55 protein-coding genes (1 of these 55 cut by a window edge) are annotated in these 54463 nt (G+C 72.5%); 29 read left to right on the forward strand and 26 right to left on the reverse strand.

The features are described 5' to 3' along the window. Nucleotides 1-319: 319 nt before the first annotated feature. Nucleotides 320-1423 (reverse strand): heat-inducible transcriptional repressor HrcA, encoded by a 1104-nt coding sequence (gene hrcA / locus EU555_RS26260; protein ID WP_135418341.1) that lies wholly within the window; start codon nucleotides 1421-1423, stop codon nucleotides 320-322. A gap of 278 nt (nucleotides 1424-1701) precedes the next feature. On the opposite strand from hrcA, the gene EU555_RS26265 reads away from it, so the two are divergent. From EU555_RS26265 to rdgB, 4 genes are all read left to right on the forward strand, one after another. Beyond that, entirely contained in the window at nucleotides 1702-2382 is a 681-nt protein-coding gene (locus EU555_RS26265) for a translation initiation factor IF-2 (RefSeq protein ID WP_135418342.1), read from the forward strand. A 110-nt stretch (nucleotides 2383-2492) separates the two neighbouring features. Further along, the gene (locus tag EU555_RS26270; RefSeq protein ID WP_245524504.1) at nucleotides 2493-2822 is read left to right on the forward strand and encodes a hypothetical protein; all 330 of its coding nucleotides are present in this window, start codon (nucleotides 2493-2495) and stop codon (nucleotides 2820-2822) included. A gap of 187 nt (nucleotides 2823-3009) precedes the next feature. Next, nucleotides 3010-3723 carry a ribonuclease PH gene (gene rph, locus EU555_RS26275; RefSeq protein ID WP_135418343.1) on the forward strand — a complete coding sequence of 238 codons (714 nt, stop codon included), beginning with the start codon at nucleotides 3010-3012 and terminating at the stop codon, nucleotides 3721-3723. Further along, nucleotides 3723-4355: an RdgB/HAM1 family non-canonical purine NTP pyrophosphatase gene (rdgB, locus tag EU555_RS26280; RefSeq protein ID WP_135418344.1), complete on the forward strand. Its 633-nt coding sequence runs from the start codon at nucleotides 3723-3725 to the stop codon at nucleotides 4353-4355. Before rph ends, rdgB begins: the two co-directional genes overlap by 1 nt. Before the next feature lie 79 nt (nucleotides 4356-4434). Here the strand turns inward: rdgB and EU555_RS26285 are convergent, their stop codons facing one another. Then, entirely contained in the window at nucleotides 4435-4860 is a 426-nt protein-coding gene (locus tag EU555_RS26285; protein ID WP_135418345.1) for an organic hydroperoxide resistance protein, read from the reverse strand. A gap of 255 nt (nucleotides 4861-5115) precedes the next feature. Here EU555_RS26285 and EU555_RS26290 point away from each other — a divergent pair, with 255 nt between their 5' ends. Next, entirely contained in the window at nucleotides 5116-5607 is a 492-nt protein-coding gene (locus EU555_RS26290; RefSeq protein WP_135418346.1) for a MarR family winged helix-turn-helix transcriptional regulator, read from the forward strand. A gap of 57 nt (nucleotides 5608-5664) precedes the next feature. On the opposite strand, the gene EU555_RS26295 is transcribed toward EU555_RS26290, so the two are convergent. Further along, the gene (locus EU555_RS26295) at nucleotides 5665-6504 is read right to left on the reverse strand and encodes an aldo/keto reductase (RefSeq protein WP_135418347.1); all 840 of its coding nucleotides are present in this window, start codon (nucleotides 6502-6504) and stop codon (nucleotides 5665-5667) included. Between the two features lie 292 nt (nucleotides 6505-6796). On the opposite strand from EU555_RS26295, the gene EU555_RS26300 reads away from it, so the two are divergent. The 4 genes from EU555_RS26300 (at nucleotide 6797) to EU555_RS26315 (ending at nucleotide 9894) form a co-directional block, all read left to right on the forward strand. After that, nucleotides 6797-7966 carry a methionine ABC transporter ATP-binding protein gene (locus EU555_RS26300; protein ID WP_135418348.1) on the forward strand — a complete coding sequence of 390 codons (1170 nt, stop codon included), beginning with the start codon at nucleotides 6797-6799 and terminating at the stop codon, nucleotides 7964-7966. Beyond that, complete coding sequence (locus tag EU555_RS26305; protein ID WP_135418349.1) at nucleotides 7956-8621, forward strand: methionine ABC transporter permease; 666 nt, start codon at nucleotides 7956-7958, stop codon at nucleotides 8619-8621. The genes EU555_RS26300 and EU555_RS26305 overlap by 11 nt, the downstream gene beginning before the upstream one ends. 68 nt (nucleotides 8622-8689) lie before the next feature. Further along, nucleotides 8690-9469: a MetQ/NlpA family ABC transporter substrate-binding protein gene (locus EU555_RS26310; RefSeq protein ID WP_135418350.1), complete on the forward strand. Its 780-nt coding sequence runs from the start codon at nucleotides 8690-8692 to the stop codon at nucleotides 9467-9469. Between the two features lie 173 nt (nucleotides 9470-9642). Beyond that, a complete protein-coding gene (locus tag EU555_RS26315) occupies nucleotides 9643-9894 on the forward strand; it encodes a hypothetical protein (protein ID WP_135418351.1) in 252 nt (83 codons plus the stop codon). A gap of 145 nt (nucleotides 9895-10039) precedes the next feature. On the opposite strand, the gene EU555_RS26320 is transcribed toward EU555_RS26315, so the two are convergent. The 4 genes from EU555_RS26320 to EU555_RS36365 form a co-directional block, all read right to left on the reverse strand. Beyond that, nucleotides 10040-10267: a hypothetical protein gene (locus tag EU555_RS26320; protein ID WP_245524505.1), complete on the reverse strand. Its 228-nt coding sequence runs from the start codon at nucleotides 10265-10267 to the stop codon at nucleotides 10040-10042. Between the two features lie 73 nt (nucleotides 10268-10340). Next, complete coding sequence (locus EU555_RS26325; RefSeq protein ID WP_245524506.1) at nucleotides 10341-10589, reverse strand: hypothetical protein; 249 nt, start codon at nucleotides 10587-10589, stop codon at nucleotides 10341-10343. Nucleotides 10590-10691: 102 nt separating this feature from the next. Beyond that, nucleotides 10692-12515 carry a cation:proton antiporter domain-containing protein gene (locus tag EU555_RS26330; protein WP_135418352.1) on the reverse strand — a complete coding sequence of 608 codons (1824 nt, stop codon included), beginning with the start codon at nucleotides 12513-12515 and terminating at the stop codon, nucleotides 10692-10694. Between the two features lie 155 nt (nucleotides 12516-12670). Continuing rightward, a complete protein-coding gene (locus EU555_RS36365) occupies nucleotides 12671-12820 on the reverse strand; it encodes a hypothetical protein (protein WP_167858669.1) in 150 nt (49 codons plus the stop codon). A gap of 269 nt (nucleotides 12821-13089) precedes the next feature. On the opposite strand from EU555_RS36365, the gene EU555_RS26335 reads away from it, so the two are divergent. Beyond that, nucleotides 13090-13671, forward strand: a complete 582-nt coding sequence (locus EU555_RS26335) for a DUF2147 domain-containing protein (RefSeq protein ID WP_135418353.1) — start codon at nucleotides 13090-13092, stop codon at nucleotides 13669-13671. 516 nt (nucleotides 13672-14187) lie between these two features. Then, nucleotides 14188-14688 carry a Ros/MucR family transcriptional regulator gene (locus tag EU555_RS26340; protein ID WP_135418354.1) on the forward strand — a complete coding sequence of 167 codons (501 nt, stop codon included), beginning with the start codon at nucleotides 14188-14190 and terminating at the stop codon, nucleotides 14686-14688. Between the two features lie 673 nt (nucleotides 14689-15361). Here the strand turns inward: EU555_RS26340 and EU555_RS26345 are convergent. Next, on the reverse strand, nucleotides 15362-15709 hold the full coding sequence (locus EU555_RS26345) for a DUF6481 family protein (protein WP_135418355.1): 348 nt from the start codon (nucleotides 15707-15709) through the stop codon (nucleotides 15362-15364). 315 nt (nucleotides 15710-16024) lie between these two features. Here EU555_RS26345 and EU555_RS26350 point away from each other — a divergent pair, with 315 nt between their 5' ends. From EU555_RS26350 to EU555_RS26365, 4 genes are all read left to right on the forward strand, one after another. Then, nucleotides 16025-17071 (forward strand): response regulator, encoded by a 1047-nt coding sequence (locus EU555_RS26350; protein WP_135418356.1) that lies wholly within the window; start codon nucleotides 16025-16027, stop codon nucleotides 17069-17071. Between the two features lie 8 nt (nucleotides 17072-17079). Continuing rightward, on the forward strand, nucleotides 17080-20160 hold the full coding sequence (locus tag EU555_RS26355) for a hybrid sensor histidine kinase/response regulator (RefSeq protein ID WP_205820994.1): 3081 nt from the start codon (nucleotides 17080-17082) through the stop codon (nucleotides 20158-20160). Between the two features lie 105 nt (nucleotides 20161-20265). Beyond that, nucleotides 20266-21237, forward strand: coding sequence for a cation diffusion facilitator family transporter (locus tag EU555_RS26360; RefSeq protein ID WP_135418357.1), 972 nt, complete (start codon nucleotides 20266-20268; stop codon nucleotides 21235-21237). Between the two features lie 428 nt (nucleotides 21238-21665). Next, entirely contained in the window at nucleotides 21666-22049 is a 384-nt protein-coding gene (locus EU555_RS26365; RefSeq protein WP_281041318.1) for a Ros/MucR family transcriptional regulator, read from the forward strand. 67 nt (nucleotides 22050-22116) lie between these two features. Here the strand turns inward: EU555_RS26365 and rimM are convergent, their stop codons facing one another. The 4 genes from rimM to EU555_RS26385 form a co-directional block, all read right to left on the reverse strand. Then, on the reverse strand, nucleotides 22117-22800 hold the full coding sequence (rimM, locus tag EU555_RS26370; RefSeq protein ID WP_135418358.1) for a ribosome maturation factor RimM: 684 nt from the start codon (nucleotides 22798-22800) through the stop codon (nucleotides 22117-22119). A 10-nt stretch (nucleotides 22801-22810) separates the two neighbouring features. Continuing rightward, nucleotides 22811-23167 carry a 30S ribosomal protein S16 gene (gene rpsP, locus EU555_RS26375; RefSeq protein ID WP_135418359.1) on the reverse strand — a complete coding sequence of 119 codons (357 nt, stop codon included), beginning with the start codon at nucleotides 23165-23167 and terminating at the stop codon, nucleotides 22811-22813. Between the two features lie 75 nt (nucleotides 23168-23242). Next, entirely contained in the window at nucleotides 23243-24871 is a 1629-nt protein-coding gene (gene ffh / locus EU555_RS26380) for a signal recognition particle protein (RefSeq protein WP_135418360.1), read from the reverse strand. A gap of 20 nt (nucleotides 24872-24891) precedes the next feature. Further along, complete coding sequence (locus tag EU555_RS26385; protein ID WP_135418361.1) at nucleotides 24892-25113, reverse strand: eL24 family ribosomal protein; 222 nt, start codon at nucleotides 25111-25113, stop codon at nucleotides 24892-24894. Between the two features lie 302 nt (nucleotides 25114-25415). Here EU555_RS26385 and EU555_RS26390 point away from each other — a divergent pair, with 302 nt between their 5' ends. The 3 genes from EU555_RS26390 to ribB all read left to right on the forward strand — a co-directional run bounded on the left by EU555_RS26390 (nucleotide 25416) and on the right by ribB (nucleotide 28497). Beyond that, nucleotides 25416-25871, forward strand: coding sequence for a hypothetical protein (locus EU555_RS26390; RefSeq protein WP_135418362.1), 456 nt, complete (start codon nucleotides 25416-25418; stop codon nucleotides 25869-25871). 146 nt (nucleotides 25872-26017) lie between these two features. Continuing rightward, nucleotides 26018-27127 (forward strand): chorismate synthase, encoded by a 1110-nt coding sequence (aroC, locus tag EU555_RS26395; protein WP_135418363.1) that lies wholly within the window; start codon nucleotides 26018-26020, stop codon nucleotides 27125-27127. Between the two features lie 53 nt (nucleotides 27128-27180). Further along, nucleotides 27181-28497, forward strand: coding sequence for a 3,4-dihydroxy-2-butanone-4-phosphate synthase (gene ribB / locus EU555_RS26400; protein ID WP_245524507.1), 1317 nt, complete (start codon nucleotides 27181-27183; stop codon nucleotides 28495-28497). A 94-nt stretch (nucleotides 28498-28591) separates the two neighbouring features. On the opposite strand, the gene EU555_RS26405 is transcribed toward ribB, so the two are convergent. Next, complete coding sequence (locus tag EU555_RS26405) at nucleotides 28592-29521, reverse strand: histone deacetylase family protein (RefSeq protein ID WP_135418364.1); 930 nt, start codon at nucleotides 29519-29521, stop codon at nucleotides 28592-28594. A gap of 216 nt (nucleotides 29522-29737) precedes the next feature. Here EU555_RS26405 and EU555_RS26410 point away from each other — a divergent pair, with 216 nt between their 5' ends. Next, nucleotides 29738-30337: a L,D-transpeptidase gene (locus tag EU555_RS26410; RefSeq protein WP_135418365.1), complete on the forward strand. Its 600-nt coding sequence runs from the start codon at nucleotides 29738-29740 to the stop codon at nucleotides 30335-30337. A gap of 91 nt (nucleotides 30338-30428) precedes the next feature. Here the strand turns inward: EU555_RS26410 and EU555_RS26415 are convergent, their stop codons facing one another. From EU555_RS26415 to EU555_RS26435, 5 genes are all read right to left on the reverse strand, one after another. Beyond that, the gene (locus EU555_RS26415; RefSeq protein WP_135418366.1) at nucleotides 30429-30944 is read right to left on the reverse strand and encodes a hypothetical protein; all 516 of its coding nucleotides are present in this window, start codon (nucleotides 30942-30944) and stop codon (nucleotides 30429-30431) included. 339 nt (nucleotides 30945-31283) lie between these two features. Next, nucleotides 31284-32237 (reverse strand): alpha/beta fold hydrolase, encoded by a 954-nt coding sequence (locus EU555_RS26420; RefSeq protein ID WP_135418367.1) that lies wholly within the window; start codon nucleotides 32235-32237, stop codon nucleotides 31284-31286. Beyond that, complete coding sequence (locus EU555_RS26425) at nucleotides 32234-33781, reverse strand: caspase family protein (protein ID WP_135418368.1); 1548 nt, start codon at nucleotides 33779-33781, stop codon at nucleotides 32234-32236. The genes EU555_RS26420 and EU555_RS26425 overlap by 4 nt, the downstream gene beginning before the upstream one ends. A gap of 6 nt (nucleotides 33782-33787) precedes the next feature. After that, complete coding sequence (locus EU555_RS26430) at nucleotides 33788-34861, reverse strand: hypothetical protein (RefSeq protein WP_135418414.1); 1074 nt, start codon at nucleotides 34859-34861, stop codon at nucleotides 33788-33790. Then, nucleotides 34861-36210, reverse strand: a complete 1350-nt coding sequence (locus EU555_RS26435) for an APC family permease (RefSeq protein WP_135418369.1) — start codon at nucleotides 36208-36210, stop codon at nucleotides 34861-34863. The genes EU555_RS26430 and EU555_RS26435 overlap by 1 nt, the downstream gene beginning before the upstream one ends. 215 nt (nucleotides 36211-36425) lie before the next feature. Here EU555_RS26435 and EU555_RS26440 point away from each other — a divergent pair, with 215 nt between their 5' ends. Beyond that, nucleotides 36426-37847 (forward strand): hypothetical protein, encoded by a 1422-nt coding sequence (locus EU555_RS26440; RefSeq protein WP_205820995.1) that lies wholly within the window; start codon nucleotides 36426-36428, stop codon nucleotides 37845-37847. A gap of 92 nt (nucleotides 37848-37939) precedes the next feature. Here EU555_RS26440 and EU555_RS26445 read toward each other — a convergent pair whose 3' ends face one another. From EU555_RS26445 to EU555_RS26460, 4 genes are all read right to left on the reverse strand, one after another. Beyond that, a complete protein-coding gene (locus EU555_RS26445; protein WP_425375155.1) occupies nucleotides 37940-38383 on the reverse strand; it encodes a M10 family metallopeptidase C-terminal domain-containing protein in 444 nt (147 codons plus the stop codon). Nucleotides 38384-38540: 157 nt separating this feature from the next. Then, nucleotides 38541-38777: a hypothetical protein gene (locus EU555_RS26450; protein ID WP_135418371.1), complete on the reverse strand. Its 237-nt coding sequence runs from the start codon at nucleotides 38775-38777 to the stop codon at nucleotides 38541-38543. A gap of 212 nt (nucleotides 38778-38989) precedes the next feature. Continuing rightward, a complete protein-coding gene (locus EU555_RS26455) occupies nucleotides 38990-40588 on the reverse strand; it encodes an outer membrane beta-barrel protein (RefSeq protein WP_245524508.1) in 1599 nt (532 codons plus the stop codon). A 119-nt stretch (nucleotides 40589-40707) separates the two neighbouring features. After that, nucleotides 40708-41298: a GNAT family N-acetyltransferase gene (locus EU555_RS26460; RefSeq protein ID WP_135418415.1), complete on the reverse strand. Its 591-nt coding sequence runs from the start codon at nucleotides 41296-41298 to the stop codon at nucleotides 40708-40710. A 97-nt stretch (nucleotides 41299-41395) separates the two neighbouring features. Here EU555_RS26460 and mutL point away from each other — a divergent pair, with 97 nt between their 5' ends. Continuing rightward, nucleotides 41396-43357, forward strand: coding sequence for a DNA mismatch repair endonuclease MutL (mutL, locus tag EU555_RS26465; protein ID WP_135418373.1), 1962 nt, complete (start codon nucleotides 41396-41398; stop codon nucleotides 43355-43357). Nucleotides 43358-43532: 175 nt separating this feature from the next. Here mutL and EU555_RS26470 read toward each other — a convergent pair whose 3' ends face one another. Then, the gene (locus EU555_RS26470; protein WP_135418374.1) at nucleotides 43533-44192 is read right to left on the reverse strand and encodes a TetR/AcrR family transcriptional regulator; all 660 of its coding nucleotides are present in this window, start codon (nucleotides 44190-44192) and stop codon (nucleotides 43533-43535) included. 178 nt (nucleotides 44193-44370) lie between these two features. Between EU555_RS26470 and EU555_RS26475 the strand changes: the two genes are divergently transcribed. The 5 genes from EU555_RS26475 (at nucleotide 44371) to EU555_RS26495 (ending at nucleotide 50853) form a co-directional block, all read left to right on the forward strand. Next, entirely contained in the window at nucleotides 44371-45678 is a 1308-nt protein-coding gene (locus tag EU555_RS26475) for an HlyD family secretion protein (RefSeq protein WP_135418375.1), read from the forward strand. Between the two features lie 34 nt (nucleotides 45679-45712). Continuing rightward, entirely contained in the window at nucleotides 45713-47287 is a 1575-nt protein-coding gene (locus EU555_RS26480) for a DHA2 family efflux MFS transporter permease subunit (RefSeq protein ID WP_135418376.1), read from the forward strand. 757 nt (nucleotides 47288-48044) lie between these two features. Beyond that, nucleotides 48045-49151: an ABC transporter ATP-binding protein gene (locus EU555_RS26485; RefSeq protein WP_135418377.1), complete on the forward strand. Its 1107-nt coding sequence runs from the start codon at nucleotides 48045-48047 to the stop codon at nucleotides 49149-49151. A gap of 11 nt (nucleotides 49152-49162) precedes the next feature. Further along, nucleotides 49163-50074, forward strand: a complete 912-nt coding sequence (locus EU555_RS26490) for an ABC transporter permease (RefSeq protein WP_205820997.1) — start codon at nucleotides 49163-49165, stop codon at nucleotides 50072-50074. Beyond that, nucleotides 50074-50853 carry an ABC transporter permease gene (locus EU555_RS26495; protein ID WP_135418379.1) on the forward strand — a complete coding sequence of 260 codons (780 nt, stop codon included), beginning with the start codon at nucleotides 50074-50076 and terminating at the stop codon, nucleotides 50851-50853. The genes EU555_RS26490 and EU555_RS26495 overlap by 1 nt, the downstream gene beginning before the upstream one ends. 188 nt (nucleotides 50854-51041) lie before the next feature. Here the strand turns inward: EU555_RS26495 and EU555_RS26500 are convergent, their stop codons facing one another. The 3 genes from EU555_RS26500 to EU555_RS26510 form a co-directional block, all read right to left on the reverse strand. Further along, nucleotides 51042-51275 (reverse strand): type II toxin-antitoxin system HicA family toxin, encoded by a 234-nt coding sequence (locus EU555_RS26500; RefSeq protein ID WP_135418380.1) that lies wholly within the window; start codon nucleotides 51273-51275, stop codon nucleotides 51042-51044. Beyond that, nucleotides 51272-51505 carry a DUF1902 domain-containing protein gene (locus EU555_RS26505; RefSeq protein ID WP_135418381.1) on the reverse strand — a complete coding sequence of 78 codons (234 nt, stop codon included), beginning with the start codon at nucleotides 51503-51505 and terminating at the stop codon, nucleotides 51272-51274. The genes EU555_RS26500 and EU555_RS26505 overlap by 4 nt, the downstream gene beginning before the upstream one ends. Before the next feature lie 165 nt (nucleotides 51506-51670). Beyond that, a complete protein-coding gene (locus tag EU555_RS26510; protein WP_245524509.1) occupies nucleotides 51671-52375 on the reverse strand; it encodes a sigma-70 family RNA polymerase sigma factor in 705 nt (234 codons plus the stop codon). Between the two features lie 502 nt (nucleotides 52376-52877). On the opposite strand from EU555_RS26510, the gene EU555_RS26515 reads away from it, so the two are divergent. The 3 genes from EU555_RS26515 to EU555_RS26525 form a co-directional block, all read left to right on the forward strand. Beyond that, entirely contained in the window at nucleotides 52878-53126 is a 249-nt protein-coding gene (locus EU555_RS26515) for a hypothetical protein (protein WP_245524510.1), read from the forward strand. 219 nt (nucleotides 53127-53345) lie between these two features. Then, nucleotides 53346-54443, forward strand: coding sequence for a pyrimidine utilization protein A (gene rutA, locus EU555_RS26520; RefSeq protein WP_135418383.1), 1098 nt, complete (start codon nucleotides 53346-53348; stop codon nucleotides 54441-54443). After that, nucleotides 54440-54463, forward strand: the 5' end (the start) of a protein-coding gene (locus EU555_RS26525; RefSeq protein WP_135418384.1) for an amidase. Its footprint extends 1557 nt past the window's final position; only the first 24 of its 1581 coding nucleotides appear in the window; its start codon is at nucleotides 54440-54442; its stop codon lies off the right edge, out of view. The genes rutA and EU555_RS26525 overlap by 4 nt, the downstream gene beginning before the upstream one ends.

Consider the following 54463-nt stretch of genomic DNA (forward strand, 5'->3'; position numbering starts at 1 on the left):
CATGCCCCGTCTCCCGCTCCCGTCGTCAGGAGCAGGGAATCACGCCCTCGCCGCGCGTGCAATTTGCAAGGAAACCCACTGACCCACGCCAAGCCCTTGCACGCGCGAAGACGTGTGCATAACCAATCCGCGCGATCTTCCAACGATTTAGACGTTCTTCACGGCCGACGCAAATGTCCCCGAAGAGCACGTCGGAGCGGCCGAGGAGCGCGAGGTAGAGGACCGTGAGCGAGACGGTCAGGCCCGCGCAATGGGGAACGCGTCGCACGTCATCCCCCCGCGACATCGTCGGTCGGGCGGGTGGCCGAGGGGCGTGCCCTCAGCCTCGCCCCCGCTCCAGCATCCGCGACACCACCCGGGCGGTGAAATCGACCATCGGGACGATGCGGGCGTAGTTGAGCCGGGTCGGGCCGATCACCCCGACGACGCCGACGATCGTCTGGCTGCCGTCCCGGAAGGGGGCGGCGATCATCGAGGAGCCGGAGAGCGAGAAGAGCTTGTTCTCCGAGCCGATGAAGATCCGCACGCCCTCGCCGCCCTCGGCGCGGGACAGGAGGTCGATCACGTCCTTCTGGCTCTCGAGGTCGCTGAACAGCAGGCGGATCCGCTCCAGGTCCTCCGCCGCCCGCAGGTCGTCGAGGAGGTTGGCCTGGCCGCGGACGATGAGCTGGCGCTCCTCGCTCGGGCCGACCGAGCGGGCGAGGCCGGCATCGACCAGGCGCTCGGTGAGGTCGTCGAGCTCGCGCTTCATCGCCGCCCGGGCGGCCTCGATCTCGGCGCGGGCCTCGCCGAGGGTCCGGCCGCGGATGCGGGCGTTGAGGTAGTTCGAGGCCTCCTGCAGGGCGCCCGCCGGCAGGCCGGGGGGCAGGTCGAGCAGGCGGTTCTCCACCGAGCCGTCGTCCGAGACCAGCACCACCAGGGCGCGTCCCGGATCGAGGCGCACGAACTCGATGTGGCGCAGGCGCGGGTTCTGCTTGGCGGTGACGACGACGCCGGCCCCCCGCGAGATCCCCGACAGCAGCACCGAGGCCTCGGTGAGCGCGCTCTCGAAGGTGTGGCGCGAGGCGGCGGCGCGCATCTGCGCCTCGATGCGGCCCTTCTCCTCCTGGCCGACATCGCCGAGCTCGAGCAGCGCGTCGACGAAGAAGCGCAGGCCGTGCTCGGTCGGCAGCCGGCCGGCGCTGGTATGGGGCGCGTAGATCAGCCCGGCCTGCTCGAGATCCGACATGACGTTGCGGATCGAGGCCGGCGAGAGCGCCATCGGCAGGATGCGGGCGAGGTTGCGCGACCCCACAGGCTCGCCCGTGGCGAGGTAGCTCTCGACGATCTGGCGAAAGATCTCGCGCGAGCGCTCGTTGAGCTCGGCGATGGCACGGGCCTGCCCGGAACCGGCCGGCAGGGAGGGGAAGTCGCGCGTGTTCATCACCCACTGGGCTCGGGCGCCGCCGAACGTGCGCCGAGTGCTTGATGCCTCAAGGATTTCAAGTGCTTGACAGCTGAGTGGAGGGAGCATGCACCGCGGCGGCCCCGTTGTACAGCCCGCAGCGCGGTCGCAGGCCGGGCCCGGGGGCGTACCGGACAGGGCGGGATCGTGCCGACGGCCCCCGGCGCCCGCCGCGTGCGCTCGGGCACCGAAGCCGGCCCGGGCTCGGCTAGGATCGCCCTCACTGCTTCTCGTCCCGCCACCCGGTGGAGCCCGCCATGCTCAAGCGCTCGTTCGTCCCCGCCGCAGCCGCCACGGTCGTCCTGGCGACCGTCGCTCATGCCAGCCTCATCACCAGCCCGGGCACCGCGCCGTCCCCGCAAGCGCAGCCTCAGCAGGGCAGTCTGTCGGCGGAGACGGGGGTGCGCCGCCCGGACGCCGCGATCAAGGCGCCGGCCGCCCAGGCGGAGGCGGCCGCGCCGTCCCATGCCGGCAAGCCGGCCCCGCGGGTGATCGACCTGCCGCGGGCGGACGCGACGAGCCCGTCCTACGTGGTGCTGCCCTCGCCCGTCGAGGCGACGGCGCAGGGTCCGGCGGCCCGGCAGGCGCCGCGCATGGCCGAACTGCCCCGGCCCGAGACCGACCAGGCGCCGGCGGCCGGCCGGGCGCCGGCTCAGGCCCCCGCTGCGGCGGCGCCGAGCCAGCCGCGCTTCTCCGAGGAGCCGGCTCCGGAGCGGACCGCCCCGGTTCGCCGCGCCCGCGCGCCGGAGCCGGTGGACGGCGTCCGCCCGGCCGACACGCGCAATCCCAAGGATGTCCGCACCGCCAAGTGGGCCGGCGGCGAGGGCGCGGTGTGGACGACAGGGCGGGATGCGCGCGCCTTCACGGCCACGTTCGGCGGCTGCCGCATCAGCGGAGGAGTCGGGCCGCGCGGCTACACGATCGACCGGGCCTGCTGACCCGCTGCCTGAACGCCGGCCGACCGGCCCCCTCAGATCCCGTTCAACCCTGCCGCCGCATCGTCCCCGTCATGGCCGCGCCACCGCGCGGCGAGATTCTGGAGGCATTGATGCTGACGATGCGCAATCCGAAGGCGGCCGGACGGCGGCTCCTCGCGGCGGCCGTGCTGGTCGCGGGCGGCCTGGTCACCGCCGGGGCCGCCGAGGCGGCGCCGTTCGTGCCCGGCGCGGCGACGGCGCCCGAGGCCGGCCTGGTGCAGGCCCAGTACGGCCATCACCACGGCTGGGGCCACCGCCATCACCACCACGGCGGCTGGGGCCACCACCACCGCCACCATCATCATGGCGGCTGGGGTCACCACCGGGGCTGGGGCCACCATCACGGCGGGCATCACCGCCCGTGGGGCGGCCACGGCGGGTGGCGCCACCACGGCTATTGACGGCATCATCGACCACCCGACGGTCGAGGGCCCGGGCGCAGGAGCGCCCGGGCCTTTCTCGCTCTCGCGGACAAGGCAGCCCGCGCGCGGCTCCCCTTGCCGCCCCGGGCGGCAGCGCCTAAGAGCGCGCGGCCCCCCGCGGGTCCCCGCGCCGCCCGTCACGCGGCGCCCTGGACAGGAGTTGCCGATGCGCCCCTCGAAGCGCGCCCCCGACGAGCTGCGCAAGGTCACGCTGGAGCGGGGCGTCTCGCGCTACGCCGAGGGCTCGTGCCTCGTCACGTTCGGGGAGACGAAGGTGCTCTGCACCGCCTCGCTCGAGGAGCGCGGGCCGTCCTGGCTGCGCGGCTCCGGCAAGGGCTGGGTCACCGCCGAGTACAGCATGCTGCCGCGCGCCACCCACGAGCGCAACCGGCGCGAGGTCAATGCCGGCAAGCCCTCCGGCCGCACCCAGGAGATCCAGCGCCTGATCGGCCGCTCGCTGCGCGCCGTCGTCAACCTGCCGGCGATCGGCGAGCGCCAGATCGTGGTCGATTGCGACGTGCTCCAGGCCGATGGCGGCACCCGCACGGCGGCGATCACCGGCGCCTGGGTGGCGCTGCACGAGTGCTTCACCTGGATGCGCGGCCGCTCGATCATCTCGGTCGACCCGATGCGCGATCACGTCGCGGCGATCTCCTGCGGCCTCCACAAGGGCACGCCCGTGCTCGACCTCGACTACGCCGAGGATTCCGGCGCCGAGACCGATGCCAACTTCGTCATCACGGGCAGCGGCGGGATCGTCGAGGTGCAGGGCACCGCCGAGGTGACGCCGTTCACGGAAGAGGAATTCCTGGGGCTCCTGCGCCTCGCCAAGGCGGGCGTCGCCGCGCTGGTGGCGCTCCAGAAGCAGGCGATCGCCTGATGGGCCGCCTCCTCACCGGGCGGGTCGTGATCGCGACCCACAATGCCGGCAAGCTGCGCGAGATGCGCGAGTTGCTGGCGCCCTTCGGCGTCGAGGCGGTCTCGGCCGGCGAGCTGAACCTGCCCGAGCCCGAGGAGACCGGCACGATGTTTTCCGAGAACGCCGCCATCAAGGCGCGGGCGGCGACGATGGCCACCGGCCTGCCGGCCTTCGCGGACGATTCGGGCCTGTGCGTCGACGCGCTCGACGGGGCGCCGGGCCTGTTCTCGGCCCGGTGGTCCGGCGGCTCGAAGGACTTTTCCGGCGCGATGGCGCGCATCGAGCGCGAGTTGACCGCCCGCGGCGCCACGAACCGGCGGGCGCACTTCGTCTCGGCCCTGGTCCTGACCTGGCCGGACGGGCACGAGGAGCTGTTCGAGGGCCGGGTGTTCGGCGAGCTGGTCTGGCCGCCGCGGGGCGACAAGGGCTTCGGCTACGACCCGATGTTCAAGCCCGACGAGAGCCCGCTCACCTTCGGCGAGCTCGGCTCGGAGGAGAAGCACGGCATCGACTGGGCGGCCGGCCGGGCCCTGTCGCACCGCGCGCGGGCCTTCCTGGCCTTGGCCGCCGCCTGCCTGCGCCGTCCGGGCTGAACGACGACGGGCGCCCGCTCCGGGAGGAGGGACGCCCTGTCCTCACGGCCGGGGCGGCGGGAGCCGCCCCATCCCCGGGTTACGCTAGGGCAAGTCCGACATCGACGTTGCCGCGGGTGGCGTTCGAGTAGGGGCACACCTGGTGGGCCTTCTCGACCAGCGTCTCGGCGGTCGCCCTGTCGAGGCCCGGCAGGCTGATGGTGAGGTCGGCGGTGATGCCGAAGCCGCCCTCGGCGCGCGGGCCGATGCCGACCTTCGCGGTCACGGTGGTGTCGGCCGGGACGGCGATCTTCTCCTGGCCGCCGACGAACTTCATCGCGCCGAGGAAGCAGGCGGCGTAGCCGGCCGCGAAGAGCTGCTCCGGGTTGTTGCCGGCGCCGCCGGCGCCGCCGAGTTCCTTGGGCGTCGACAGCTTCACGTCGAGGCTGCCGTCCTGGGTCTGGGCGCGGCCGTCGCGGCCGCCGGTCGCCGTGGCCTGGGTGGTGTACTTCACGTCGACGGACATCGGGGCTCTCCTCTGTCGGGGCGGCCGGAACGCGCCGCTTCGTCCTCTTAGATCGGGCTTCGATTGCGCGCAATTTGTTTTCGGGCGCCGTCAAGGTTATGCTCATGGGCGCCATCGACGGAGGCCTGGATCGGCGGAGGCTTGGATCGGCGGAGGCCCGCGCCGGACTGGGCTGGCCGGACCACCGTCCGGCCGGAGGTGCCGATGCCCGAGGGTCGCCGGCCGGGGGAAGGCCCCCTTTGTGAGGAGAGGGACATGTCCGACCCCGATGCCAGCGACGAGGCCGCCGGTTCCGCCGCCGGCCTCCACCTCTCCAATCAGATCTGCTTTGCCGTCTACTCGGCGGCGCACGCCTTCAACCGGATCTACAAGCCTCTCCTCGACCGGATCGGCCTGACCTATCCGCAATACCTGGTCCTGCTCCTGCTCTGGGAACAGGACGGGCAGACGATGAAATCCCTCGGGCAGCGCCTCTACCTCGATTCCGGCACCCTGACGCCCCTGCTCAAGCGCCTCGAGGCCGCCGGGCTGGTGCGCCGGGCCCGCGACACCCAGGACGAGCGGCTGATGCGCATCAACCTGACCGAGTCCGGCGCGGCCCTGAAGGCGAAGGCGATGCCGTTCCCGCACGAGATCCTCTGCGCCGCCGGCCGGCCGGCGGAGCGGCTCATCGCCCTGCGGGACGAGATCCTGGCCCTGCGCGACAACCTGCACGCCAGCGCGGCGCCGGACCGCGGCGCCGCCTGAGCCCGCCCGTCGCGGCCCCGGCGAGGTCACGGCGCGGCCAGGATCCGGTCGGGACGATCACAGCATCGGCAGGTGCCGCGGCTCCGGCCCGCGCGGGAAGGCGGCGTCGATCCGGGCGAACTCGGCCTCGCTCAAGGCCAGGCTGCCGCCGCCGGCATTCTCGGCCGCGTGGGCGGGGCTCGACGCCTTCGGGATCGCCAGCACGCCGTCCCCGCGGGTGAGCGCCGCGAGCGCCACCTGCCGCGGCGTGGCGCCGTGGCTCTCCGCGATCTCCGCCAGGACCCGGCCGCCCGGGGTGGCGGGGCCCGGGAAGCTGTCATGGCCGAAGGGGCTGTAGGCCACCACGGCGACGCCGTGGCGCCGGCACCAGGGCAGGACCGAATGCTCGATGGCCCGCTCCTCGAGGTGGTAGAGCACCTGGTTGCAGGCGATGCGGCCGGGACCCGCGATGCTCAGCGCCTCGTCGAGGTCGTCGGCGTCGAAGTTGCTCACGCCCCAGGACAGGATCTTGCCCGCCCGCACCAGGTCCTCGAAGGCCGCGAAGGTCTCGGAGAGGGGGTGGGGCCCGCGCCAGTGCAGCAGGTAGCAGTCGAGCCGGTCGGTGCGCAGGCGCTTGAGCGAGCGCTCGCAGGCCTCGATCGTGCCGCGCCGCGAGGCGTTGCCGGGCAGCACCTTCGAGACCAGAAAAACCTCGTCGCGCCGGTCGCCGATCGCCTCGGCGATCAGCGGCTCGGCCTCGCCGTACATCTCGGCGGTGTCGACGTGGCTCATGCCGACGTCGAGCCCGCGATTCAGGGCGGCGGCCGCCACGGTCGGCTCGCCCTCGTCGAGGTACCAGGTTCCCTGCCCGATCACCGGCACCGCGGGCCCGGTGCGTCCGAAGGGTTGCCGTCGCATGGCGCGCTCCTGCGATCTCCGCCCTCCTGGGCCGCGCGGGCCCGCGAGGGCAAGGGCAGATGTCGGAGAATGCACGGTTTTTTGCGGTTCGTCGCGGCCCGTGGGCCGTCATGGCGGAGCGACTGGCCGGGAAGAAAGCCCTTCTCCGCACGAGCGTTCTTCAAAAAGAACATTCTGGTTGACAGAAAGTCCGGTTCTGGCGTTCTGTGCCGGCCCGTTCCCGCTGGCCATTCCTCGGAAGAAGGACCCCGATGACCGCTCCCGTCTCCCCGCCCGCCCGGACCCGCGCGCCGTGACGGCCCCCGTCCGCGTACCGGTGCCGGCGGATCTGAGCGACCGGCTCGCGATCCCCGAACCTCTCGTCCGCCTCGAGGGCGTGGCCAAGACCTACACCGCCCGCCGCGGCGCCGGCGCCGTGACGGCGCTGGAGGACATCAACCTGGCGGTGCCGCGGGGCCGGGTGCTCGGCGTCATCGGCCGCTCGGGCGCCGGCAAGTCGACGCTGATCCGCCTCGTCAACGGCCTGGAGCGGCCGAGCCGCGGACGGGTGATCGTCGGCGGGGCCGAGATCTCCGCCCTGTCGGAACCCGCCCTCAGGCAGGAGCGGCGCGGCATCGGGATGATCTTCCAGCACTTCAACCTGCTCTCGGCCCGCACCGCCGCCGGCAACGTGGCGCTGCCCCTCGAAGTGGCGGGATACGAGAGGAGCGCGATCCGCGCGCGGGTGGCGGAACTCCTCGACCTCGTCGGGCTGACGCCCCAGGCCGACCGCTACCCGGCCGAGTTGTCGGGCGGGCAGAAGCAGCGCGTCGGCATCGCACGGGCGCTCGCCACCAACCCGAAGGTGCTGCTCTCCGACGAGGCGACCTCGGCGCTGGATCCCGAGACGACCCGCTCGATCCTCGACCTCCTCGGCCGCATCAACCGGGAGCTCGGCCTGACGATCCTGCTCATCACCCACGAGATGGCGGTGATCCGGGCGATCGCCCACGGGGTCGCGGTGCTCGACGGCGGCCGCATCGCCGAGAGCGGCGACGTGTTCGAGGTCTTCACCCGGCCCCAGGCAGCCATCACCCGCACCTTCCTCGACGAGGAGACCGGCCGCACCCTGCCGCCGGCGCTGGCCGCGCGCCTCACCCCGGGCCTGGCGCCCGGGGAGGGGAGGCAGGCGGTTCTGCGCATCACCTTCCGGGGGCCGCATGCCACCGACCCGGTCCTCGCCCAGCTCGCCCGCGACGCCGGCATCCCGGCCGGCATCCTCTCGGGCACCGTCGACGAGATCGCCGGCCGCCCCTTCGGCACCCTGGTGGTCGGGATCGCCTCCGATCCCGGCACGGTGGAGCGGGCGAAAGACTTCCTCGCCGCCCGCGGCCTCGACGTCGAGGTGCTCGGCACCCTCGACCTCGCCGGCTGGCAGCGGACCGCCGCCCCGCGCGCCACGGATCTGACCCATGTCGCCTGAGCTCCTCCGCCTCCTCGTCCAGGCCACCCTCGACACCCTGCGGATGGTGGCGGTCGCCGCCTCCCTCGGCACGCTGATCGGCCTGCCGCTCGGCGTGTTCCTGGCCACCAGCGGCCGCGGCGAGCTTCTGGCCGCGCCCTGGCTCAACCGGGTGCTCGGCCTCGTCGTCAACGCGACCCGCTCGACGCCGTTCATCATCCTGGTGGTGGCGATCATCCCGTTCACCCGGCTGATCGCCGGCACCTCGATCGGCACCAGTGCCGCCACCGTGCCGCTGACCGTGGCGGCCACGCCCTTCATCGCCCGCCTGGTCGAGGGCGCGGTGCGGGAGGTTGATGGCGGCCTCGTCGAGGCCGCCCGAGCCTTCGGGGCGAGCCCGCTGCAGATCGTCCTCAAGGTGCTGATCCCCGAGGCCCTGCCGGGCATCGTGCTCGGCCTCACCCTGGCGGTGGTGTCCTTGATCGGGTTCTCGGCGATGGTCGGCGCCGTCGGCGGCGGGGGCCTCGGCGACCTCGGCATCCGCTACGGCTACCAGCGCTTCATGCCCGAGATGATGCTCGCCGTCGTGGTGGTGCTGATCGTCCTGGTGCAGCTGGTCCAGACCCTGGGCGACCGGCTCGCGCGGCGCATGAACAAGCGCCTGCGCCACGGCTGACCCTCTCTCTCTCTCTCTCTTTCCTCCTGACCTACCCCGTGTTGACAGACCTCTTGGAGCGGAACCCGATGCTGCGCACCCTCACCCTGGCGGTCCTTCTCACCGCCGCCAGCCTTCCGGCCCTCGCGCAGGGACAGCGCGTGCGCGTCGGCGCCACGCCCGGCCCGCACGCCCAGATCCTCGAAGTCGTGAAGCCGATCGCCGCCAAGCGCGGGCTCGACCTCCAGGTCGTGGAGTTCTCGGACTACGTCGTGCCGAACGAGGCCTTGTCGTCGGGCGAGATCGAGGCCAACTCGTTCCAGAACCAGCCCTACCTCGACAACCAGAAGGCCGATCGCGGCTACAGGATCGAGAGCGTCGCCCAGACGGTGAACTTCCCGATGGGCGTGTACTCGAAGCGCCACAAGAGCTTCGACGCGGTGCCGGCCGGCGGCACGGTGGCGATCCCGAACGATCCCACCAATGGCGGCCGCGCCCTGCTGCTGCTGCAGGACAAGAACCTCCTCAAGCTGAAGCCGAATGTCGGCTACAAGCCGACGGTCGCCGACATCACCGAGAACCCGAAGCGCCTGCGGATCATCGAGGTCGACGCGGCCCAGACCCCGCGCTCGCTCGACGACGTCGACGCGGCGGCGGTCAACACCAACTACGCCACCGCGGCGGGCCTGAAGCCCTCCGACGCGATCCTGCGGGAGGAGCCGAAGGGCCCCTACATCAACCTCATCGCGGTGCGCAGCGCCGACAAGGACAAGCCCTGGGTCGCGGCTCTGGTCGAGTCCTACCGCTCGCCGGAGGTGAAGGCCTTCATCGAAGGCAAGTTCGCGGGCGCGGTGCTCACCAGCTGGTGAGCCCGGGGAGCACCGGCCAAAGGTCAAGGTCCGGACGGCGTGCCGGACCGCGACCCCGCGAGGTTATCCACAGGGAGATTGCGGAAGAGAGCGGAGCCGTGAAACCAAACGCGACCGTGCGCGTCTTCCCAGCGCGGCCCGCCTGACGGGCTGGCCTTCTCTCGAGGTGCCCGATGAAGATCCTGAGTTCCTGCCTGGTCGCGGCCGTCCTCACCGTCGCCGCCGTTCCGGCCTTCGCCCAGGGCGGCTCGCCCTACAACAACTCGGGCTCGCAGGCCGGTGGCCCGCTCGCCGGCCAGCAGCGCGAGATGGGTGCCGGGGGTGGCAGCCCGGCCATGGGTGCGGCCCCGCGCTCGACCATGAAGCCGATGATGCGCAAGCAGCGGATGATGAAGCACCGCCGCACGCATCGCCACGCCCGCTGAGCCGGCCGACACGGTTCAGCCCGGTTCAGGCGCGCTCGTCCGGCGGTTCGCTCCGCCAGGCGGGCGCGCCTTCTTGTCTGCGGGTCTTCGCTGAACATCCCCGCAACGCCGCGTCACGGCCGCGGGATGACACGGAGCGCCAGTCTCAGAACCCGCCGGTGCGCCATAACGCCACCGCCGCCGCGACCAGCCCGGCGAGCCAGACCCCGGCGATCAGGGCGAGGTGGCGCCCGCGGCCCGCGGCCGGCCGGTTGTCGTTGGCGGCACGGCGCAGCCGAAGGGCGGCGGCATCGTAGCCGTGGGTGGCCGCCGCGATCGTGGCCGGGCGGGCAGGGGCGGTCTTGCGCAGGCTCGTCATGGCCAAGCTCGTCATGGCGAATCGTGCTCGTCGAGCCGTGATAGCACGCGCGGAGGCCGAAGGTGAGCCGGCCGAACGACGCAAGCCGTCAGGACGAGAGGCGAACCCGGCGCGCGCCGTTGCGGGGGGCGTGGCCGTCGATCCAGTGCGGGCTCAGCACGTCGCCCTCCTCGGTCACGATCCACGGCAGGGCGTCCGGATCGTCGGCGCTCTCGGCCGCCGCCGCGAGGGCGGCGCGCAGGGTGGAGAAGCGGCGCACCTCCCGGGGCCCGGGCGCGGCGTGCGTCCCGTGCCAGACCATCAGCTCGGCCGGGCGTTCCATCTGCGGCATCGGCATCGTCGGATCTCTCCTGCGAACCGGCACAGGATGACGCAGGCGGGTTGTTGCGACGCTTACCGGAAGATTGCGGTTCGGTAATGGGCGCCGCCTCGGACAGCCTCACGACTCCGCCGGCGCCTCGCGGTGCGGCCGCAATTCCGGGGCGCCGATCTCGGGCTCGGCTTCCGCGACCGGCTCGGCCCGGCTCTCGGCCCGGCTCGTGTCGATGAACAGGCGCGCCTCGCCCTCGCTGAGGCCGAGGCTGCGCAGGGCGTAGAGCGCCATGCCGAAGCCGACCTCGCGCTCGGCCATCAGCACCAGGCCGACCTTCTGCTCCTCGAGGCTGCGCCGCTCGGCGTCGCTGTGGGTGCGCACGACGGTGTCAATCCCCGGATTGGCCTCGCGGGCGATCTCGATCAGGCGGCGGGCCTGATGCGCGTCGGGGCTCGCCACCACGAGCAGGCGCGCCCGCCCGATATCGGCCGCCTCGAGGATCCCGGGCGCGCCGGCATCCCCGAACACCGCCGCGATGCCGGCGGCGCGCAGCTCCTCGACCCGGCGGCGGTCGCGCTCCACCACCACGTAGGGCAGCTCCCAGGTCGCCAGCGCCCGGCCGATGGCGCCGCCGACCCGGCCGTAGCCCACCACCACGGCGTGGCCCCGGCGGCCCTTGGCGTGCCGGACGACCGCCGGGGCGTCGCCGCCGCGCTCGAAGCGGGCGGCGAGCCCCGGCCGCGCCTCGACGAAGCCGCTGAGCCGGCTCAGCGCGGCGAAGATCAGCGGGTTGAGGGTGATCGAGAGGAGCGAGCCGGCCAGGATCAGGTCGCGCCCTTCCGGCGGCAAGAGCTTCAGGCCGATGCCGAGGCTCGCCAGGATGAACGAGAATTCGCCGATCTGCGCCAGGCTCGCCGCGATGGTGAGCGCGGTCGAGAGCGGGTGGCGGAACGCCAGCACGATGGCGACCGCGGCGAGCGACTTGCCGACCAGGATGACCGCGAGCGTGGCGAGCACGGCGAGCGGCTCGCGCACCAGGATGCCCGGATCGAACAGCATGCCGACCGAGACGAAGAACAGGACCGCGAAGGCGTCCTGCAGCGGCAGCGAATCGGCGGCGGCCTGGTGGCTGAGGTCGGACTCGGCCAGCACCATGCCGGCGAAGAAGGCGCCCAGCGCGAAGGACACGCCGAACAGCGCCGCCGAGCCGTAGGCGATGCCGAGCGCGAGCGCCAGCACCGCCAGGGTGAACAGCTCGCGCGAGCCGGTGCGGGCGGCCTGGTCGAGGATCCAGGGCACCGCCCGGCGGCCGCCGGCGAGCATCAGCCCGGCGAAGGCCGCCACCTTGGCGAGGGTGAGCCCGAGGGTGAGCCAGATGTTGCCGTCGCCGGCGATGCCGTGCGCGGCCCCGGCGCTCTCGCCCCCGAGGGGGCCTGCGAGCGCCGGCAGCAGGACGAGCGCCAGCACCATCGCCAGATCCTCGACGATGAGCCAGCCGACGGCGATGCGGCCCTTGTCGGAGTCGAGCAGCCCCCGTTCCTCGAGCGCGCGCAGGAGCACCACCGTCGAGGCGACCGAGAGGGCGAGGCCGAAGACGAGGCCGGCCCCGAGGCTCCAGCCCCACAGGGCGCTCAAGGCCAGGCCCATCAGGGTGGCGACGGCGATCTGCACGACCGCGCCCGGCAGCGCGATGGCGCGCACCGCCATCAGGTCGCCGATCGAGAAGTGCAGCCCGACCCCGAACATCAGCAGGATCACGCCGATCTCGGCAAGCTGGCCGGCGAGTTCCGCGTTGCCAACGAAGCCCGGGGTATGCGGGCCGACCGCGAGGCCGGCGAGGAGGTAGCCGACGAGGGGAGGGAGCTTCAGCCGCTGCGCGAGCATGCCGCCGACGAACGCGAAGACGAGCCCGAGGGCGATGATGGCGATCAGCTCGGAGGCGTGCGGCACGGTCGGGTCAGCTCCTCGGGGGTCGGGCGGCCGCAGGGGCAGCGGCCTCTTCCCCGAAGTCTAGCAGCCTTTCCGGGTTCCCGCGGTGCCGCACCGCACGAGACCCGCCGCCGCGCCCCGCCGGGCCGGCGGTTCGCAAGCCTCGTCCGGCCGCCTCAGCGTCCGGCGGGCCGCCGGGCGGCACCGGCGGCGCGGGGCAGCCGCGGCAGGCTCGCACGCAGGCTGACGCCCGGCCGGGCGGCGAGCACGATGACGATCGCGCCGAGGGCGGCGGAGGTCATCACGAGGAACTCGGTCGTGAACATGCGGCAGCCCTGGCGGTGAGCGGACGCCGCGGCGCGGCAGTCGAAAACGTCGGCGTTCGGCCGGATGGGCGATTGCCGTCCGGCGCCGCTGCTCTAGCTCGCCGCGGGAGTGGCCGGCCATGTGACATCCCGCCGTGAGGCAGCATGTCCGCGCCGGCTGCCCACGATTCCGACGCAATGGGCCGGCCTCTGGCATCCTGCCGCGCGATGCGGCATCAGCGAAGGACAGTGTTGGGCGCGGTTCGCGCCGCCAGACGAGGGTTTACAGTATGATGAAGGTCCTGACCGGGGCGCTCGTGGCCCTCGGCCTGTCGTCGGGTGCGGCGCTCGCCGCCCCGAAAGACCCGAGCGGGACTTGGTTGACCGAGGACGGTCGGGCCCGCATCCGGGTCGAGAAGTGCCCGAGCCGCGCCGACCGGATCTGCGGCTACGCCGTCTGGCTCAAGACCCCGAACGACGACAAGGGCCAGCCCCGGGTCGATTTCAAGAACGCCGACGCCAAGAAGCGCGGCCGTCCCTCCCTCGGCCACCAGCTGATCATGGGGCTGAAAGCCAACGCAGATAACCGTTACGAGGGACAGATCTACAACGCCGACGACGGCAAGCTCTACGACGTCTCGATCTGGACCGAGGAGCCGGGCGAACTCAACATCCGCGGCTGCCTGATGGGCTTCCTGTGCGGCTCCCAGACCTGGACCCGCGTGAGCGACACCGTGCCCGGCCAGCTCACCGGCCCGACCGGCGCCCCCAACGGCCCGCGGGCCGACGCGGAATGGGCCGCGGCGCCGAAACCCGCCCCGGCCGCCGCGGCCGCCAAGCCGGCGGCTCCCGCCGCCGCGCCCAAGCCGTAACGCCGCCCGGCGCGACGCGAGGCCGCCAAGACGCAGCCCCCGAGACACAGCCCCTGCCGCGTCCACGCGGCCGAGGCCTCTGCCAGGGCACCCGCCGGTCTCGGCGGGTGCCCTTTTTCGTGCCGATGCGCAGGCCGAATATTCACCTCAAGGTTGTATCGACGCGGCCGTTGCGTCCCCGGCCGGCCCGTTCTCACGAGAGGCGCGGCCACAATTCTCACAACCGCGAGTATTTTTAGTTTCCCATCGCTGGGCGCCGAATTCTCCTCGCGTCACCAGCGCCCGGGTCGAGGCTTAGGCCGCCGGCCGGATCGCATCGGAAGACCAAAGATTGAGCAATTATTCCTTTTACAACCGCCCATAGGCGGGCAGAACTTGCATGCAAAGCAGCGGTCGCATCGCATACGGCTGTCAGCCGCTCTCGCCCCCTCGGTTTACTCGACAATAAAAAATTTTCATTGACTGTTAGGTTTTTTGGCGACATGTGCAAAGAAGTATTCCACAAGGGGGCCCCGCATGAGCGCCGACGAACTGGCACCGACCTCGAGCCTGATCAATCTGTCGGCCGACATCGTATCGGCCTACGTGTCGAAGAACTCGGTGCCGGTCGGAGACCTCGCCAGCCTGATCGTCGCCGTCCATGCCTCGCTGGAGCGCGTCGTCTCGCCCCCCGCCCCCGAGGCCGAGAAGCCCACGCCCCCCGTCCCGATCCGCAAGACCGTCACCCCGGACCACATCATCAGCCTGGAGGACGGCAAGCCCTACAAGTCGCTCAAGCGCCACCTCACCACACGCGGCCTCACCCCGGACCAGTACCGCCAGAAGTGGGGCCTGCCCCACGACTACCCGATGGTTGCCGCCACCTACGCCGCCCAGCGCTCCGAGCTCGCCAAGAGTCTCGGCCTCGGCCAGATCCGGCGCGACCGCGCCGCCGCAGCCCGGCTGGCGGCGGAGAGCGCGGCGAGCGAGAGCGAGAAGGCGCCGGCCCGCCGGGGTCGCCCGCGCAAGGCTGACTGACGGCCATCGGTCGTCCGCGGGCCGCCACGCCGATCCGTCGCGCCCTGCATCGCCGATGCAGGGGCGGCGTGGAGGAGCCCGGACGACGCCGTCGCCAGCCGGTGCCGCGGACGGTGCGGTCGCCCGACGGCACCTCGAAGCATCGATGCCTGCCTGATCTCGTTTTACATGGTTGTCCTGCCGGGGATCTCATCCCGCGGTCGTGGCCGGGACGACATCCATCGGTCGCGTCGACCACGTTCGCGGTCTTTCGACGCGCTGCAGGCCAATGCACGTCCGCTTGGCCCCGGCCGACAAGACTGACGGCGATCCGATATTGTCCGAAGGACGCGGAGACGCCGCGAGCCGGCCGGTCGGCGGATGCAGGCCGATCCGTGGGTGCCTGGCGCGGCCCGGAAACCGGCTCTGGCGTCAGTCAGGCGGGCGCCCCGCACGCGCGACCGCGTCGGATATCCGGTCGCGGCACGCCGGCGTGTTCGTCGCGGCGCGTCCCGGCGAGCATCCCGTCCGGGGAGCGGCGACGCCCGGACGCCGCGCGGCCGGCCCGACGCGACAGACCCCCGTGCGGAGGTTCCCGCGGGGGCGGCACGGAACGCCGCGACCCGGGTTCCGGGTCGGCGGCCGACCCGGTCTCCTGGAAGGCCCTGGACCTCTCTTGCGGGCTACTTGCGGGCTACTTGCGGCGCGCCTTGCGGGCGGCGTAGCGGGCGTCGCGGGCCGCCTTGCGCTCGGCCTCGAGGGCCGCCTCGCGCTCGGCCGCCTCGGCCGCCTCGCGCTCGGCCCGGGCCTTGGCCTCGGCCTCCTCGGCGGCGCGGCGCTCGGCCTCGGCCTGCTTGGCGGCCTCGCGCTCCGCCGCGCGGGCGGCACGGGCCTCGGCGATCTTCTGGCGCTCCGCCAGCCGGGCCTGAACCTCCGGGTCGTCGGCGGCGGGCTTGGCCCGGAACTTCTCCAGCAGGGCCTTCTTCGCGTCCGCGGACGTATTCCGCCGATCGTTGAAGTTCTGGTCCTTGAAGCCGGCCATCGTGTGGGTCTCGTCTGTCCTGCGTGCGAAGGCGGGCCTGTCACCGAGGCCGCGCCGGGATCCGTGCGGGGTCGTCCGGCACCCGCTCCGGGGCAGGGTACCGCCGCATGTGCTCTAGCGCCGCCGGCGCCCGGTTTCAAAGCCAAAGACGCCGCGGCCCGCCGGGATCCCTGCCTCGACGCCTGCTCCGATCCCCGCCCGGATCGTCGGGCGGCGCGACGATCGACCCAAATCGCGCGGGTGCGGAGAGTGAGTTGTCAAGGTTTGGCCGTCACGATCGCGGCGCGTCGTCGGGCAAGGGCCGGAGGAGACCTCATGCGTGCGATCGTCCTCGACGATGCGGAGCTGAACAACCTGCTGATGCTCGAGGCGTTGCGACCGATCCCGGATTGCCGGCCCCAGAGCTTCACCCGGCCGGCCGACGCGCTCGCCTTCGCGGCGGCGCATGCCGAGGAGATCGGCATCGTGCTCACCGATTACGAGATGCCGGGCATGGACGGCCTCGCCGTCATCCGGGCGCTCCGGGCCCTGCCGGGCTTCACGCACGTGCCGGTCGTGATGGTGACGAGCTTCGACCAGCGGGCCCTGCGCCGCTCCGCCCTCGAGGCCGGCGCGACCGACTTCGTCAACAAGCCCTGCGACCCGGTCGAGATCCGGGCCCGCGTCTCCAACCTCCTGGCGCTCAGCCGCGCCTACAAGGCCCAGCGGGCCCAGGCCGCCCAGCTCGCCCGGGAGGTCGCCGCGGCGGTGGCCCTGGTCGAGGCGCGCGAGCGCGAGATCGTCACCGTGCTGATGCGCGCCGCCGAGCACCGCGACACCGATACCGGCGACCACGTCGCCCGGGTGGCGACCTACACCACGCTGATCGCCGAGGCCCTGGACCTGCCGCCCGAGCGCTGCCGGCTGATCAGCCTGGCCTCGACGATGCACGACGTCGGCAAGATCGCGATTCCCGACGCGATCCTGCTCAAGCCCGGCCCCCTGACCCCGGAGGAGCGCCGGGAGATGGAACGCCACGCCGAGCGCGGGGCCCGCATCCTGGCCAACAGCAGCTCCGACGTGGTGCGGCTGGCCGCCGAGATCGCCGCGAGCCACCACGAGCGCTGGGACGGCGCCGGCTATCCCAACGGGTTGTCCGGCACCGACATCCCGCTCCCGGGCCGCATCGTCGCGGTGGCGGACGTGTTCGACGCCCTGACCAGCGACCGGCCCTACAAGCGGGCCTGGAGCCTGGACGCGGCCCACGCCTTCCTCCTGCGCGAGGCCGGGGCGCATTTCGACCCGGCGGTGGTCCGGGCCTTCCTGTCGCGCTGGGACGCCGTCGCGGACCTCGTCGGCCAGGCCGCGAACCGGGCCGCCTGAGCGCCGCGATGACCAACCCGCACGGGCAGCCGGGCCAGAACCGGCAGTTGCGGGCCCGGATCATTCGCCTCGCGGACGATCCGGTCCAGGCCCCGCCAGGCCGTCCCGCCCAGGCCCCGCCAGGCTATCCCGCCCAGGCCCCGCCAGGCCCTCCCGGCGCGGCGCTCCCCGGGCGCCCCGACGCCGCGGATCCGGATCCCGCGAGGCCGAGCGCGACCGACGCTCCGCCGGGCCGCCGGTCCCTCGCGGGGCGCCTGGTGCCGCGGCGGCGCGACCGGCCGGAGCCGCCGACCGGCGCGGGCACGGCCGCCGGGGTCGCGCGCAAGGCGGCCGGCAGCCTCGCGAACCGCCTGGGACGGGCCGTGCTCGGAGCGGTCATCGTGGCGCTCGCGTCCGGCACGGCGATCGGCGCCTGGCACGAGGTCCACCGCTACGCCGCCGACACCCGCCAGGCGCTGACCGGCCTCGCCAAGGTCTTCGCCGCCGCCGCCGCGGGAGCCGCGGCGGCGGACGATGCGGCGGGCGCCCACGCGGCGCTCCGGGCGATCGCCCGCCAGGACGGCATCGTGTATGCGGGGCTGACCCGCCCGGACGGGTCGGCGCTCGCCGAGCAGGGCAGCGGCCTGCGGCTGGCCGGCGACCTCGACCTCGATCAGGAGGGCGGCGTCACGCCGCTCGCCCTCGTCCTCACCCACACGGTCAAGGTCAGCGTGCCGGTGGTGGAGAACGCCCGCACGGTCGGGCGCGTGACCCTGATCGCCGACACCGCCGACCTCGTCGGGCGCCTCGTCGACGTGGTGCGCAACGCCCTCCTGGCGGCCGGGCTGGCGATGGCGGTCGGGTCCGCGGTGGCCTGGCGCCTCGCCCGCGCCCTGACCCGGCCGCTCTCCGCGCTCGCCCACACGATGGACGCGGTGCGCGAGAACCACGATTACGGCCGCCGCGTCGCCCTGCCGGCCGGGAAGGCCGCCTCCGACGACGAGGTCGAGCGGCTGGCGACGAGCTTCAACGGCCTGCTCGACGCCGTGCGCGAGCGCGACCAGCGCCTCGTCGAGCACCGGGCCCGGCTGGAGCAGGAGGTGAGCGACCGCACGCACGACCTCAGCGAGGCCAAGGAGGCTGCGGAAGCCGCCAACAGCGCCAAGTCGTCGTTCCTGGCGACGATGAGCCACGAGATCCGCACGCCGATGAACGGCATGCTGGTGATGGCCGAGCTCCTCGCCGCCGCCGACCTCCCGGCGCGGCAGCGCCGCTACGCCGAGGTGATCGCCCGCTCGGGCCAGAGCCTGCTCGCGATCATCAACGACATCCTGGACTTCGCCAAGGTCGAGGCCGGCAAGCTCACCCTGGAGCGCATCGCCCTCGACCCTTCCGAGGTCGCCGACACCGTCGTGACGCTGTTCGGCGAGCGGGCTCGCGCCAAAGGGCTCGACCTCGCGGCGATCGTGGCGCCGGACGTGCCGCGCGCGATCTCCGGCGACCCGGTGCGCCTCGGCCAGATCCTCGGCAACTTCGTCAACAACGCCCTCAAGTTCACCGAGGCGGGCCACGTCCTGGTACGGATCGAGACCCGCGGCGAGGGCCGGAAGCTCCGCCTCAGCGTGACCGATACCGGCATCGGCATCCCGGCCGCGACCCTGCCGACGATCTTCTCGGCCTTCTCGCAGGCCGACGGCTCGACGACGCGGCGCTTCGGCGGCACCGGCCTCGGCCTGTCGATCGCCGAGCGGCTCGTCGCCGCCATGGACGGGCGGATCGGGGTCGAGAGCGAGGTCGGGCGCGGCTCGACCTTCTGGGCCGAGATCCCGCTCGCGGTCCTGGCCGCCGCCGAGACGGTCGAGCGGGCGCCGGGCATCGCAGCAGGGGTGACGGTCGCGGTCGCGGGCGCGGCGACCGGCACCGTCCTCGCGGAGGGCCTGCGCACCGCCGGCTTCATGCCAGGCGCTCCCGGGAAAGAGGCGGCCGGAACAGGAGGGCGGCCGGGGGCGCACCACATCGTCGAGGCCGGCGCACTGGCCCGCGCGGGACGGCGCCCGGACGGGGCCGGCCGGGTCATCGCGCTGGCGCCGATGGGCGAGCCGAGCGGGGCCGCCGTGCTCTCGGCGGGCCTCGCCGACGCCCTGCTGCGCTGGCCGCTCGTGCAAGGGGAGTGGCGGCCGGCCCTGGCGGCGCTCGCCGGCGGCGGGAGCTTCGCGGGCATCGGGGCCGAGGCCGGCCCGGTCGCGGCCCTGCCGCGCTTCCCCGCCGCGCGGGTCCTGGTGGCGGACGACAACGCGGTCAACCGCGAGGTCGCGGTCGAGGCCCTGGGACGCCTCGGCGTGACGCGGGTCACCACCGTGGAGGACGGCTTCCAGGCGCTCGAGGCGGCCCGCGAGGGCGCCTTCGACCTCGTCCTGATGGACGGCAGCATGCCGGGCCTCGACGGCTTCGACGCCGCCCGGGCGATCCGCCAGTGGGAAGCGGCGGCCGGACGCGGCCGCCTCCACATCGTGGCGGCCACCGCCCACGTCGTCGGCACGGCGGCCGGCGCCTGGCGCGAGGCCGGGATGGACGGGGTGCTCGCCAAGCCCTTCACCCTGACCGACCTCGCCCGCACCCTGGCGGCCGCCTTGGGCGAGGAGGGTTCAGGCGGGACTGCTTCGGGCGAGGAGGCCTCCGTCGAGGCTTCGGCCGCAGCCTCGGAGGCGGGGCCCGCGCAAGCCGGGGCCGCGCCCGCCTCGCTCCTCGACCCCGGCACCCTGGCGGCGCTCGCCGAGATGGCGGAGGGCTCAGGCTCGGCCTTCCTCGAGCGGGTCCTCGGGCTGTTCACCGCCCACGCACCCGAGGGCCTGGCGGCCCTGCGGGCGGCGGCCGACGCGGAGGCCGCGGGTCGGGCCGCCCACGGGCTGAAGTCGATGAGCCTCAATGTCGGCGCCGCGGCGCTCGCCGCCCAATTGCGGGACATCGAGCACGCCGCGCGGGTCGAGGGGCGGGTGCCGGACGCGGCCGCGCTGGCTCCCCTCGAGGGCCTGCTCGACGCGACCGTGGCGGCCCTTCACGGCCGGTTCGGCCTGCCCGCTCCCGGCAAGGCCCTGCGCGACGCGGCCTGAGGGCGGCGGGAAACGCCGCCGCCGCCCGGACCCATCCGGGGCCTGCGGCGTTACCCTCCATCCGCCACGGCCACGCTCGCCGGGCGACCGGAGGGCGAGATCACAATGGCTCACGAGAGCAGCGGCGCCATCTACACCGCCGCCGGCGCGAACCTCGCGATCGCCGTCGCGAAGTTCGTCGGCGCCTTCTTCACCGGCAGCAGCGCGATGCTGGCGGAGGGGGTGCACTCGGTGGTCGACACCGCCAACCAGGTGCTGCTGCTCGTCGGGCTCAAGCGGGCCGCCAAGCCGGCGGATGCGCGCTTCCCGTTCGGATACGGCCGCGAGGTCTATTTCTACGCCTTCCTGGTCGCGCTGCTGATCTTCCTCGGCGGCGGCGCCTTCGCGGTCTACGAGGGCGTGCACAAGCTGCAGCACCCCGAGCCCGCCGCCGACGCCGTGATCCTCGGCCGGACCGTCCCGGGCTTCATCGTCAACCTGGCGATCCTCGGCTTCGCGGTCCTGGCCGAGGGCTATTCCTGCCTCGTCGCCCTGCGGGCGTTCTGGGACGAGAAGGGCCGGCTGCCGCCGATCACCGCCATCCGGCGCAGCAAGGACCCGGCCCTGTTCACCGTGCTGGTCGAGGACGTGGCGGCGCTGACCGGCCTCGTGGTGGCGCTCGCCGGCGTGATCCTGGCCGAGACGCTGCGGCAGCCCGCCTTCGACGGCATCGCGTCGATCGCGATCGGCCTGATCCTGATCGGCATGGCGGTCTTCCTGATGATCGAGACCCACGGCCTGCTCGTCGGCGAGGCGGCGGAGCCGGAACTGGTCGCGCGCCTGCACGAGATCGTGCGATCGGAGCCCGGGGTGCATCACGTCAACGAGGTCCTGACCCAGCATCTCGGGCCCGCCGACATCCTGGTCAATGTCAGCCTCGACATGGACGACACCCTGACGGCCGGCGACATCGAGCGGCTGGTCGGCCACCTCGAGACGCGGATGAAGCAGGCGAGCCGGAAGGTCCGGCGGGTCTTCATCGAGATCCAGGCCCGCCACGACGCCGTCCGGCAGCCGGACCCGGCGCCGGCCGGGTGATCCGGCCCGCATGCGGGCCGGGTCCGGGCCGGCCTTCCGGCCTGCGGCAAACCGTACCGGTCTCGCCGTGTGATCCTCATCCCCGCAGATAGACTTATATGCAATTATCGGCAACGTGAAATTAGATTTTGCAACCTTGAGTATATTTCCTCCGGTTGCGTCAGTGTGAAATCCACAGGAACTACCTGATTTTATCGCCGCGTTGCTGCTACCAGCTTGCAGGCAGAGATGAGCCTTGCCAACAAGTCTGGGGGACCAGGCGACGGCCAGCGGGTACTTCGTCCGTGATGGTCCCAAGAAGACCGAGAGGCGGCGCGAAGCCGGGAGATGGCCCGCTCCAACGCCTCCACCCGTCCACCACACTCGCGAAGCGGAACCCTATGATGTCAGACGTGGAAACTCAGGATCGGGACACGGGCGAGCTCGTCATGCTCACGGCCGACATCGTGTCGGCCTACGTGTCGAAGAACTCGGTGCCGGTCGGAGACCTCGCCAGCCTGATCGCCGCCGTCCATGCCTCGCTGGAGCGCGTCGCCTCGCCCCCCGCCCCCGAGGCCGAGAAGCCCACGCCCCCCGTCCCGATCCGCAAGACCGTCACCCCGGACCACATCATCAGCCTGGAGGACGGCAAGCCCTACAAGTCGCTCAAGCGCCACCTCACCACACGCGGCCTCACCCCGGACCAGTACCGCCAGAAATGGGGCCTGCCCCACGACTACCCGATGGTCGCCGCCACCTACGCCGCCCAGCGCTCCGAACTCGCCAAGAGCTCGGGCCTCGGCCAGCAGCGCAAGAATCGCGGGACGCGGTAGTCGGGATCGTGAGCGCGCGGCGCCCGGCTCTCCGGGCGCCGTCGTCCGGTCCGGGGCGCCGTCGCCGTCAGGCGGCGTCGGGATCCCGGGGAGAGGCCGGGGCGAAGAGATCCTCGGGCGGATCGACGACGATCCGGCCGCCGGCGATGTCGATCTCGGGCACGAAGGCCCGGGTGAAGGGCAGGAGCGCCGGGCTGCCGCCCGAGACGGGCGCGATCTCCAGGAGGTCGCCGCCGCCGTAATTGGGGACGGACCGCACCGTGCCGACCGGGGCTCCGCTCCGGTCCACCACCGCCAGGCCGACGAGGTCGGCGGAGAAGAACTCGTCCTCGTCCTCCGGGGCGCCGAGCGCCCCGCGCGCGACGTAGAGGGCGAGACGGTTCAGGCGCTCGGCCCCGTCGCGACCGGAGACGCCGGCCACGCGGGCGATCAGCATGTCGGATGCCCCCGCGGCGGGGCGCAAGGACACGAATTCGATCCGGCTGCCGTCGGCCCCGGTGAGCGGGCCGTAGGACCCGATCGCCGCCGGGTCGCCGGTATAGGACTTGAGCCGCACCTCGCCGTGGAGGCCGTGGGCGCGGCCGAACTCCCCGAGCAGCACGAATCCGGGATCGGCGGCGATCCCCGATTCGGCGCGCGCGGGCGCCTCGCTGCGCGGCGGCGCGACGCCCCGGCGCGGGTCGGAGCCCCCGCGGGCCGGGCCCGGGGGGGTCGGGCCGCGGGGGGGACGGGCGTCGGGGCGGCGCGCCACGGCCGGACGCTTACTCGGCGTCGGCGCCCGCGCCGGCCTTCTCGGCGCGGGCGGCGGCGCGCTCCTTGGCCTTGGTGCCCGGCTCGCCCTTCTGCGGGTTGCTGCGGGCCGGGCGCTTGGCGAGGCCGGCGGCGTCGAGGAAGCGCAGGACGCGGTCGGTCGGCTGGGCGCCCTTGGCGAGCCAGGCCTGGACCTTCTCGGTCTCGAGGACGACGCGGGCCGGATCGTCCTTCGGCTTCATCGGGTCGTAGGCGCCGACCTTCTCGATGAAGCGGCCGTCGCGCGGGGCGCGGGCATCGGCGACGACGATGCGGTAGTACGGACGCTTCTTGGCGCCGCCGCGGGTCAGGCGAATCTTGAGGGACATCTGTCTCTTCCTGTCTGTGGTTGGGAGGGTCGTTTCGACGTCGCGGGCGGGGGAGGGGCCTTCGGCCCCTGCCGCCTACTTCTTCTTGCCGAAGGGGAGGCCGCCGAGGCCGGGCAGGCCCGGGAGCTTGCCGCCTAAGCCCGGCAGGACCGGGGCGGGGGCCTTGCCGGCGGCGGGGCCGGCCGGCGCCTTCCCGCCGGGCATCTTGCCGGCGGGACCGCCGAGGCCGGGCGGCATCGGCGGAAGGGTGGTGCCGGGCGGCAGGGCCTTCTGCATCTCGGCGAGCATCTCGGGCGTGGGCTGGGGCAGGCCGCCCATCATCTTGCCCAATCCCCCCATTCCGCCGCCCATGCCGCCCCCGCCGAGGCCGAACATGCTGCCGAGCGCCTGGCCGATGCCGCGCTTGCCCGAGCCCATGGCCTTCATCATGTCGGCCATGGTCCGGTGCATCTTGAGGAGCTTGTTGATCTCCGAGACGTCGACGCCGGCGCCCTTCGCCACGCGCTTCTTGCGCGAGGCCTTCAGCACGTCGGGGTTGCGCCGCTCCTCGGGGGTCATCGACGAGATGATGGCGCGCTGGCGCTTGAACATCTTCTCGTCGAGGTTGGCGCCCTCGACCTGCTTCTTGATCTGGCCCATGCCGGGCAGCATGCCCATCAGGCCGCCGATGCCGCCCATCTTCTCCATCTGGGCGAGCTGCATCGACAGGTCGTCGAGGTCGAACTTGCCCTTGCGCATCTTCTCGGCGACGCGCAGGGCCTGTTCCTGGTCGATGGTCTCGGCCGCCTTCTCGACGAGCGAGACGATGTCGCCCATGCCGAGGATGCGGTTGGCGACGCGGGCGGGATGGAACTCCTCGAGCGCGTCGACCTTCTCGCCGGTGCCGACGAGCTTGATCGGCTTGCCGGTGACCGCCCGCATCGAGAGCGCCGCGCCGCCGCGGGAATCGCCGTCCATGCGGGTGAGCACGATGCCGGTGACGCCGAGCCGCCCGTCGAAGGCACGCGCCGTGTTGACCGCGTCCTGGCCGGTGAGCGCGTCGGCGACGAGCAGCACCTCGTGCGGGTTCGTCGCCGCCTTGACGTCGGCGGCCTCCTGCATCAGCGCCTCGTCGAGGGTGACGCGGCCGGCGGTGTCGAGCATCACCACGTCGAAGCCGCCCAGGCGCGCGGCCTCCATGGCGCGCCGGGCGATCTGCACCGCCGACTGGCCGGCGACGATCGGCAGCGATTCGACGCCCACCTGCTTGGCCAGCACCGCCAGCTGCTCCATCGCAGCCGGGCGGCGGGTGTCGAGGGAGGCGAGCAGCACCCGGCGCTTGTCGCGCTGGGTCAGGCGGCGGGCGATCTTGGCCGTGGTGGTGGTCTTGCCCGAGCCCTGCAGGCCGACCATCAGGATGCCGACCGGGGCGGGCGCGTTGAGGTCGATGATGCCGGCCTCGCCGCCCAGCATCGCCACGAGCTGGTCGTTGACGATCTTCACGACCATCTGGCCGGGCGTCACCGACTTCAGCACGACGGCGCCGACCGCCTGCTCGCGCACCTTCTCGGTGAAGGCGCGCACGACCTCGAGGGCGACGTCGGCCTCCAGCAGGGCGCGGCGCACCTCGCGCAGGGCGGCGGTGACGTCGGCCTCGGTCAGGGCGCCGCGGCGGGTCAGCCCGGACAGGATGCCGGAGAGGCGGTCGGAGAGGCCTTCGAACATGCGCGTCAGTCTCCGGGGGACTACTCGTCGACGCCCGCGGAGGCGGCGCGCCGGGCCTGGAGGGCGCCCTCGAAGTGGTTCAGCGCCCGCTCGAACTTGTCGCGGCAGCCCGGGTTGCAGAAGCCCACGACCGCGCCGTTGTAGAGCGTCAGCGAATCGGCCGCGATCGGCTTGCCCGACCACGGGCAGAGCTCGTTCACCGCGTCCTCGATGCGCAACCGCGCGTGGTCCGTCCTGGTCATCCGGTGCCCTGCGGGCCGCCCCTGCGGCGGCCGGTCGAGAGACGCCGCCCGAAGGGGCGGCCAGGAGGGCCCGCGCAACGCCGTTCGCGCCCGAGGGCGCATCGCGCTGTCGGGCGTTGACCTCCGGCCTCACGGGCCGGTCGGCGTCGAGACGAGACCTCGTCTTGAGGAGCCGGGGCCTATCGGCCCGCGCGGGAAATGTCAACGCGCATCGGGCGGCGCGGGCGGCACCGGGAGACCCATTTACCTCTCCTTAACCATGCGGGCGGTTAATTCGGGAACAGATTCGCAGGAGATGCGGCGTGTCCGATCCCGCTTTGAAGACGCAGACCACCGCCGCGATGCGGCAGCCCTCGGGTCCGCTGCAGGACTGGCTCGCCACCCTCTCGCGGATCGACACCGCCGACCAGGCCCGGGCGGCGCCGCGCCGGCCGGCCGAGGCCCCGCCGGCCTGGGAGCCGCGCATCGTCGCCCCGGCCCAGGCCGCTCCGCAGCCCGAGGCGCCGGCCCCGACGGCCTACGAGGCGGAGCAGGACGACCTCGCCGCGCTCATGGCCGAGAACATGATGCTCAAGAACCGGCTGCGCCTGGAGCACGGGCGCTTCGACGAGCTGCAGGCCGCCCTGGCCGAGGAGCTGCGGGCCCTGCGCTCCCACGTGCAGCAGGAGATCGACCGGGCCGAGGAGCTGCGCGCCGAGCGCGACCTGTGGATGGCCCGCGCCGAGGCCCTGGCCCAGCCGCTGTTCCAGCGCCGCTGATCCTCGCGCCGAGGAACGGCCCCGGCCGGGCCCGCTCTCCACCGCCCGGCCGAGGCACGCCTCACGATCCGGGACCCGATGCGGCAGGGCGCCGGCGCGGCGCCCGCATTCCCGTCCGGCGCAAAATGCTCTAGAGCGGCGCCGTCATGTCGCACAACAGCTTCGGCCACCTCTTCCGCGTCACCACCTTCGGCGAGAGCCACGGGCCCGCCCTCGGCTGCGTCGTCGACGGCTGCCCGCCGCTGATCCCGCTCGAGGCGGCGGAGATCCAGGCCGAGCTCGACCGCCGCCGTCCCGGCCAGTCGCGCTTCACCACCCAGCGCCAGGAGCCGGACCAGGTCCGCATCCTCTCGGGCGTCTTCTCCGACGAGCGCACGGCGGGGCGCCAGCTCACCACCGGCACGCCGATCGCCCTGATGATCGAGAACGTCGACCAGCGCTCGAAGGACTATTCCGAGATCCGCGACAGCTACCGGCCCGGCCACGCCGACTACGCCTACGACGCCAAGTACGGCATCCGCGACTATCGCGGCGGCGGCCGCTCCTCGGCGCGCGAGACCGCCGCCCGGGTGGCGGCGGGCGCGATCGCCCGCAAGGTTCTGTCCGGCGTGACGATCCGCGGCGCCCTGGTGCAGATCGGCCCGCACGGCATCGACCGCGCCCGGTTCGACTGGGACGAGGTGAGCAACAACCCGTTCTTCTGCCCCGACGCGGTCGCGGCGGCGCAATGGGCCGCGTATCTCGACGGCATCCGCAAGGCCGGCTCGTCGGTGGGCGCCGTGATCGAGGTCGTGGCCGAGGGCGTGCCGGCCGGCCTCGGCGCCCCGGTCTACGGCAAGCTCGACGCGGATCTCGCCGCCGCCATGATGTCGATCAACGCCGTCAAGGGCGTCGAGATCGGCGACGGCTTCGCGGCCGCCTCCTTGCGCGGCGAGGAGAATGCCGACGAGATGCGCCCCGGCAACGACGGCCGCCCGCTCTTCCTCGCCAACCATGCCGGCGGGGTGCTCGGCGGCATCTCGACCGGCCAGCCGCTGGTCTGCCGCTTCGCCGTCAAGCCGACCTCCTCGATCCTGACGCCGCGGGCCTCCGTGACCCGCGACAACCGGCCCGTCGACGTGCTGACCAAGGGCCGCCACGACCCCTGCGTCGGCATCCGGGCGGTGCCGGTGGGAGAGGCGATGATGGCCTGCGTGCTGGCCGATCACCTCCTGCGCCATCGCGGCCAGGTCGGATCGGGATTTCAGCCCGGCTGAACGGTGCGCCGATTTCAGTTTGACTGAAATCGGAGTCAGGCTATGACGGGCGGGTGAAACTCGGCGACTGGCTCCGGCAGCAGGGCGTGACCCGCCTCGACTTCGCGCGGCGCTGCGGGCTCTCGCCCGCGGCGGTGACGGGCCTGTGCAACAACCCCGAGCCCTGGCTCTCGCGGGAGACGGCCGCCGCCGTGGCGCGGGCGACCGGCGGCGCCGTCACCCCCAACGACTTCCTGGGGAAGGATCTACTGGGGCTCGGCCCCCCGGGACAGGAGATGCCCGTGACCCACGCATCGATCATCGAGGCCCTCGACGCCTTCGCCCGCGGCGAGATCGTGATCGTCACCGACGACGACGACCGCGAGAACGAGGGCGACCTCGTCGTCGCCGCCTCGCTCTGCACGCCGGAGAAGATGGCGTTCATCATCCGCAACACCTGCGGCATCGTCTGCGCGCCGATCACCGCCGCGGAGGCCAAGCGCCTGCGCCTCGAGCCGATGGTGGCCTCGAACGACGCGCCGCTCGGCACCGCCTTCACGGTCACGGTCGACGTCAAGCACGGGCTCACCACCGGCATCTCGGCCGAGCAGCGCTGCAACACCGTGCGGGCGCTCGCCAACGGCAACATGGGGGCGACCGACTTCGTGCGCCCGGGCCACGTCTTCCCGCTGATCGCCCGCGACGGCGGCGTGCTGATGCGCTCCGGCCATACCGAGGCCGCCGTCGACCTCTGCCGGCTGACGAAGCTCCCGCCGGTCGGCGTCATCTGCGAGCTGGCCAACGACGACGGCACCGTGATGAAGGGGCCACAGATCACCGCCTTCGCGGCCCAGCACGGCCTGAAGCAGATCTCGGTCGCCGAGCTGATCGCCTACCGGCAGGCGCGCGAGAAGCTGGTCGAGCGGGTGGGCAGCTTCCCGGTCAGGACCGAGTGGGGGGAGCTGACCGGCTACGCCTACACCACGCCCTTCGAGCCGATGCAGCAATTCGCCTTCGTGCACGGCCGCATCGGCGAGGGCCGCGACGTGCTGGTGCGGCTGCACCGCTCGAACGTGGTGGCGGACGTGATCGAGGGCGGCCGCACCATCGAGGCGGTGATGCGCCGCTTCGCCCAGGAGGGCCGCGGCGTCCTGGTCTACCTGCGCGACGGCACCGCCGGCGTGCCGCTGTCGCAATTGCCCGACGGCGCCGGCGAGGACGGGGCCGAGGCGGCCCGCGTGCGCCAGTGGCGCGAGGTGGGCTTGGGCGCCCAGATCCTGCGCGATCTCGGCGTGGTCTCGATCCGCAACATCTCGAGCGCGGCGCGCTCCTATGTCGGCCTGTCGGGCTTCGGCATCGAGATCGTCGGCGACGTGCCGGTGGAGGGGTAGGGGCGCCGGCCGCGTCGTCCCGGCATGCGGGAGCCCGTTCGCCGGACGACGCGGCCCGGCAGGGACCCGGAGCGGCGCCCGGTCGGGCGCCGCCTCACCGCCCCATCAGGGTCTCGACATGGGCGGCGACCGACCTCGACAGACCGACGAGGTCGTAGCCGCCCTCCAGCAGCGACACCACCCGGCCGCCGCAGCGCCGGTCGGCGACGCCCATCACCTCGCGCGTCGCCCAGGCGAAGTCGGCCTCCGTCAGTTTCAGGTTGGCGAGCGGATCGCGCCAATGGGCGTCGAACCCGGCCGAGATCACGATCAGGTCGGGCCGGAACGCGTCGAGGCGCGGCAGCACCCCGTGCGCGAAGGCCTCCCGGAAGGTGTCGCCGTCGTCGCCGGCATGCAGCGGCACGTTGACGATGGTGTCGTGCTCGCCGCGCTCGGAAGGAGCGCCGGTGCCGGGATAGAGCGGCATCTGGTGGGTGGAGGCGTAGAGCACGCTGGCATCGTCCCAGAAGATGTCCTGCGAGCCGTTGCCGTGGTGGACGTCCCAGTCGACGAGCGCGACCCGGGCGGCGCCGTGGTGCTTCCGGGCGTGGCGCGCCGCCACCGCCGCGGTGTTGAACAGGCAGAAGCCCATGGCGCGGGTGCGCTCGGCGTGGTGGCCGGGCGGGCGCATCGCCGCGAAGGCGTTGGCGACGCGGCCCCCCATCACCTCGTCGACCGCGCGGGTCGCGGCCCCGAGCGCCCTCAGGGCCGCCTCGAGCGAGCCCCGGGACATCACCGTGTCGGAATCGATCGCCACCAGGCCCTCGTCGGGGGCGGCCGCCGCGATCGCCGCGACGTAGTTCTCCGGGTGCGCCAGGCCTGCGACCGCGAGGTCGGCCAGCGGCGCCTGCTCGCGCACCAGGGCGGCGAATCGCTCGTCCTCCAGCACCCGCTCGATCACCCGGATCCGGTCGGCCCGCTCGGGATGGCCCGGCGGCGTGGCGTGGTCGAGGGAGGCCGGATGGCAGAGATACAGCGTCGTCATCGTGCCTTGAAGCCCGCGTCAAGCGTTCCACCCGGCCCGGTCGCGCGACCGGCCCGTCCCCGGCGACACCGTGGCAGGGCCATGGCCCGGACGCAACACAGGCCGCCCATCTCGCCTCTGCCCGTCCACCTGCGCTTCGCGCGCTAACAGCCACGCTCTACGGTGGGGCCACGACTGATTCGCGGGCGCGCCCGCATCCGGAAGGTTGTCTCGACCATGCGCCGCCCCCGCCTCGCCCTCGCGATCGCTCTGTCCGGGGTCGTCCTGGCGCTGCCGGGCTGCCAGTACCGCGCCACGCCCGATCCCGAATTGTCGGCCAAGGACAAGGAGTGGATGGCGATGGTGCCGGAGCCCGAGATCGACCGGCGCTTCGCCCGCTACATGATCGACGACCCGACCGGCGAGGCGCCCGGCACGATCGTGGTCGAGACCAAGGAACGCCAGCTCTACTACGTCCTGCCCGACCGCAAGGCGATCCGCTACGGCGTGACCGTCGGCGACGAGGCCTATGGCTGGAACGGCACGGCGCGGATCTTCCGCAAGGCCGCCTGGCCGGACTGGCACCCGCCGGCCGAGATGATCAAGCGCTGGCCCCATGTCCACGCGATGCAGGGCGGTCCCGCGAACCCGCTCGGCGCCCGCGCCCTCTACCTGGCGGATGCCAGCGGCAAGGACACGCTCTACCGCATCCACGGCACCAACGAGCCGGAGCGGATCGGCCAGGCGGCCTCCTCGGGCTGCATCCGCATGCGCAACATCGACGTGGTCGACCTGTACAACCGGGTCGGGGCGGACGCGAAGGTGATCGTGCGGTAGGGCGTCCGGCCGGGCGGGACCCGCGAGCGGCGCCCCGCCGCGGGCCGTGGCGTTCGCCGCCCGTCAGGGCGGACCGCCGCGAACGGGACGTTCACGCGAAGAGGTCGCGCAAGCTTCGGGGGGATTGGTAGCCGAGGGCACGAGCGGATGAGCCGATCCCGTTCCGGTTCTTGGCATTCTGCAGGTTCACGTTCTGCAGGTTCGCCGCTTCGCCGGCGAGGTCTGCCTCCCTGACCGCGCCGGGGCCGCCGGTCGTGACCGCTGCCGGCTGGCTTTTCGGCGAAGCGCGCGATCCACCGGCCTCTTCCTCGGCTGCGCCGGCCTGGTTCGCGGCCGGGTGGGTTCCTTCTTCCTGCGGCTGCTCGTGAGACGGCGCGGCTTGCAGCGTGAGAATGGTGGTCAGCGAGACCCGATCGGCCGGTGCAGGTGACCAGATGATGCTCTGCGGCGCGGAGGATGCCGGCGTGATCGTCTTCGAGGAGCCGGTCTTCTCCTGATCCGTCGCAGAGCCGGCATGGGCTGGACCGGGCTCCGCCGGCACGACCGCGGAGAATGTCCTCAATCGCGCAAGGGAGGTCAAACTCGAAAAGGACGTGAGGCTTGCCATTCTCTCGATCTCCCGACGGACAGAGGATGCGTCCGGACCTCGGCATTGAGCATCGCCGCAGCCTTCTCCAGGATACGGGATGCTTCATTGTTCTCTCGTGCGGGCGATGCATCGCATTGTAACGATCGGGCACGGGTTCGGGCGACGGCCATCGTTTGACGCGCACGCCGTTCAAGGGCCTCGCGATGGGGCGTTCGACGGCGCTCGGGCCAGCACGGCCCGGTCGTTTCAAGCCGGCCGGGTGTCTCTCGCGAAGCCTTCCGACCGCCACCGTCGTTCGCCGCGGCGGCGTCGGCGCAGCAGGCGTGTGAGGATCCATCGAGAGCGCCGGACCGGCTCTCAGGTCGCCAGGAACGTCCGCAAGGCCGCCGTGAAGGCCGGCGGGTCCTGGAGCATCGCGAAGTGGCTGACGCCCCCGAGGGTGACGGTGCGGGCGCGCGGGATCGCCCGCGCGATCTCGGCCGCGTGCCCGGGGCGGATCAGCTCGTCGTGCTCGGCCGCCGCGACGACCGTCGGGGCGGTGATGCGGGCGAGATCGGCCCGTCCATAGTTCGGTTCCGCACGCCACATGGCCGAGAGGCCGGCCTGCAGCTCCGGCCAGCGCTCGGGGGCGGGCGAGAGCGTCGCGTATTCCGCCTTGCAGCGGGCCGCGTAGGCGGCGAACAGGGGGCTGCGCGACCCGTGCGGGATGAGGCCGCCGGGGGTGGCATTCGCCCCGAAGGCGAAGAGGCGGGTCACCCGCTGCGGGCGCGTCATGGCGAGGCGCAGGCCGGTGATGCCGCCGTCGCTCCAGCCGACGATCGAGACGGCGGCAAGGCCGAGATGGTCGAGCAGGCCCTCCACGTCCCGGGCGAAGAGCGGGAAGCCGAAGCCGCCGCCCATCACCGGGCTGCGCCCGTGGCCGCGGGTGTCCATCACCAGCACCCGATGCGTGCCGGCGAGCGCCGCGACCTGATGGCCCCAGTGGTTCGCGTTGCCGAAGCCCCCGTGCAGGAACAGCACCGGCTCGCCGGCGCCGAACTCCGCGAAGAACAGGATGGTGCCGTTGATCGCGGTCGAGCCGGTCCGCCCTCCGGCCGGCAGTTCGGGGGTCGGGGGCAGGGCGAGGCGCGGCGGCCGGCCCCGCCTCGCGCGGCCCGCCGCGCCCGGGGCTGCCCCGGCCGGGGGGCCGGGAGCCGTCTCTCCATCGGCCGGGGGCGGGGGCTCCGGCTCGCCCAGGGCGAGGGCCGGGCCCGCCGCGACGGCGAGGCAGGCGGCGATCGCCGACCGGCGGGTCGGGGGCCGACGGCTCACCGGCACGGCACCAGGGTAAAGGGCGCCTTGCCGGCCGGCTGGACCCGCACCTGCGGCAGGGCCGAGAGGTCGTAGGTCCAGCGGCTGCCCGGCGCCACGCCCCCGCCGTTCGGGCGGATCGAGCGGACCGTCTCGGTGGTGAGGCTGGAGGGGGAGTTGCTCAGGACCGCCTCGACGTCGACGTTGCCGGCCCCGTCCCGCCACTCGATCGTCCCGGCCCTGGCGCTGAGCCGGTAGGTCTTGCGGGCGGTCCCGCAATTCGCCGCGCTGGCGATCGCCCAGCGCGCGCCGGCGAGGACCTGCACCGCGCCCGGCTGGCGCGGCGGCGGCTGGGGTGCGGGAGGCCGGGATGGGGCGGGGCCGGGTTGCGGCGCGAGCGGCCGGGACGGAATGGGGCCGGGCGGCGGGACGGGCGCCGCCGACGGGCTCAGGCGCTCGATCAGGTCGGCGCGCCGCCGTCGCGCCCGATCCAGGTAGGCCCCGTCCGGGAAGGCGTTGATCAGCCGGTCGAGCATCCGCACCTGCTGGTTGGCATCCGCCGCCTGCTCGATCTGGCGCCAGAGCATGTCCTCGCGCTTCAAGGCGATCAGCTTCACCACCGTGTCGCGCCTTGCATGCCGCGGGAACCGCTGCAGGAAGCGCTCGTAGTCGAGGATCGAATCGGCGAGCACCGCCTTCTGGTATTCGAGGTCGGGATCCTCGAGGTTCGGGGCCGGCGCGTCCGCGGCCAGCGCGGCCGGCGGGGGCCGCACCGGCGCGGCGGGGCTCGCCGGCGGCGCGAAGCTGAACTCGTCCACCACGCTGCTCGAGGTCCAGGGGATCTGGGCGCCGTTCGTCGCCGTGAGCACCCGCAGGTGGGCGCGCCGGAAGGTCTCCTCGAACGAGCCGGCCGGGCGTTCGAGCTCGGCGGCCAGGGCGGTGGCGTAGGGGCTGTTGCCGTCCGGATCGCCGTCGAGGGCGGTCTGGCCCGGCGCGGTCGAGAAGGCGATGAAGGTGCCGCGCATCCGGCTGTCGATCGGCGCCAGGCCCCGGGCGCCGCCGCGGCTGGTGGCCGGCAGCGGGTTGTTGCGGCAGGCGTCGAGGATCATGAGGGCGATCCGCGGCCGGGCATCCTCCAGGAGCTCCTGGACGTACTCGACCTTGACGGCGCCGTCGACGAGGTCGGCCTGGGAGCGCAGCTGCGCGTCGACGGGGATCAGGTAGTTGCGGTTCTTGTCGTCCTGGACGCCGTGTCCGGCATAGTAGAGGAGCGCCACCGCGTCCTTGCCGGCCCGCCCGATCCGCCCCGAGAAGTCGCGCAAGGCGGCCCGCATCACGGCGAGGTCGGCATCCTGGACCGCCTGCACCGAAAAGCCGAGCTCGCGCAGGCGTTGCGCGATCAGCCGGGCGTCGCCCGCCGGATTCGGCAGCGGCTGGATGCTCCGGTAGGCCGAGTTGCCGATGACGAGGGCGAGGCGCTCCCCGGCCTGCGCCGGGCCCGCCGTCAGGAGCACGACGACGGCGCAGGCCCGGGCGAGCCCGGGCGGGCAGGGGAGCGGGGGCATCGCGGCCTACTGCGCCAGGGCGGTCTCGCGCTTCGTGGCGACGACGAGGCTCGATTCGTTCGGCCGGTGCCGGTAGCCGATGCCGAAGCCCAGCGCCCCGCGCGGCTCGCGGCGGAAGAGCTCCGCCATCCGGGGCTGGTAGCGGCCGGAGAACATCGCGATCGGGCCGTGATAGCTGCCGTAGGGCCGCAGCTGCCACTTCGCGTCGAACAAGGCCGCCGGCACGCCGGTGTCGTCCTGCACGATCGTGGCGGTCTGCCGGAGCAGGAAGGCCCGCACGTCGGAGAAGGTGCTGTCGTGCAGGAGGTAGGAGGCGCTCTTCACGAGGCCGTCGCCGACGCCGAGCCGCTCGCAGAACGGCTTGATGCCGCTCGTCCGGAAGCCGTCATTGGCGAGGTTGGTGCTGAAGTAGTAGAGCGTCTGCTCCGGGCCGCCCGCGCTCGCGAAGGTGATCTTGACGCCCTGCGCGCCGCGGCCGTCCGCCGTCGGCTGGCCGCTCGCGTCGAGGCGCACGAACTCGGTCGAGCGCACCGTCTTCCCCGAGCGGGCGAGAAAGACGTAGAGCACCGGCAGGGCGCCCGAGGCCTGGCTCGCGCGCAGGTCGCTGCGCATGTCGATGGTCTTGAAGAAGCTGAGGTGCAGGACCGAGCGGATCGAGGTCTGGAGCGAGCGCACCACACCCGGCACGCTGGCGCGGGGCAGCCGCGACAGGTCCGGCACCGCGCCGACCGGCTCGAGCCCGGCCATCACGTAGGTGGTGGCGTCCGGGAAGAAGCTGTTGGCGTAGAGGAAGTCCGGCCCGCTGAAGAAGTAGAACACGGTGGAGCGGCGCGCCGGCAGGTTGGCGCCGGACCAGGCCCGGATCCGGGACATCTGGCGCTGCTCGACGGCCCCGAACGCCGCCCCGAAGGCGTTGGCATGCTGCAACCAGCTCCGGTCCTCCTGGAGCCGGGCGAGGGGCGAAGAGGCCGCCACCGGCATGCCGGCGAGGAAGCGGGCGGTGTCGTCCGGGCTCGGCCCCTCCGCCGCGAAGGCCCGGAGCGGCAGGACCAGGAGGCTTGCGAGCAGCAATCGCTTCATCACGAGAGAGCCTTCCGGGGTGCGCCCTGCGGCTGCGCCATGGCGACGGCGTAGAGCAGGAGGCCGGCCAGCATGATCAGGAAGCCCGCGAGGGACTGGATCGGCCGCACGGCGACGAGGTGGATCATCATGAACAGGGTGACGGAGAGGAAGACCATCGGCGTCACCGGGTAGCCCCAGGCGCGGTAGGGCCGCGGGAGGTCGGGCCGGGTGATGCGCAGCTTCATCAGCCCGAGCACCGCCAGGAAGGAGCAGAAGGTCAGGCTGAACTGGATGAAGTCCAGCACCGCCTCGAAGCTCTGGGTGAGCAGCAGAAGGCTGGCGACGCCGCATTGCAGGAGGAGCGCCGGCACCGGCGCGCCGTTGCGCGAGCGGCGGGCGAAGATCCGCAGCGGGCCGACATCCTCGCCCATCGCCAGGGTGACCCGCGGGCCGATCCACATCATGGCGCCGATCGTCGGCACCAGCCCGGCGCAGATCAGGGCGCCGACGACCCGCGCGCCCTCCTCGCCGAAGACGTGCCGGCCGGCGATCAGCGCCACGTCGACCTGCCCGGCGAGCTCGGAGACCGGCGTCGTGTAGAGAAAGACCGCGTTGAGGGCGACGTACAGCACCAGCACCAGCCCGGTGCCGAGGAACAGGGCCCGGGGCAGGCTGCGCTGCGGGTCCTTGATCTCGCCGACGATGTAGGTCGCGGCGTTCCAGCCCGAATAGGCGTACATCACGAAGACGAGGCTGATCGCGAAGGCGGCGCTCATCACCTGGGCCGGGTCGGCGAGGCTCGGCGCGAAGCTGATCGCCTGCGGCCCGGCCTGGCCGCCGCGGGCGAAGCCCGCCACCACGAAGGCGAGGATCAGGGCGAGCTTCAGGAGCGTGAAGCCGACCTGGAAGGCGCTGCCGTGGCGGGTGCCGCGCAGGTGCACCGCGGTCACGATCCAGATCACCGCGAGGCCGAGCAGGAGCGGGGAGGCACCCGGCAGCACCGCCTTGGCGTATTGCCCGAAGGCCATCGCGGCGAGCGCCACGGGGGCCGCGAACCCGACCGTCGCCGAGAGCCAGCCGGCCAGGAACCCGACCGCCGGATTGTAGCAACGGGTCAGGAAGTTGTACTCGCCGCTCGAGCGCGGGAACATCGCCGCCAGTTCCGCGTAGCAGAATGCCCCGCACAGGGCCACGACCCCGCCGACGAACCACAGCAGAAGCAGGACGAAGCCCGACGAGATATCTTTGACCTGAAATCCCAGGCTCGTGAACACCCCGACGCCGACCATGTCGGCGACCACGATCGCGGTTGCCGCCAGGGTAGTGACTGTGGGCGCGGCTCTCGGATGCGCTGTCTCGTCCGTCATGATTGCCATCCGAACGCGGCCTCCAAAAAGCCACAGGCATTCTTCCTAGTCAGGATGCGGTTTACAATCCGTATTCCGCCGTGGATCGCAGGCGATCGTCTTGTGTGCCCCGGACACCACGTTCGGGGATGCGCAGGAAGGCCTCATTAAGCATGTTTGCCTAAGGTCGAACGGGCGCGGCTCTCTGCGGCCGTGCCGGACGGGAAAGGCCGGCGATGCGGGTCGAGAGGTCAGGCTGGCAGGATGACGACGGTCGCGCCGAGGCGCGCGGCCCGGAGCGGGGCGTCAGCCTGCGCGAGGCCTGGGCGCAGGCCGGCCACCGGATGATGCCGATGCAGGGTGCCGCGCGGGCGGTGGCCTTTCCCCTCCCACGCGCTATTCCCGTGCGGCTCGTGCGCGTCCAGCCGCCGCTGCGCGACGCGCGCCTGCCGCCCCGACGCCGGGGCAACAGAGGCCTGTTCGCCGGATTGGCCCTCGCCTCCCTTGCCCTGACGGCGGCCTGCGGCTCCCTGGTGACGCCTGCGCCCGAGGCGGCGCGGTCCGTCCGCAGCGAGGCCGCATCCCCGCCCGCCCCGAAGGTGGCCGCGCGCATCGCGGCGGCCGAGCCGGCGCCCCGTCCGGCCCCCGCGCCGGTCGCCGAGGCGCCCCGGGCCGAGCCGGTGCTGCCGCCCGACCGGCCCGAACCGCGCCGTGCGCCGGCGCCCCAGGAGGCACTCTCCGCCCGCACCGCCCTGGTGGCCTTCGACGCGGCGCCCTTCCCGTATGACGGCCTGGTGCCGGGCCGCGGCCGCTTCCTCGACGTGGCGGAGGACGGCCGGCGCGGCCACCGCACGGCGCGGGGCGGCGTGCTGTGGGAGGAGCAGACCTTCGGCGACAACCGGGTGCTCCTCCACGTGCCGCCGGGCTTCGACCCGGGGAAGCCCGCCACCCTGGTGGTGTTCTTCCACGGCCACGGCGCGACGCTCTCCCGCGACGTGCTCGCCCGCCAGCAGGTGCCCGCGCAGGTCACCGCCTCGGGCGCCAACGCCGTCCTGGTGGCGCCGCAATTCGCCGTGGATGCCCGCGATTCGAGCGCCGGCCGCTTCTGGGAGCCGGGCGGCTTCAGCCGCTTCCTCGCCGAGGCGGCGTCGCACCTCGCCCAGGCGGCCGGGACACCGGACCGGACGCGGGCCTTCGCGACCATGCCGGTGGTGATCGTCGCCTATAGCGGCGGCTTCGCCCCCGCGGCCTGGAGCCTGAAGGATCAGGGCGCCGGGGCCCGGATCCGCGGCGTCGTGCTCCTCGACGCCCTCTACGGCGAGCTCGACACCTACGCCGACTGGGCCACCGGGAGCCGCGACCGCTTCCTCGTCAGCGCCTATACGCGCTTCACGCAGGCGCGGAACGGGGAGCTGGAGCGGGTGCTCGCCCGCCGCGGCCTCCCCACAGGCCGCACCCTGCCGGACCGCCTGACGACCGGCGCGACCTTCCTGCCGACCGGGCCCGAGGCCAATCACGCCGACTACGTCACCCAGGCCTGGACCGAGGAGCCCCTGGCCGACATCCTGCGCCGCCTTCCCGACGGGGCCCGCGGCACGCCCGTCGCGGCTTTGGACGAGCCCCGCCGCGAGCGCCGGGCCGGCATCGCGCCGCAATAGGGCGCGGAGCCGGGCCCCCGGCCGGCCCCGGCCCGAACGTCCTCGGACGGCACGGCCGGCAGAGGGCCGGCGGACCGCGGTCGCGCCTCCTCTCACATGAAGCTGTCCGCCGACAGGAAGACGTGCCCCTCGATGAGAACCTCGAAATCCGGCGCGAGGTCGCCATTCACGTTGATCTGGAGCAGCGTGTCCCCGCCCTGGAACTGCTGCCGCGCCTGGCCCTGGTAGTTGAAGCTCTCTCCTCCGATGAAGGCGATATCGCACTGAAAGCCCGCCACATCCGTCATCGTGTCGAAGGCCGGCGGGATCTTGTCGGATGCCGGATCGAAATCCGTGATGACGTCGCGGTGGCCTGCGCCCACGCCCGAGTCGAGGGACGAGCCCCAGTTCCGGAACAGGAACACGTCGGATCCGGTGCCGCCGGCGAGCGTGTCGGCGCCGTTGCCGCCGCGCAGGTCGTGATGGACCCGGGCGGTCCAGGACGGCCACGGGATCGAGGCGCGGGTCCGGGCGAGCGTATCGAGTCGATCTTCGATCGCCTGCGATCTCCGATCGCCGGCACCTCAGGATGAGGTCGTGGGTGAGAGGGGCTGATGCTGCCGCAAAACCTCGCTGTCGTGGACCGTGAGCTGCATGGCGGAATTCTGCTTAGGCCCGGAGGAGGAACCCGCCGTCACGGCTCCCGACGGACGCTCACCGCCGGCGCACCAGGCCGTGCAGGATCGCGACCGCGAACGACGCGGCGGCACCGACCGGGATCGACGCGAGAACGATCGCGGCGATGCCCATCTGGCAGCCGCCGCTGTCGAAGGGTTGCCCGCAGCCCGGCGTGGCGCGGGAGACGATGATCTCGACGAGGAGCGCGACGACCGGCGCGAGGGCGGCACCGAGCAGGCTCCACAGGAGCGCGCGTCCGACGATGGCGAGCATCGCGACTCCTTCCCGGCACCGGCCGGCGCGTCGGCGAGGGCCGATCGGATGGGCGGACAGCCATGACGCTACAACGTGGGAACAGCGTCGATTGCAGCCCGGTCCGACTCCGCCGCATGCAGTTGCCACATAGATATAGCCCTCCCGCCACAGAAGCGCAGGGCACGAAATGAGCGGCAGTTCAGGTCTTGGCTGCCACATGCGGCCCAATCCTAGGGGTTGACCCTGAGACCCACCAGGTACGTGTCCGCGTGGTAGCTCGACCCGACCGCGGTGCTGCGCAGGGCTTCGCGGGCGTAGCTCGCCCGGAGGCCGAGCCAGCGGTTGAGGCGGTAATCGAGCTTGACGCCGGCGCTGTAGCCCTGCTCGCGGATGCTGGTGCCCTGGTAGTCGTTGCTGATGAGGGTCCCGGTCAGCGTCAGCCGCAGATTGCGGCGCAGGTCGTGGGTCAGCTCGGCGACGGCGGTACGGGTGACGATGCCGCTCGCCCCCGGCACGATGGTCTCGATCACACCGGTCGAGGCGCCGACCCGCAGCGAGGTGAGCGGGGTCGCCGCCCAGGTCACCGCGCCGTCGACCACCGGGCCGGTGACGTCGCGCAGGCGGCTGTCGGCGTAGCGGCGCGACAGGTAGCCGCCCGAGACCTCGCCGGTGAGGAGACGGCTGACCTCGAAGGTCGTGCCGCCCCGCACCGTGATGCCGTCGGAATCGCGGCGCAGGCCGTACTGGTCGACCACGAAGTCGTGGATGCGGGTATCGACCAGCGTGTCGACGAAGGGGGTGAAGCCGGGCCGGATCTCGTAGCCGGTGCGCAGGCGCAGGCCGAACTGGTTGACGTTGCGGTCGTCCTGGCGCAGCACCGTGCCGTCGGTCAGCTGGGCATTCTCGAAGGTCTGGCGGTCGACGAGGCCCGACACCGTGACCTGGAGCCGGTTGAAGTTCTGCGTCACCCCGACGGTCCCGCCATAGGTGGCGACGAGCGGCCGGTCGCGGACCTGGGCGTTGAGGTCCGGGCTGCCGGCCCGCTGGGTCGAGAGGCCGTAGCGGCCCTCGACGTCGACCTTGGTGTCGCGGGTGACGTCGAGGCGCAGCCGCATCGCGCCGTCGCCGTCCGGCCGGTTGGCGTTGGGGTTGTCCGGATAGGCGAAGTAGCCGCCGCGCAGCTCGCCGGTGAGCGAATGGGACGACCAGTCGCTCTCGACGCGCAATTCGCCCTGGCTGCGCAGCACCATCGAGCCGCGGCGCACCGTCGAGCGGTCGGGGTTCGAATCGTAGCCGACGCTCTGCTGCAGGGCCGGATACAGGGTGAGGCTGCCGGCCCGGATGCCGAGCGGCGCGTAGGGGTCGAGGGGATCGAGCCGCCGCCGTAGCAGGGGGGTGCCGGCGGTCGCGATGTCGGGCAGGCCCGAGACCGGGATCTGCACGGTCGGGCGCAGGCGCAGGTCGTCGCTCACGTCCTGCTGGGTCGTCTGGCGGATGATCGCGGTGGTGGGCTGGCGGGTGCGCCGCTGCGGCGGGGTGCGCGGCCGGGCGCCGGAGCGGGAGGCCGAGCCCCCCGCCGGGCGGGCGCCGGCGCGGGGCAGGCTCCGGGAGAGGGCGGGGTTGGTCCCGCGCAGCGCGAAGGTGTCGGGATCCTGGCCGCCCGGGAGCGGGCCGGCGAGGATCGGGTCGGTCGCGAGGCTCGCGCCCGCACCCGAGGGCAGGGCGGTCTGGGCGAGGGCGGTCTGGGCCAAGACGATGGGGACCAGGACGATTTGGGCCAGGCCCGTCCCGGCCGCGAGGAGGACCGCCGAGAGGGCCGGGATCGACACGCCGGGCCGGGCGTTTCCGCGTGTTCGCCGCTCGTCCGCCACGGGCCTGCCGCTCCGCTCCGCCCGGGCCCGTCAGGGGCGCCGGTCCATCATGGTTAAGAGCGGTACAACGATCGAGGTTAAGTCCCGGTAACTGTCGGCGGGCCGGACGGGCCCCGGTCGTCGGGTGGGGTCGCGTCGCCGGCCCCGAGGGCGCGCTGCATCAGGACGGTGTCGAGCCAGGTGCCGTGCTTCCAGCCGACCGAACGCAGCACCCCGACAGGGTCGAAGCCGAGGGCGGCGTGCAGGCGGATCGAGGCGGCGTTCTGCGAATCCCCGATCACCGCCACCATCTGGCGGAAGCCCGCCGCCGTCGCCTCGGCGATCAGGCGGCCGAGGAGGCGCCGGCCGAGGCCGCGCCCGGCCTGGTCGGGCCGGACGTAGACGGAGGTCTCGACGGTGCCGCGATAGGCCGGCCGGGTGCGGTAGGGCCCCGCATAGGCGTAGGCCACGACCGCGCCGTCCCGCTCGGCGACGAGGTAGGGGTGCCCGCCGGCGACGAGGGCGGCGCGGCGCCGTCCCATCTCGGCCTCGTCGGGCGGCTCGAGCTCGAACGAGGCCCGCCCGGTCGCGACCGCGTGGGCGTAGATCGCCGTCACCGCCGGGAGGTCGGCCTCCTGGCAGGCCCGCAGGATGACCCCGTCATCCTGCACCCCGTCATCCGGGATCATCCGGTCGTCATCCTGGTCCGCCATCGCCGCATCCGCCCGGTGGAAACGCCCGCATCCGCACCTTCTGGTGCGGGCACCGAAACCTTATATTCGGCGCATGGCCGATTCACCTCCCGGACGCCCGTCGGTCCGCCGCCTCGACCCGGTGCTCGTCGACCGCATCGCCGCCGGCGAGGTGGTCGAGCGGCCGGCCTCGGCCGTGAAGGAGCTGGTCGAGAACGCGGTCGATGCCGGCGCCACCAGCATCGCGGTGACGATCGCGGCCGGCGGGCGCAAGCTGATCCGGGTCGTCGACGACGGCGGCGGCATGGGGCCGGAGGACCTCGCCCTCGCGGTCGAGCGCCACGCCACCTCGAAGCTGCCGGACGGCGACCTCGACCGCATCGACACCTTGGGGTTCCGCGGCGAGGCGTTGCCGTCGATCGGCGCGGTGGCGCGGCTCGCCATCACGTCGCGGATGCCGGGCACTGATCGTGGCCACTCGATCGTGGTCGATGCCGGCCAGAAGGGCCCGGTGCGGCCGGCCGCCGGCCAGCCCGGGACACGGATCGAGGTGACCGAGCTCTTCGCCGCCACGCCGGCGCGGCTGAAGTTCCTCAAGTCCGACCGGGCCGAGGCCGCGGCGGTGGGCGAGATCCTGCGCCGCCTCGCGGTCGCCCATCCGCAGATCCGCTTCAGCCTCACGGGCGAGGGCGCGTCCTCGGCGAGCCTCGTCCTCCCGGCCGAGACCGGGCCGGGCTCCTGGCTGCGCCGCCTCGTCGCGGTGCTCGGCCCCGAATTCGGGCAGAACTCGGCGCCCTTGAGCCTCGAGCGCGAATCCTTCGCCCTCGACGGCCATGTCGGCTTGCCGACCTTCCACCGGGCGGCGGCCACCCACGTCCACTTCGTGGTGAACGGCCGGCCGGTGCGCGACCGGCTGCTGCTCTCGGCGGTGCGGGGCGCCTATGCCGACGTGATGGCCTCCGACCGCCACCCGGTCGTGGCGCTCGCCCTCACCTGCGACCCGGCCCTGGTCGACGTCAACGTGCATCCGGCCAAGACCGAGGTGCGCTTCCGCGATCCCGGCCTGGTGCGCGGGCTGATCGTCAGCGCCATCCACGAGGCCCTGCGCCGCGAGGGCGGGCGCAGCTCCGCCACCGTCGCGGCCCGCACCCTGGAGAGCCTGCGGCCGGCCCAGGCGCCGCCGGTGCGCGCACCGGCGCAGGCCGCGGCGCGGCCGGCCGCGAGCCTGTTCGCGCGGCGCGACGAGACCGCGCCCGCGCGGGTTCAGGGCTCCGGCCGGCCCGAGGCGTTCGAGCGGGATTTCGGCCCCGCGCCCTGGGAGGCGCATGAACCGGCGCAGGCGGCCTACGAGGCGCCGCCGGGCGGCTTCCGCGAGGCGGACCAGGCAGAGTTTGCCGGCGACGTCGCCCGGCCGAGCGCCGACCAGCGGAACCCGGCCGCCGCGGACGCCTCGCCCCACGAGGCGGCTCACCAGACCGCCCATCCCCTCGGCGCGGCCCGGGCCCAGCTGCACGAGACCTACATCGTCGCCCAGACCCGGGACGGCATCGTCATCGTCGACCAGCACGCCGCCCACGAGCGGCTGGTCTACGAGCGGCTGAAGCGCGAGCGGGCCGGCGGCGGCATCGCCCGCCAGATCCTGCTGATCCCCGAGGTGGTCGAGCTCGATCCCGCCGAGGCCGACCGGCTCGCCGAGGCCGCGGAGGCGCTGCAGGATCTCGGCCTCGTCCTCGAGCCCTTCGGCCACGGCGCGGTGCTGGTCCGGGAGGTGCCCGCCGCGCTGGCCGGGGGGGCGCTGCGCGCCCTCCTGACCGACGTGGTCGACGCGCTCCACGAGGGCGGGGCCGACCCGCTCGCCCGCCGCCTCGACGCGGTCCTGTCGCGGATGAGCTGCCACGGCTCGATCCGGGCCGGCCGCCGCCTGCGACCGGAGGAGATGAACGCGCTCCTGCGCGAGATGGAGGCGACGCCGTTCTCCGGCCAGTGCAACCACGGCCGCCCGACCTACGTCGAGTTGAAGCTCGCGGACGTGGAGCGGCTGTTCGGGCGGCGCTGAGCGCCCAGCATGATGAGCGGGAAGGAGAGGTTACGTAACCACGTACTTCAGCCTATCCGGCACTTCATCACCGACTCTTCTCGTCATCAGTACAGTTTCGCGTCGGCAGCGAGGCTGAATTGGTGATGCCGCGTGTCGACGATGCCGCTAAGAACAGCCGAACACCGGCGCGAAACTAGCGCTCCTCCGGCCCATAGGCGGCCAGGAACACCCGCACCGCCTCGGCGACCCAGTAGGTCGTCTCGGCCTCGGTCGGCGGGTCGCCGACCGAGAACAGAAGCCGGCGCATCGTCGTGGCGGCGCAGAGGTCGAAGAAGTGGCGCGCGGCGAGGTCGGTATCCATCGGGCGCAGGCGCCCGGCGGCGATCTGGGCGTCGAGATAGGCGCGCAGGCGCGCCCGGCCGACGAGCGGCCCGGCCTCGTAGAACGCCCGGCCGAAGCGCGGGAATTTCTCCACCGCGCCGATCACCATCCGGACCGAGGCGATATGCTCGGGCCGCACCATCGCCTCGAGCAGGCTGGTGCCGAGACGGCGCAAGACGGCGGCGACGTCCGGGTCCTCGTCGTCGAGGCGCAGCAGGCTCTCGGCCAGCGTCCGCTTCTGCTCGACGGTCAGCGCCTCGAACAAGGCCTCCTTGCTGTCGAAATAGACGTAGAGCGTGCCCTTCGAGACCCCCGCCGCCTTGGCGATCGCCCCCATGCTGGCGCCGTCGAAGCCGGCGGCGAGGAAGACCTCGCGGGCCCCGTCCATGATCTGGCGGCGCTTGTCGGACTCGGCGGGTGGCGGGCTCAAGGCGGTGTCGGTCATCGTCGGGGCCATGGGGTCGAGGGCCATTGTGGAGGCGCGGGGTTCGGTCGGTGTGCGGCACCGCACATTCCGTGCCTGGAACCGCAGAGAGCATCGATTGACCGAACGGTTCGGTCAATCTAGTATCGCGGACATTCGAGAGCCGTCAACCGGTACCGGCAGATAACCGATACGCGCGGATGATGGCGGCGACGGGTGACAGACGATGGCGTTCCGAGACGATTACGCGCAGGGCCGGCCCGCCGGCGAGGCGGTCCTGGAGGCCGCTCCGACGACCGCCCCGGGGCCCAGGGCTGCTCCCAGGACCGAGGCGGCCCCGGTCCAGCCCCCCGCCACGCTGCCCGCCGCCGCGCCTCTCGTGACCGAGCCTCCTCCCGTCAAGCGCAAGCGGCCGCTGCGCCGCCTGATCCTGCTCGCCCTGCTCGCCGGGGGCGGCACCTACGGCGCCTATGCCGGCCGCGAATGGTGGACGACCGGGCGCTTCTTCGTCTCGACCGACGACGCCTACGTCCAGGCCGACATCTCGACGCTCGCCGCCAAGGTCTCGGGCTATCTCGAGGCGGTGCCGGTGGTGAACGGCCAGGCGGTCAAGGCCGGCGACGTCATCGCCCGGATCGAGGACGGCGACTACCGCCTGGCGCTCAAGGCCGCCGAGGACAAGCTCGCCACGCAGAGGAGCACCATCGCCCGCATCGCCCGCCAGGCGGAGGCCGCCCGCGCCCAGGTGCTGCAGGGACAGGCCCAGATCGACGCCGCCAGGGCCGATCAGGTGCGGGCGGCGGCCGACTACCAGCGCCAGCAGCAGCTCGCGCAATCCGAGTTCGCCGCCAAGTCGCGCCTCGAGCAGGCGCGAGCCGACCGCGACCGGTCGGACGCCACCGTGAAGGGCGCCGAGGCCAACCTGATCGCCCTCAGGGCCAACGTCGCCGTGCTCGAGGCGCAGGCCAACGAGGCCGAAAGCCTGGCGGCCGAGCTGCGCACCGCGGTCGACCGCGCCAGGCGCGACCTCTCCTTCACGGTCCTGCGCGCGCCCTTCGACGGGGTGATCGGCAACAAGGCCACCGAGGCCGGGGCCTACGTGGCGCCGGGCTCGCGCATCGCCGCGCTCGTGCCGCTGCAGAGCGCCCGGGTCGACGCCAACTTCAAGGAGACGCAGCTCGGCCGGGTCCGGGTCGGCCAGCCGGTCCATATCCGGGTCGATGCCTGGCCCGACCGCGACATCCTCGGCACCGTCGAGAGCCTGTCGCCGGCCTCCGGTTCGGTGTTCAGCCTGCTGCCGCCCGACAACGCCACCGGCAACTTCACCAAGATCGTCCAGCGCCTGCCCGTGCGGGTGCGGGTGCCGGAGGCGATCGCCCGGGAAGGCCTGCTGCGGCCGGGCCTCTCGGTGGTGGTGCGGGTCGACACGCGCGGCCTCGACGAGTCGCAGCCCCCGGCCCCGATCGAGCCGCACCCGACGGTGTCGGAGGCCAAGCCGACCGTGACCTCGGCGCTGCACATCACGGGCCGCTGAGGCAGCGAGGGCCGGGAAGGGGCGCGAGACGACCATGGCAGCCACCGCCGCCCTTGCGGCCGCACCCGCCGACGCGCCGATCGACCGCCGCCGCATGGTGGCGTTCGTCTGCATGGTGTTCGGGATGTTCATGGCGATCCTGGACATCCAGATCGTCTCGGCCTCGCTGGCCGAGATCCAGGCCGGCCTGTCGGCCTCCGCCGACGAGATCCCGTGGGTGCAGACGAGCTACCTCATCGCCGAGGTGATCGCGATCCCGCTGTCCGGGACCCTGTCGCGGGTGCTCTCGACCCGCTGGATGTTCGTGATCTCGGCCGGCGGCTTCACCCTGATGAGCCTGATGTGCGCCACCTCGTCGACGATCGGCGAGATGATCGTCTGGCGCGCCGCCCAGGGCTTCATCGGCGGCGGCATGATCCCGACGGTGTTCGCCTCGGCCTTCACGATCTTCCCGCCCTCGAAGCGCAGCATCGTCTCGCCGATGATCGGCCTCGTGGCGACGCTCGCCCCCACCATCGGCCCGACGGTCGGCGGCTACCTCACCGACCTGTTCAACTGGCACTGGCTCTTCCTCGTCAACATCGTGCCGGGCATCCTCGTCACCGTCTCGACCTACCTTCTGGTCGATTTCGACGAGCCGAACCACGACCTGCTCAAGCGCTTCGACTGGGCCGGCCTCGCCCTGATGGCGGCGTTCCTCGGCTGCCTCGAATACGTGCTGGAGGAGGGCCCGACCCACGACTGGTTCCAGGAGGAGGCGATCTTCGCCGCCGCGATCGTGTGCGGGGTCGCCGGCATCGGCTTCTTCTGGCGGGCGCTCACCGCCGCGCAGCCGATCGTGGACCTGCGCGCCTTCTCGGACCGCAACTTCGCCGCCGGTTGCGTGTTCAGCTTCGTGCTGGGCATCGGCCTCTACGGCCTGACCTACCTGTACCCCGTCTATCTCGGCCGGGTCCGGGGCTACTCGGCGCTGCAGATCGGCGAGACGATGTTCGTCTCGGGGCTGTGCATGTTCGCCACCGCGCCGATCGCCGGGCGCCTGTCGGGCAAGGTCGACCCGCGGATCCTGATGGCGCTCGGGTTCTCGGGCTTCGCCGCCGGCACCTGGATCGTCACCGGCATCACCAAGGACTGGGACTTCTGGGAGCTGCTGCTGCCGCAGGTCCTGCGCGGCTGCTCGCTGATGCTGTGCATGATCCCGATCAACAACATCGCGCTCGGCACCCTGCCGCCGGCCCGGATGAAGAACGCGTCCGGCCTCTACAACCTCACCCGCAATCTCGGCGGGGCGGTGGGTCTCGCGCTGATCAACACGGCGCTCAACGATCGCTGGGACCTGCACCTCGCCCGCCTGCACGAGCGCTTCACCTGGACCAACCCGCTGGTGCTGGAGCGCCTCGACAGCATGGCGAAGGGCTTCGCCGGGCTCGCCGGCAACCCCGACGCCATGGCGCTGAAGGCGATGATGAACACCGTGCGGATGCAGGGGCTGCTCATGAGCTTCTCGGACGTCTTTCTGCTGCTCACCGGGCTGTTCCTGCTGATGGCCTGCGCGACGCCGCTGATCCGCCGGCCGCGCCCGGGCGGGGCGGGGGCGGACGCGCACTGACCGGCGCGCCGCTCAGCCTTCCCGATCCGCCCGGCCCGGCGGCCGCCGGACCGCCTCCTCGCCGCAGCGCTGCATCGCCTTCCGCCACGCCGGCGTGAGGTCGGAGGGACCGCAGGAAGCCTGGATCACCGGCCCGCCGGCCGCCGCCGCGACCAGGGCCTCGCACGGATCCGGGGTCGCCAGGCCGCCGCGGATCCGCGTCGCGGCAGGCGGCGAGAACCTCCCGGCTGCCCAGGATGTGCAGAGACCTCGTGCAGAGACCTGATGGCGTCCCGGCCGGTCGGAGATGCGATCCGGATGCGTCGTCGTCGATGCCCACCATTGCGGCAGCCATCCGCGTGTCGATCTCGTCGCGCCGTCTTTCCAGCGCCTGAACCTGGGACGTTTGCGCCGGCGCCCGAACCGGCGGAGAGGCACAGAGAAAAGCGCCTCCCCCCGGGTGGAGAGAGACGCCAAGTCTGCGACACGTCTCGGGAGGAGATGCGGATGCCGTCCGGGTCGATGGACGCAGCGGACGGGATCAACGCGTGTCGATCCCATCATTACATGGCTGGCTCCATATCTTGCAAGCCTCTGCGGCATCGACCTTGGTCTGAAGGACAGTGACGGCCAGGTCCGCCGCCGCGTCTCCTCGACATGCCCTTGCGTCAGGAACGGCGGGTCCATCCGCCACGGCCATCCCCGCGGCGGCCCTTCCCGCCACGGCCCTTCCCGCGGTAAGTGTCGGCTTCCCGCCCGCCCGCGCCGCCCGGACGACGTGACGACGCCTGCTCCCCCTGCCACCCCGACCGCCACCGGCCACCTCCGCTTCGAGGCGGTGTCGAAGCGCTTCGGCGACCATCCGGCCGTCGACGGCGTCGACCTCGACCTCGCGCCCGGGCAGGTCTTCTGCCTGCTCGGGCCCTCCGGCTGCGGCAAGTCCACGCTGCTGCGGATGACCGCCGGCTTCGAGGAGCCGAGCGCCGGAACGATCCTCCTCGACGGTCAGGATCTGGCGGGGATCCCGCCGCACCGCCGGCCGGTCAACATGATGTTCCAGTCCTACGCCCTGTTCCCGCACAGGGACGTGGCGCGGAACGTCGCCTACGGGCTGGAGCGGGAGGGCTTGAGCCGGTCGGAGATCGCCGCCCGGGTGGCCGAGATGCTGCGCCTGGTGCAGCTCGAGCCCTTGCGCGCCCGCCGGCCCGACCAGCTCTCCGGCGGCCAGCGCCAGCGCGTGGCTCTCGCCCGGGCGCTGGCCAAGCGGCCCCGGGTGCTGCTCCTCGACGAGCCGCTCGGCGCCCTCGACCGCGCTCTGCGGGAGGAGACGCAGGCCGAGCTGCGGGCCTTGCAGCGCCGGCTCGGCACCACCTTCGTGGTCGTCACCCACGACCCCGCCGAGGCGATGGTGCTCGCCGACCGCATCGGCGTGATGGCGGCGGGCCGGCTGGTCCAGGTCGGCCCCGCGGCCGAGCTCTACGAGCGCCCGGCCACCCGCTACGTCGCCGGGCTCCTCGGCGACGTGAACCTGATCGAGGGCCGGCTCGGAGAGGGCGGGGCGGGCGCCTTGCGCGGTCTCGACACGCCGCTCGGGCCCCTGACGGGCTTCGACCATCACGGCGCCGGCACGGCAGGCGCGCCCGGCCTCCTGGCCTTGCGGCCCGAGCGGCTGAGCCTCGCCGGCGATGGCGGGACCGGGGGATTGGCCGGCACGCTCCTCGACGCGACCTATCTCGGGGAAAAGATCCTCTACCGGGTCGGGATGGCGGACGGGCGGGTGCTGCGCGCCTCCGGCCCCCCCGGCACAGGGCCGGGCGCCGGCGCCCCGGTGCGCTTGGCCTTCGCCCCAGAGGCCGCCTCGCTGCTGCCGGTGGATCCCGCATGAGGGGGCGTCTGATGAGAGGGCGCCTGCGCGAAGCCCTGCGGCGCCTCGGCCTGCCCCTGGTGCCGCTCCTCTGGCTCCTCGCCTTCTTCGGCCTGCCGTTCCTCGTCGTCGTCAAGATCAGCCTGTCGGACCCGGCGACGGCGCTGCCGCCCTACACGCCGGTGCTCGAATGGGATGCGGGGCTCGCTGCTTGGGCCGACGTGCTCGCCGCCCTCGACTTCGAGAACTACCGCACGCTCACCGCCGACCCGCTCTATCTCGAGGCCGGCCTGACCTCGCTCGAGGTGGCGCTCGGCGCCACCCTGCTGCTGATCCTCGTCGGCTATCCGGTCGCCTACGCCATGGCGCGGGCGCCGAAGGCCTGGCAGCCGCTCCTCGTCGCCCTGATGGTGATCCCGTTCTGGACGAGCTTCCTGATCCGGGTCTACGCCTGGATCGCGATCCTGAAGGCCGACGGGCTCCTCAACCAGGCGCTGGTGGCGCTGGGGCTGGTGTCGAAACCCGTCGAGATCCTCAACACCCCGGCCGCGGTGATGATCGGGGTGGTCTACGCCTACCTGCCGTTCATGGTGCTGCCGCTCTACGCGGTGCTGGAGCGCCTCGACCGCGGCCTCGTCGAGGCCGCCCGCGACCTCGGGGCGAGCCGGCTCACCGCCTTCCGGACCGTGACCCTGCCGCTGTCGCTGCCCGGCCTCGTCGCCGGGGCGCTCCTGTGCTTCATCCCGATCACCGGCGAGTTCATCATCCCGGACCTGCTCGGCGGGCCCGACACGCTGATGCTGGGCCGGGTCCTGTGGAGCGAGTTCTTCTCCAACCGCGACTGGCCGCTGGCCTCCGCGGTGGCGGTGGTGCTGCTGGTGATCGTCGCCGGCCCGGTCGTCCTGTTCCGCGAGGCCGAGGCCCGCCGGCTGGAGCGCCCGTGATGAGCCGCGCCCACCCGCTCGCCTGGGCCGCCCTGGGGCTGGGGCTCGCCTTCCTGTACGGGCCGATCCTGCTGCTCGTCGCCTACTCGTTCAACGCCTCGCGGCTCGTCACGGTCTGGGCCGGGTTCTCGACCCGCTGGTATGCGGGCCTCCTCGACAACGGCCCCCTGGTCGAATCGGCCCTCGTGACCCTGAAGGTCGCCCTCGCCTCGGCGGGCATTGCTACGATCCTCGGCACGCTCGCGGCGCTGGCGCTCGACGGGCGCCGGCGCTTTCCCGGCCGGCCGCTCCTCACCGGGCTCGTCTATGCCCCGATGGTGATGCCGGAGGTGATCACCGGCCTGTCGCTGCTGCTGCTGTTCGTGGGCTTGGGGCTCCCCCGCGGCTTCTGGACCATCGTCATCGCGCATGCGACCTTCACGCTCTGCTTCGTCGCCGTCGTGGTGCAGGCCCGCCTGCGCAACCTCGACCGCGCGCTCCTCGAGGCCGCCGCCGATCTCGGCGCCGCGCCGGTCACGGTCTTTCGCACCGTGACCCTGCCGCTGATCGCGCCGGCCGTCATCGCCGGCTTCCTCCTCGCCTTCACCCTGTCGATGGACGACCTCGTGATCGCGAGCTTCGTCTCGGGACCGGGCGCCACCACCCTGCCGATGCGCCTCTACAGCCAGGTCCGCCTCGGCGTGACCCCGGAGATCAACGCGATCTCGACCCTCTTGATCGGGGCGGTGAGCGTCGCGGTGCTGGGGGCCTCGGTGCTGACGGCGCGGCGGGGGCAATGACCGCCCGTCAGAATGCTTTCGGCAGCCCGGCATCCTTCAGAGCCTGTTTGACTGCCGAGAACGGAATCGCGGGCGCCTGTTCTATCCCACCCTCAACCTCATCCTGAGGTGCGACTGAAAAAAGCCTCGAAGGAGGGCTCCAGATCTCACAATGATTACTGGAGTCCTCCTTCTAGGTCAGTCGATCTTCAATCGACTGACACCTCAGGATGAGGTTGAGGGTGGGATAAATTTGCTAGGCATGTCAAACAGGCTCTCAGGGTGCCATTCGCGGTGTGTCGGGACTTGATCGCACCATCGACCGTGACGGCGCGGTTCGTGAGGAGACTGAACCAGATTTCGTGGTTCCCCTTACCCTGGCGCTTGAAGACGCAGCCGGCGGCGAGCAGCAGCGCCTTGACCGGTTTGGTGTAGTCGTTCACGCGGCTGCAGGGACCGAGATGCGCGCATGCGCGTGCGCGATGATCTCGATCGCGACCTCACCCAGACCAGGCTCGTTCTCTTCCAGGAGTTCTGCCGCCATCGTCGGGATACGAGCCATTAGGGCATCGGAGGTCGGGGCTTCGGCCCTCAAGCCTTCGACGTCGCTCTTGTCGACGTACCAGACCCCGGCGTCCGCGTCGTAAGCGATCTGAACGATGAACAGCGCCATGGTGAGATCCCGAAGTGTCGGGAATAGGTGTCGTGGATCGCGGCGGGCAACGCAACGGCGATAGGCGACGCAGCGCGCAGCCGGCGCGTCGCGCAACGCGCTCAAGCCGTGCTCCGGCGGAGGTCGCACCCCTGGCGCGAGAATCGTCGCGCGGCGAAAGCCGGCTCAGGTCCGCTCCACGGCCAAGCGGCTGGCGAGGAACGACCGCGCCCGGCTGACCCGGCTCTTCACCGTGCCGACCTGGCAGCCGATCAGGGTGGCCGCAGCCTCGTAGGTGAGGCCCTGGGCGCCCACCAGCATCAGCGCCTGGCGCTGCGTCGGCGGGAGCGCCGTCATGGCCTGCCAGACCTTCTGCAGGTCGATCCCGTGCTCCTGCTCGGGCAGGGCGATCATGTCGCCGGCGGCGGCCCCGTCCACGTCCTCCACCTCGCGCCGTCGCCGGCGGCACTCCGTGTAGAACTGGTTGCGCAGGATGGTGCAGAGCCAGGCGGCGAGGTTGGTGCCGGGCGTGAACCGATGCTGGTTCACCCAGGCTTTCAGGACGGTTTCCTGCACGAGGTCGTCCGCCTGCGCGGCATTGACGGTCAGCGACAACGCGAAGGTCCGCAGACGGGGCAGCACGTCGGTCAGGTTGCGCCGGAAATCATCGGCATCGGCCGTGCTCCGCACGGCCAGCGCCGCATCGAGCCGCGCCACGAGCGCGAGCAGCGGCTCGGGATGGGTCTCGGTGAGGACGAAGCCGTACAGGGCCTGCAGGTGTTCGCCGAGATGATCGCGCGTCTGCGCCGACAGCGTACCGGCCGGCCGGCCCGTCTCATCCTGCGTCCGGTGCTGAAGCGCGCCGTCCGGAGGCCTCATGTCGGAACCCATCAACACCTCGTTCTGCGCGCAGGCACGGCCGGGACCCATCGGCAATCCCATCCGGGAACATGTGGCAACGTCTTGCTGAACGGTTCCTAACAGACGCTTGTGCCGACCTCGGAAACCACGGCCTGCCCAAGCCTTATCAAGCACCGTTCGCGCCGAGCGGCGGAGACGACCAAAATATCCTGCCGATTCACCGACCATCCGCTCCAGATCTTGTTATCAAGACCAGATATAACCGGCTCCTCTGCCGCAAGGTGCCCGACGGGCGACAGCCGAAGATCGAGCTCATCGCCCGCGGTCATTTACGAAGCCGCGAACCAACGTGAACGGAGAGGGCACGAACCGGTGCGTCCGACGACGGTCGTTGCCGACATGGATGTCACGCGAAGTGCCACCAGGCCCATCATCGGTGTCGGCATGAATTAGAGACGTTAAAAAGTACAACTGTCACTCGTTATTTGTCCGGAAAACACTTCCGCGCTAAGTGACCCGGATGGCCCGTCGCGTGAGCTATCAAATCCTCGACATGCCGGACGAACGGTTCGCCGTCGCGGCGACCATCGAGCCGGACAAGACCATGGTCCGCACAGGCTTCGCGACCCAGGCGGAGGCCGATGCCTGGGTCGAGGGTCTGCGCGCGATCATGGCGGGTCTGGGCGCCCCCGTGAGCCTCGCCGTTCGCGAGTTTCCGGGCTCGCTCCCGTTGAACGAGGTGCTCGCCTTCCTCGGCAAGGCACCCACCGAGCCCGGCTGACCGCGTCCGGGCTCGGCGCGAGACTGTCCGGACGAACCGGACGGCGGCTCGTCCGGGCAGGAGGCGGTGCGATCGGGAGCGGTGCCCGGCTGCAGCGTGATCCGCCTTCCGCCGGCCGCACGCCCGAGCGCCGTCGCGCCGGCGCGCGGCGGAAACGGCCCCGATCCTGCAACGGCCTTTCCGGGCGGCCACCGCCCGTCGGAACCCGGAGCATCAAGCATGGATGTCGGCGTGTTCATCCCGATCGGCAACAACGGCTGGCTGATCTCGGAGGCGGCCCCTCAATACAAGCCGAGCTTTGCCCTCAACAAGGCGATCGTGCAGAAGGCGGAAGGCTACGGGCTCGATTTCGCCCTCTCGATGATCAAGCTGCACGGCTTCGGCGGCAAGACCGAGTTCTGGGACTACAACCTCGAATCCTTCACGCTGATGTCGGGTCTCGCCGCGGTGACGGAGCGGATCAAGCTCTTCGCCTCGACCGCCGTGCTGACCCTGCCGCCGGCGCTGGTCGCCCGCATGGCGACGACGATCGATTCGATCGCGCCGGGCCGCTTCGGGGTGAACATCGTCTCAGGGTGGCAGAAGGCGGAATATGCGCAGATGGGCCTGTGGCCCGGCGACGCATATTTCGGCTACCGCTACGACTACTCGACCGAGTACGTCCGGGTGATGAAGGAGCTGTGGGAGACCGGGTATTCCGACTTCCAGGGCGAGCATTTCCGGATGGAGGGCTGCATGATGAAGCCCGCGCCCTCCGGCCCGATCCCGATCGTCGCCGCCGGCCAGAGCGGGCGCGGCATGGAGTTCGCGGCGCAATACGCCGACTACAACTTCGTCCTCGGCACCGGCCTCAACACCCCGACCGCCTGCGCGCCGACCTGCGCCCGGCTGATCGAGGCCAGTGCCAAGACCGGGCGCGACGTCGGCTCCTACGTGCTGATGATGGTGATCGCCGACGAGACCGACGCGGCGGCCGAAGAACGCTGGATGGCCTACCGCCAGGGCGCCGACGTCGCGGCGCTCGCCTGGATGCTCGATCAGAGCACGCAGGACAAGAACGCCTCGGCCGACTCGACCGCGACCTGGATGAACCTGCCGGAGGGGGCGGTGAACTTCAACATGGGCACGCTGGTCGGCTCCTACGCCAAGGTGGCGCGGATGCTCGACGAGGCCGCGTCCGTGCCCGGGGTGAAGGGGATCATGCTGACCTTCGACGACTTCCTCGAAGGCCTCGACGCCTTCGGCACCCGGATCCAGCCGCTGATGGCCTGCCGGCAGGATCGGCGGGATCGCGATACCCGGGAGATCGCCGCGTGAGCGTGTCCGACGCGCTCATC

Origin of the sequence: Methylobacterium nonmethylotrophicum, from assembly GCF_004745635.1 — a bacterium.
In the GTDB taxonomy this organism is placed as follows: Bacteria; Pseudomonadota; Alphaproteobacteria; order Rhizobiales; family Beijerinckiaceae; genus Methylobacterium; species Methylobacterium nonmethylotrophicum.

What these genes read in the sequence shown, in the direction of transcription:
- EU555_RS26265 (WP_135418342.1), top strand. Translation starts at nt 1,702, where the DNA reads ATGCTCAAGCGCTCGTTCGTCCCCGCCGCAGCCGCCACGGTCGTCCTG.
- EU555_RS26405 (WP_135418364.1), bottom strand. Translation starts at nt 29,521, where the DNA reads ATGACGACGCTGTATCTCTGCCATCCGGCCTCCCTCGACCACGCCACG.
- EU555_RS26425 (WP_135418368.1), bottom strand. Translation starts at nt 33,781, where the DNA reads ATGCCCCCGCTCCCCTGCCCGCCCGGGCTCGCCCGGGCCTGCGCCGTC.
- aroC (WP_135418363.1), top strand. Translation starts at nt 26,018, where the DNA reads ATGTCGCACAACAGCTTCGGCCACCTCTTCCGCGTCACCACCTTCGGC.
- rph (WP_135418343.1), top strand. Translation starts at nt 3,010, where the DNA reads ATGCGCCCCTCGAAGCGCGCCCCCGACGAGCTGCGCAAGGTCACGCTG.
- EU555_RS26335 (WP_135418353.1), top strand. Translation starts at nt 13,090, where the DNA reads ATGATGAAGGTCCTGACCGGGGCGCTCGTGGCCCTCGGCCTGTCGTCG.
- EU555_RS26295 (WP_135418347.1), bottom strand. Translation starts at nt 6,504, where the DNA reads ATGCGACGGCAACCCTTCGGACGCACCGGGCCCGCGGTGCCGGTGATC.
- EU555_RS26270 (WP_245524504.1), top strand. Translation starts at nt 2,493, where the DNA reads ATGCTGACGATGCGCAATCCGAAGGCGGCCGGACGGCGGCTCCTCGCG.
- mutL (WP_135418373.1), top strand. Translation starts at nt 41,396, where the DNA reads ATGGCCGATTCACCTCCCGGACGCCCGTCGGTCCGCCGCCTCGACCCG.
- EU555_RS26290 (WP_135418346.1), top strand. Translation starts at nt 5,116, where the DNA reads ATGTCCGACCCCGATGCCAGCGACGAGGCCGCCGGTTCCGCCGCCGGC.
- rdgB (WP_135418344.1), top strand. Translation starts at nt 3,723, where the DNA reads ATGGGCCGCCTCCTCACCGGGCGGGTCGTGATCGCGACCCACAATGCC.
- EU555_RS36365 (WP_167858669.1), bottom strand. Translation starts at nt 12,820, where the DNA reads ATGTTCACGACCGAGTTCCTCGTGATGACCTCCGCCGCCCTCGGCGCG.
- EU555_RS26385 (WP_135418361.1), bottom strand. Translation starts at nt 25,113, where the DNA reads ATGACCAGGACGGACCACGCGCGGTTGCGCATCGAGGACGCGGTGAAC.
- EU555_RS26430 (WP_135418414.1), bottom strand. Translation starts at nt 34,861, where the DNA reads ATGAAGCGATTGCTGCTCGCAAGCCTCCTGGTCCTGCCGCTCCGGGCC.
- EU555_RS26355 (WP_205820994.1), top strand. Translation starts at nt 17,080, where the DNA reads ATGACCAACCCGCACGGGCAGCCGGGCCAGAACCGGCAGTTGCGGGCC.
- hrcA (WP_135418341.1), bottom strand. Translation starts at nt 1,423, where the DNA reads ATGAACACGCGCGACTTCCCCTCCCTGCCGGCCGGTTCCGGGCAGGCC.
- EU555_RS26410 (WP_135418365.1), top strand. Translation starts at nt 29,738, where the DNA reads ATGCGCCGCCCCCGCCTCGCCCTCGCGATCGCTCTGTCCGGGGTCGTC.
- ffh (WP_135418360.1), bottom strand. Translation starts at nt 24,871, where the DNA reads ATGTTCGAAGGCCTCTCCGACCGCCTCTCCGGCATCCTGTCCGGGCTG.
- EU555_RS26315 (WP_135418351.1), top strand. Translation starts at nt 9,643, where the DNA reads ATGAAGATCCTGAGTTCCTGCCTGGTCGCGGCCGTCCTCACCGTCGCC.
- EU555_RS26450 (WP_135418371.1), bottom strand. Translation starts at nt 38,777, where the DNA reads ATGCTCGCCATCGTCGGACGCGCGCTCCTGTGGAGCCTGCTCGGTGCC.
- EU555_RS26320 (WP_245524505.1), bottom strand. Translation starts at nt 10,267, where the DNA reads ATGACGAGCTTGGCCATGACGAGCCTGCGCAAGACCGCCCCTGCCCGC.
- EU555_RS26495 (WP_135418379.1), top strand. Translation starts at nt 50,074, where the DNA reads ATGAGCCGCGCCCACCCGCTCGCCTGGGCCGCCCTGGGGCTGGGGCTC.
- EU555_RS26440 (WP_205820995.1), top strand. Translation starts at nt 36,426, where the DNA reads ATGCGGGTCGAGAGGTCAGGCTGGCAGGATGACGACGGTCGCGCCGAG.
- EU555_RS26435 (WP_135418369.1), bottom strand. Translation starts at nt 36,210, where the DNA reads ATGACGGACGAGACAGCGCATCCGAGAGCCGCGCCCACAGTCACTACC.
- EU555_RS26340 (WP_135418354.1), top strand. Translation starts at nt 14,188, where the DNA reads ATGAGCGCCGACGAACTGGCACCGACCTCGAGCCTGATCAATCTGTCG.
- EU555_RS26490 (WP_205820997.1), top strand. Translation starts at nt 49,163, where the DNA reads ATGAGAGGGCGCCTGCGCGAAGCCCTGCGGCGCCTCGGCCTGCCCCTG.
- EU555_RS26345 (WP_135418355.1), bottom strand. Translation starts at nt 15,709, where the DNA reads ATGGCCGGCTTCAAGGACCAGAACTTCAACGATCGGCGGAATACGTCC.
- EU555_RS26460 (WP_135418415.1), bottom strand. Translation starts at nt 41,298, where the DNA reads ATGATCCCGGATGACGGGGTGCAGGATGACGGGGTCATCCTGCGGGCC.
- EU555_RS26475 (WP_135418375.1), top strand. Translation starts at nt 44,371, where the DNA reads ATGGCGTTCCGAGACGATTACGCGCAGGGCCGGCCCGCCGGCGAGGCG.
- EU555_RS26310 (WP_135418350.1), top strand. Translation starts at nt 8,690, where the DNA reads ATGCTGCGCACCCTCACCCTGGCGGTCCTTCTCACCGCCGCCAGCCTT.
- EU555_RS26480 (WP_135418376.1), top strand. Translation starts at nt 45,713, where the DNA reads ATGGCAGCCACCGCCGCCCTTGCGGCCGCACCCGCCGACGCGCCGATC.
- EU555_RS26365 (WP_281041318.1), top strand. Translation starts at nt 21,666, where the DNA reads ATGCTCACGGCCGACATCGTGTCGGCCTACGTGTCGAAGAACTCGGTG.
- EU555_RS26350 (WP_135418356.1), top strand. Translation starts at nt 16,025, where the DNA reads ATGCGTGCGATCGTCCTCGACGATGCGGAGCTGAACAACCTGCTGATG.
- EU555_RS26505 (WP_135418381.1), bottom strand. Translation starts at nt 51,505, where the DNA reads ATGGCGCTGTTCATCGTTCAGATCGCTTACGACGCGGACGCCGGGGTC.
- EU555_RS26360 (WP_135418357.1), top strand. Translation starts at nt 20,266, where the DNA reads ATGGCTCACGAGAGCAGCGGCGCCATCTACACCGCCGCCGGCGCGAAC.
- EU555_RS26325 (WP_245524506.1), bottom strand. Translation starts at nt 10,589, where the DNA reads ATGCCGATGCCGCAGATGGAACGCCCGGCCGAGCTGATGGTCTGGCAC.
- rutA (WP_135418383.1), top strand. Translation starts at nt 53,346, where the DNA reads ATGGATGTCGGCGTGTTCATCCCGATCGGCAACAACGGCTGGCTGATC.
- rpsP (WP_135418359.1), bottom strand. Translation starts at nt 23,167, where the DNA reads ATGTCCCTCAAGATTCGCCTGACCCGCGGCGGCGCCAAGAAGCGTCCG.
- EU555_RS26415 (WP_135418366.1), bottom strand. Translation starts at nt 30,944, where the DNA reads ATGGCAAGCCTCACGTCCTTTTCGAGTTTGACCTCCCTTGCGCGATTG.
- EU555_RS26305 (WP_135418349.1), top strand. Translation starts at nt 7,956, where the DNA reads ATGTCGCCTGAGCTCCTCCGCCTCCTCGTCCAGGCCACCCTCGACACC.
- EU555_RS26510 (WP_245524509.1), bottom strand. Translation starts at nt 52,375, where the DNA reads ATGGGTTCCGACATGAGGCCTCCGGACGGCGCGCTTCAGCACCGGACG.
- EU555_RS26285 (WP_135418345.1), bottom strand. Translation starts at nt 4,860, where the DNA reads ATGTCCGTCGACGTGAAGTACACCACCCAGGCCACGGCGACCGGCGGC.
- EU555_RS26470 (WP_135418374.1), bottom strand. Translation starts at nt 44,192, where the DNA reads ATGGCCCTCGACCCCATGGCCCCGACGATGACCGACACCGCCTTGAGC.